The organism is Methanomethylovorans sp. PtaU1.Bin093 (assembly GCF_002067275.1).
Classification (GTDB): domain Archaea; phylum Halobacteriota; class Methanosarcinia; order Methanosarcinales; family Methanosarcinaceae; genus Methanomethylovorans.
This window is the reverse complement of the sequence record NZ_MVQX01000059.1, coordinates 1-57,671: the sequence shown is the minus strand read 5'-3', so window position 1 is coordinate 57,671 and position 57,671 is coordinate 1. Positions and strand designations below refer to the sequence as shown.

General features: G+C 43.7%; 50 protein-coding genes, 3 tRNA genes and 1 pseudogene (1 of these 54 running past the window's edge). 23 read left to right on the top strand and 31 right to left on the bottom strand.

Annotated features, from left to right (window positions below):
• Positions 1-557 carry the 3' portion of a flippase-like domain-containing protein gene (locus A4E24_RS07055; RefSeq protein WP_292352580.1) on the top strand. Its footprint begins 484 nt before the window's first position, so only the last 557 of its 1,041 coding nucleotides appear in the window; its start codon lies beyond the left edge, outside the window; the stop codon is at positions 555-557.
• Positions 558-566: 9 nt separating this feature from the next.
• On the opposite strand, the gene A4E24_RS07050 is transcribed toward A4E24_RS07055, so the two are convergent.
• Positions 567-2,246 carry a radical SAM protein gene (locus A4E24_RS07050; protein WP_292352579.1) on the bottom strand — a complete coding sequence of 560 codons (1,680 nt, stop codon included), beginning with the start codon at positions 2,244-2,246 and terminating at the stop codon, positions 567-569.
• A gap of 131 nt (positions 2,247-2,377) precedes the next feature.
• On the opposite strand from A4E24_RS07050, the gene ilvD reads away from it, so the two are divergent.
• The gene (gene ilvD, locus A4E24_RS07045) at positions 2,378-4,039 is read left to right on the top strand and encodes a dihydroxy-acid dehydratase (RefSeq protein WP_292352578.1); all 1,662 of its coding nucleotides are present in this window, start codon (positions 2,378-2,380) and stop codon (positions 4,037-4,039) included.
• A gap of 265 nt (positions 4,040-4,304) precedes the next feature.
• On the opposite strand, the gene A4E24_RS07040 is transcribed toward ilvD, so the two are convergent.
• From A4E24_RS07040 to mtxX, 3 genes are all read right to left on the bottom strand, one after another.
• Positions 4,305-5,672, bottom strand: a complete 1,368-nt coding sequence (locus tag A4E24_RS07040) for a CopG family ribbon-helix-helix protein (RefSeq protein WP_292352577.1) — start codon at positions 5,670-5,672, stop codon at positions 4,305-4,307.
• 154 nt (positions 5,673-5,826) lie between these two features.
• Entirely contained in the window at positions 5,827-6,591 is a 765-nt protein-coding gene (locus A4E24_RS07035; protein ID WP_292352576.1) for a thymidylate synthase, read from the bottom strand.
• Positions 6,592-6,595: 4 nt separating this feature from the next.
• A complete protein-coding gene (gene mtxX / locus A4E24_RS07030) occupies positions 6,596-7,441 on the bottom strand; it encodes a methanogenesis marker protein Mmp4/MtxX (RefSeq protein ID WP_292352575.1) in 846 nt (281 codons plus the stop codon).
• Between the two features lie 85 nt (positions 7,442-7,526).
• Between mtxX and A4E24_RS07025 the strand changes: the two genes are divergently transcribed.
• The 5 genes from A4E24_RS07025 (at position 7,527) to A4E24_RS07005 (ending at position 13,937) form a co-directional block, all read left to right on the top strand.
• On the top strand, positions 7,527-9,029 hold the full coding sequence (locus A4E24_RS07025) for a replication factor C large subunit (protein WP_292352574.1): 1,503 nt from the start codon (positions 7,527-7,529) through the stop codon (positions 9,027-9,029).
• Positions 9,030-9,506: 477 nt separating this feature from the next.
• Positions 9,507-9,740: an Lrp/AsnC ligand binding domain-containing protein gene (locus A4E24_RS07020; protein ID WP_292352573.1), complete on the top strand. Its 234-nt coding sequence runs from the start codon at positions 9,507-9,509 to the stop codon at positions 9,738-9,740.
• An 82-nt stretch (positions 9,741-9,822) separates the two neighbouring features.
• Positions 9,823-11,691 carry a DNA topoisomerase VI subunit B gene (locus A4E24_RS07015; RefSeq protein ID WP_292352572.1) on the top strand — a complete coding sequence of 623 codons (1,869 nt, stop codon included), beginning with the start codon at positions 9,823-9,825 and terminating at the stop codon, positions 11,689-11,691.
• Positions 11,692-12,801 carry a DNA topoisomerase IV subunit A gene (locus A4E24_RS07010; protein WP_292352571.1) on the top strand — a complete coding sequence of 370 codons (1,110 nt, stop codon included), beginning with the start codon at positions 11,692-11,694 and terminating at the stop codon, positions 12,799-12,801.
• Positions 12,802-12,836: 35 nt separating this feature from the next.
• On the top strand, positions 12,837-13,937 hold the full coding sequence (locus A4E24_RS07005) for a mechanosensitive ion channel family protein (protein ID WP_292352570.1): 1,101 nt from the start codon (positions 12,837-12,839) through the stop codon (positions 13,935-13,937).
• A gap of 22 nt (positions 13,938-13,959) precedes the next feature.
• Here A4E24_RS07005 and cutA read toward each other — a convergent pair whose 3' ends face one another.
• Both cutA and A4E24_RS06995 read right to left on the bottom strand, forming a co-directional pair.
• Positions 13,960-14,271, bottom strand: a complete 312-nt coding sequence (gene cutA / locus A4E24_RS07000) for a divalent-cation tolerance protein CutA (protein ID WP_292352569.1) — start codon at positions 14,269-14,271, stop codon at positions 13,960-13,962.
• 21 nt (positions 14,272-14,292) lie between these two features.
• Positions 14,293-14,889, bottom strand: a complete 597-nt coding sequence (locus A4E24_RS06995; protein WP_292352568.1) for a GTP-binding protein — start codon at positions 14,887-14,889, stop codon at positions 14,293-14,295.
• 129 nt (positions 14,890-15,018) lie between these two features.
• Between A4E24_RS06995 and A4E24_RS06990 the strand changes: the two genes are divergently transcribed.
• Positions 15,019-16,350 carry an MFS transporter gene (locus tag A4E24_RS06990; RefSeq protein ID WP_292352567.1) on the top strand — a complete coding sequence of 444 codons (1,332 nt, stop codon included), beginning with the start codon at positions 15,019-15,021 and terminating at the stop codon, positions 16,348-16,350.
• A gap of 46 nt (positions 16,351-16,396) precedes the next feature.
• Here A4E24_RS06990 and A4E24_RS06985 read toward each other — a convergent pair whose 3' ends face one another.
• Positions 16,397-17,023 (bottom strand): phosphoribosyltransferase, encoded by a 627-nt coding sequence (locus A4E24_RS06985; RefSeq protein ID WP_292352566.1) that lies wholly within the window; start codon positions 17,021-17,023, stop codon positions 16,397-16,399.
• 232 nt (positions 17,024-17,255) lie between these two features.
• Positions 17,256-17,753: a GNAT family N-acetyltransferase gene (locus A4E24_RS06980; RefSeq protein WP_292352565.1), complete on the bottom strand. Its 498-nt coding sequence runs from the start codon at positions 17,751-17,753 to the stop codon at positions 17,256-17,258.
• A 221-nt stretch (positions 17,754-17,974) separates the two neighbouring features.
• Here A4E24_RS06980 and A4E24_RS06975 point away from each other — a divergent pair, with 221 nt between their 5' ends.
• On the top strand, positions 17,975-19,285 hold the full coding sequence (locus A4E24_RS06975; RefSeq protein ID WP_292352564.1) for a hemolysin family protein: 1,311 nt from the start codon (positions 17,975-17,977) through the stop codon (positions 19,283-19,285).
• Between the two features lie 51 nt (positions 19,286-19,336).
• Here A4E24_RS06975 and A4E24_RS06970 read toward each other — a convergent pair whose 3' ends face one another.
• Complete coding sequence (locus tag A4E24_RS06970; RefSeq protein WP_292352563.1) at positions 19,337-19,894, bottom strand: MarR family winged helix-turn-helix transcriptional regulator; 558 nt, start codon at positions 19,892-19,894, stop codon at positions 19,337-19,339.
• 206 nt (positions 19,895-20,100) lie between these two features.
• On the opposite strand from A4E24_RS06970, the gene A4E24_RS06965 reads away from it, so the two are divergent.
• Positions 20,101-21,912 (top strand): KUP/HAK/KT family potassium transporter, encoded by a 1,812-nt coding sequence (locus A4E24_RS06965; RefSeq protein WP_292352562.1) that lies wholly within the window; start codon positions 20,101-20,103, stop codon positions 21,910-21,912.
• A gap of 27 nt (positions 21,913-21,939) precedes the next feature.
• Here the strand turns inward: A4E24_RS06965 and thrC are convergent, their stop codons facing one another.
• The gene (thrC, locus tag A4E24_RS06960) at positions 21,940-23,283 is read right to left on the bottom strand and encodes a threonine synthase (protein WP_292352561.1); all 1,344 of its coding nucleotides are present in this window, start codon (positions 23,281-23,283) and stop codon (positions 21,940-21,942) included.
• A 321-nt stretch (positions 23,284-23,604) separates the two neighbouring features.
• On the opposite strand from thrC, the gene A4E24_RS06955 reads away from it, so the two are divergent.
• The 4 genes and pseudogenes from A4E24_RS06955 to A4E24_RS06940 form a co-directional block, all read left to right on the top strand.
• Positions 23,605-26,835 carry a PGF-pre-PGF domain-containing protein gene (locus A4E24_RS06955; protein ID WP_292352560.1) on the top strand — a complete coding sequence of 1,077 codons (3,231 nt, stop codon included), beginning with the start codon at positions 23,605-23,607 and terminating at the stop codon, positions 26,833-26,835.
• A gap of 143 nt (positions 26,836-26,978) precedes the next feature.
• Positions 26,979-27,635: a LysE family transporter gene (locus A4E24_RS06950; RefSeq protein WP_292352559.1), complete on the top strand. Its 657-nt coding sequence runs from the start codon at positions 26,979-26,981 to the stop codon at positions 27,633-27,635.
• Positions 27,636-27,695: 60 nt separating this feature from the next.
• Positions 27,696-28,322, top strand: coding sequence for a DUF998 domain-containing protein (locus tag A4E24_RS06945; protein WP_292352558.1), 627 nt, complete (start codon positions 27,696-27,698; stop codon positions 28,320-28,322).
• Between the two features lie 95 nt (positions 28,323-28,417).
• A pseudogene (locus A4E24_RS06940) lies at positions 28,418-28,889 on the top strand (hypothetical protein); the annotation flags it as partial.
• Positions 28,890-28,970: 81 nt separating this feature from the next.
• Here the strand turns inward: A4E24_RS06940 and A4E24_RS06935 are convergent.
• The 3 genes from A4E24_RS06935 to A4E24_RS06925 all read right to left on the bottom strand — a co-directional run bounded on the left by A4E24_RS06935 (position 28,971) and on the right by A4E24_RS06925 (position 35,208).
• Entirely contained in the window at positions 28,971-29,705 is a 735-nt protein-coding gene (locus tag A4E24_RS06935; RefSeq protein ID WP_292352557.1) for an SIMPL domain-containing protein, read from the bottom strand.
• Positions 29,706-29,890: 185 nt separating this feature from the next.
• Entirely contained in the window at positions 29,891-33,493 is a 3,603-nt protein-coding gene (locus tag A4E24_RS06930) for a disaggregatase related repeat-containing protein (protein WP_292352556.1), read from the bottom strand.
• Positions 33,494-34,863: 1,370 nt separating this feature from the next.
• A complete protein-coding gene (locus tag A4E24_RS06925; protein WP_292352555.1) occupies positions 34,864-35,208 on the bottom strand; it encodes a HEAT repeat domain-containing protein in 345 nt (114 codons plus the stop codon).
• A gap of 136 nt (positions 35,209-35,344) precedes the next feature.
• Between A4E24_RS06925 and A4E24_RS06920 the strand changes: the two genes are divergently transcribed.
• Positions 35,345-35,686: a DUF3795 domain-containing protein gene (locus A4E24_RS06920; RefSeq protein ID WP_292352554.1), complete on the top strand. Its 342-nt coding sequence runs from the start codon at positions 35,345-35,347 to the stop codon at positions 35,684-35,686.
• A gap of 65 nt (positions 35,687-35,751) precedes the next feature.
• Here A4E24_RS06920 and A4E24_RS06915 read toward each other — a convergent pair whose 3' ends face one another.
• The gene (locus tag A4E24_RS06915) at positions 35,752-36,036 is read right to left on the bottom strand and encodes a ferritin (RefSeq protein WP_292352553.1); all 285 of its coding nucleotides are present in this window, start codon (positions 36,034-36,036) and stop codon (positions 35,752-35,754) included.
• 313 nt (positions 36,037-36,349) lie between these two features.
• Between A4E24_RS06915 and A4E24_RS06910 the strand changes: the two genes are divergently transcribed.
• Positions 36,350-37,135 carry a winged helix-turn-helix domain-containing protein gene (locus A4E24_RS06910; RefSeq protein WP_292352552.1) on the top strand — a complete coding sequence of 262 codons (786 nt, stop codon included), beginning with the start codon at positions 36,350-36,352 and terminating at the stop codon, positions 37,133-37,135.
• 156 nt (positions 37,136-37,291) lie between these two features.
• On the opposite strand, the gene A4E24_RS06905 is transcribed toward A4E24_RS06910, so the two are convergent.
• The 9 genes from A4E24_RS06905 to A4E24_RS06865 all read right to left on the bottom strand — a co-directional run bounded on the left by A4E24_RS06905 (position 37,292) and on the right by A4E24_RS06865 (position 44,757).
• Positions 37,292-37,376: transfer RNA gene (locus A4E24_RS06905), tRNA-Leu, on the bottom strand.
• Between the two features lie 80 nt (positions 37,377-37,456).
• Positions 37,457-38,818: an MATE family efflux transporter gene (locus tag A4E24_RS06900; protein ID WP_292352551.1), complete on the bottom strand. Its 1,362-nt coding sequence runs from the start codon at positions 38,816-38,818 to the stop codon at positions 37,457-37,459.
• Positions 38,819-38,915: 97 nt separating this feature from the next.
• Positions 38,916-40,274 (bottom strand): deoxyribodipyrimidine photo-lyase, encoded by a 1,359-nt coding sequence (locus tag A4E24_RS06895; protein WP_292352550.1) that lies wholly within the window; start codon positions 40,272-40,274, stop codon positions 38,916-38,918.
• A 1-nt stretch (position 40,275) separates the two neighbouring features.
• The gene (locus A4E24_RS06890) at positions 40,276-40,797 is read right to left on the bottom strand and encodes a heme-binding protein (protein ID WP_292352549.1); all 522 of its coding nucleotides are present in this window, start codon (positions 40,795-40,797) and stop codon (positions 40,276-40,278) included.
• Positions 40,798-40,908: 111 nt separating this feature from the next.
• Positions 40,909-40,980: transfer RNA gene (locus tag A4E24_RS06885), tRNA-Gly, on the bottom strand.
• A 154-nt stretch (positions 40,981-41,134) separates the two neighbouring features.
• Positions 41,135-43,114, bottom strand: coding sequence for an excinuclease ABC subunit UvrB (gene uvrB, locus A4E24_RS06880; protein ID WP_292352548.1), 1,980 nt, complete (start codon positions 43,112-43,114; stop codon positions 41,135-41,137).
• A gap of 189 nt (positions 43,115-43,303) precedes the next feature.
• Positions 43,304-43,624 (bottom strand): DUF131 domain-containing protein, encoded by a 321-nt coding sequence (locus A4E24_RS06875; protein WP_292352547.1) that lies wholly within the window; start codon positions 43,622-43,624, stop codon positions 43,304-43,306.
• Positions 43,624-43,869: a DUF131 domain-containing protein gene (locus A4E24_RS06870; RefSeq protein ID WP_292352546.1), complete on the bottom strand. Its 246-nt coding sequence runs from the start codon at positions 43,867-43,869 to the stop codon at positions 43,624-43,626. The genes A4E24_RS06875 and A4E24_RS06870 overlap by 1 nt, the downstream gene beginning before the upstream one ends.
• 21 nt (positions 43,870-43,890) lie before the next feature.
• Complete coding sequence (locus A4E24_RS06865; RefSeq protein ID WP_292352545.1) at positions 43,891-44,757, bottom strand: hypothetical protein; 867 nt, start codon at positions 44,755-44,757, stop codon at positions 43,891-43,893.
• Between the two features lie 494 nt (positions 44,758-45,251).
• Between A4E24_RS06865 and A4E24_RS06860 the strand changes: the two genes are divergently transcribed.
• From A4E24_RS06860 to A4E24_RS06850, 3 genes are all read left to right on the top strand, one after another.
• Positions 45,252-46,490 (top strand): proteasome-activating nucleotidase, encoded by a 1,239-nt coding sequence (locus A4E24_RS06860; RefSeq protein WP_292352544.1) that lies wholly within the window; start codon positions 45,252-45,254, stop codon positions 46,488-46,490.
• An 81-nt stretch (positions 46,491-46,571) separates the two neighbouring features.
• Positions 46,572-46,646 (top strand) — tRNA-Glu (locus tag A4E24_RS06855).
• 383 nt (positions 46,647-47,029) lie between these two features.
• The gene (locus tag A4E24_RS06850) at positions 47,030-49,156 is read left to right on the top strand and encodes an ATP-binding protein (protein ID WP_292352543.1); all 2,127 of its coding nucleotides are present in this window, start codon (positions 47,030-47,032) and stop codon (positions 49,154-49,156) included.
• A gap of 49 nt (positions 49,157-49,205) precedes the next feature.
• Here the strand turns inward: A4E24_RS06850 and A4E24_RS06845 are convergent, their stop codons facing one another.
• Positions 49,206-49,331 (bottom strand): hypothetical protein, encoded by a 126-nt coding sequence (locus tag A4E24_RS06845; protein WP_292352542.1) that lies wholly within the window; start codon positions 49,329-49,331, stop codon positions 49,206-49,208.
• Positions 49,332-49,792: 461 nt separating this feature from the next.
• Here A4E24_RS06845 and A4E24_RS06840 point away from each other — a divergent pair, with 461 nt between their 5' ends.
• Positions 49,793-50,335, top strand: a complete 543-nt coding sequence (locus A4E24_RS06840) for a peptide-methionine (S)-S-oxide reductase (protein ID WP_292352541.1) — start codon at positions 49,793-49,795, stop codon at positions 50,333-50,335.
• Here A4E24_RS06840 and A4E24_RS06835 read toward each other — a convergent pair.
• Positions 50,317-51,132, bottom strand: a complete 816-nt coding sequence (locus A4E24_RS06835) for an ABC transporter ATP-binding protein (protein ID WP_292352540.1) — start codon at positions 51,130-51,132, stop codon at positions 50,317-50,319. The genes A4E24_RS06840 and A4E24_RS06835 overlap by 19 nt on opposite strands.
• A gap of 233 nt (positions 51,133-51,365) precedes the next feature.
• Between A4E24_RS06835 and A4E24_RS06830 the strand changes: the two genes are divergently transcribed.
• Together A4E24_RS06830 and cbiQ are read left to right on the top strand one after the other, a co-directional pair.
• Positions 51,366-52,217, top strand: coding sequence for an energy-coupling factor ABC transporter ATP-binding protein (locus A4E24_RS06830; protein ID WP_292352539.1), 852 nt, complete (start codon positions 51,366-51,368; stop codon positions 52,215-52,217).
• A gap of 14 nt (positions 52,218-52,231) precedes the next feature.
• On the top strand, positions 52,232-53,041 hold the full coding sequence (gene cbiQ, locus A4E24_RS06825) for a cobalt ECF transporter T component CbiQ (RefSeq protein ID WP_292352538.1): 810 nt from the start codon (positions 52,232-52,234) through the stop codon (positions 53,039-53,041).
• A 176-nt stretch (positions 53,042-53,217) separates the two neighbouring features.
• Here cbiQ and A4E24_RS06820 read toward each other — a convergent pair whose 3' ends face one another.
• The 6 genes from A4E24_RS06820 to A4E24_RS06795 all read right to left on the bottom strand — a co-directional run bounded on the left by A4E24_RS06820 (position 53,218) and on the right by A4E24_RS06795 (position 57,249).
• Positions 53,218-53,418 carry a hypothetical protein gene (locus A4E24_RS06820; protein ID WP_292352537.1) on the bottom strand — a complete coding sequence of 67 codons (201 nt, stop codon included), beginning with the start codon at positions 53,416-53,418 and terminating at the stop codon, positions 53,218-53,220.
• A gap of 324 nt (positions 53,419-53,742) precedes the next feature.
• Entirely contained in the window at positions 53,743-54,060 is a 318-nt protein-coding gene (locus A4E24_RS06815; protein ID WP_292352536.1) for a PDGLE domain-containing protein, read from the bottom strand.
• The gene (gene cbiM, locus A4E24_RS06810) at positions 54,057-54,707 is read right to left on the bottom strand and encodes a cobalt transporter CbiM (RefSeq protein ID WP_292352535.1); all 651 of its coding nucleotides are present in this window, start codon (positions 54,705-54,707) and stop codon (positions 54,057-54,059) included. Before cbiM ends, A4E24_RS06815 begins: the two co-directional genes overlap by 4 nt.
• A gap of 359 nt (positions 54,708-55,066) precedes the next feature.
• The gene (locus A4E24_RS06805) at positions 55,067-55,579 is read right to left on the bottom strand and encodes a shikimate kinase (protein WP_292352534.1); all 513 of its coding nucleotides are present in this window, start codon (positions 55,577-55,579) and stop codon (positions 55,067-55,069) included.
• An 18-nt stretch (positions 55,580-55,597) separates the two neighbouring features.
• Entirely contained in the window at positions 55,598-56,959 is a 1,362-nt protein-coding gene (locus tag A4E24_RS06800; RefSeq protein WP_292352533.1) for a PFL family protein, read from the bottom strand.
• 11 nt (positions 56,960-56,970) lie between these two features.
• Positions 56,971-57,249 carry an ACT domain-containing protein gene (locus A4E24_RS06795; protein ID WP_292352532.1) on the bottom strand — a complete coding sequence of 93 codons (279 nt, stop codon included), beginning with the start codon at positions 57,247-57,249 and terminating at the stop codon, positions 56,971-56,973.
• 368 nt (positions 57,250-57,617) lie between these two features.
• Here A4E24_RS06795 and A4E24_RS10765 point away from each other — a divergent pair.
• A partial coding sequence (locus A4E24_RS10765) for a DUF5371 family protein (protein ID WP_367121163.1) occupies positions 57,618-57,671 on the top strand: 54 nt, incomplete at its 3' end.

Below are 57,671 nucleotides of genomic sequence, written 5' to 3'. Positions count from 1 at the left end.
AAATAGTTCTTTTATGCCTATTCTCAATATTGATCTATGGACTTTGGAAACCAAAAAAAACCCGTAAGGTCATGTATTTCCTTGTTCATCGTTTTAGCCGCTTATTTGGAAAAGGGACAGAAACCATGTTACCCTGTGTCCTGGAGCGTGTTGATACAGAACTGGAACACTTACACGACAGTGTTGCAATATTCATAAAAGATGGACGGAAAGGTCTGTTTTTAGGCATGGGATGTACCGTTATAGTGTGGGCTTTGGACTTTGCAGTACTCCCAGTACTCCTGGTTGGATTGAACCAGCAGTTTCAGCCCCTCGTAGCCTATGCTTCCCAGGTGATCCTGATGGTCATAATGGTAGTATCGATCACCCCGGGTGCAGGGGGAGTGGCTGAACTCGGCGCTTCGACACTTTTCTCTTTCTTTGTAGGCTCGTCGCTTATAGGAATTGTTGTTGTGGCATGGAGAGCGATAACATTCTACATGAACCTGGCAGTGGGCGGATTCGTGAGCCTGAAAATAATAAAAGATACTGATTATATCAAGCGCATGTTCAAATAGATCAGGAGCTTATATCTCAATATATCTCAGAATATCTGATTTAACACCTGTTTTATCCATGAGTTCCCGAGTGTTTTTATAAGGCCTTTCTATGAAGATATTTGCTGCCATTGCTTTGCCCATGCCAGGAACTCTTTGCAAGAGTTCCAGTTCTGCATTGTTTACATCAAGAGGGTATGGTATTGCGGTTACAGAACGGAAGCCGTGATCAATTACCGTTACGTCCGTATAATGCCCTGTTGCCCTTTTTGCCGGAATACCAATAAGTAAAGGATAGGAACCCATCTGACGTCCGAAAGTTGTATTTCCGTCGTTTACTTCAAGTAGTACATTTCGCAGGATCGTTCCTGCCGGCACCACTTTTCGTAACATGGGAAGATCGATGTCCTTTCTGACCTTCTCTTTATAACGCAGGAATTCTTTCTTATGCCTGGCAACTGCAGCATCATTTCCGAACATTGGAGTCCCCTCAAAAGCGATAACCTGCCTGATATTGATGCGACGAAGCAATAATTCAGAATCAAGCACCTTTTTAAGGAAATCATAATTGAGTCTGAAAGTTTCTTTTGTTTCTCCCATCAGCCCATGCACGAAATTGAGACCAGGAAGAAGTTCAGGCATTCCATTAGCTCCTCTTTTTGCTCCAATTTCGTTAATAAGCTCTATAGCACTTAGCATCTCATCTGGCATTACCTTGAGGCCATTTCTTCTGATCACTTCAGGATCAGCACTTTCCATACCCATAGCAGCCACATCTCCGGAAGTGTGGTATTTAACTATAGTAGTAAGTATCTCCTTACTTTCATCAGGAAAAGCAGCTATTGTTGCAGGATTGGCATTATCCATGTGCAATACCTGCAGGCCGGGAGCTGCAGCACGTATTCCCCTGTAAAGAGATCCAATTGCCATGGGATCAGGAACGGGTAAGTCACCTCCCCTGTCCTTTGCCTGATACGATAGCAGATCAGGCTGCCGCCCAATACGGAAATACCGTGCACCTTCTTCATAGAGAGCCTGGACTTCCGCGATCACATCGTCTACAGGCCTATGGTCTGGACTCCCATAGAAAGGTTCAGTACAGAAAGAACAATGTTTTCTGCGTCCGCATCCTCTGTAAGTTTCAAGCTCGCACATAACATTAGGAAAATCTGGATGTTGCCTGATTATGAAAGCCCCTTTTTTCGCCCATCTGCCGATCTCCTGCACGAACCTGAAACGCTCATTTACATTTACTGGGTCTTCTAACTTCGCATCCCTTAACAGATCATACACGAATGCTTCTACATCAGCTCCGCAACAATAGGCATTTTCCAGTCCTGATAAACTGGATGCCCTCTTGCCACCCTCTGAACTGAAACCTAATCTGATAGGGCCGCCCAGTACCACCTTACCTGTTGCAGTGCGGCTGAGGACATGCAATTCTTCTAAGCTGACAGGTGTGGAACGGAGGTACTTTCCCGGTACGGTCATTCCGGCAATGATCACAACAAGATCTGCTTCCCTGATGATCTTCTCATGGACCTTGGGGTTGAGCCTTATGCTGTCTATAGCAGAATAGAAAATGTCCTGCATATGAATACCCTGCTCCCGCATTGCCCCTGCAAGGTACCTGATATAAGGAGAAATATAAGGAGGAACACCAAAACAGGCTGGTTCGTCCACATAACCATCAATGATAAGCGCTTTCATTTTTCCTCGTCAGATGCTCAGCTGAAGCTCTGTGCCAACAGATGAACTACTATGCATAAACCTGGTTGCCTATTTATATATCTTGCACATAACCTTAATAGCTTTAGAATCCAAGACCATGAGGTTATCATATGAGAAGCGATAAGACCAAGAAAGGAATAGAGCGTGCACCCAACCGTTCCCTGCTCAGGGCAACAGGTCTGACAGATGCAGAAATGGAAAGACCCTTCATTGCTGTGGTCAACTCATGGACAGAACTGATACCGGGACACATTCACCTGGACAAGTTATCAGAAGCAGTGAAGGCTGGCATTCGTAGTGCAGGCGGCGTTCCTTTTGAATTTCACACCATAGGGATATGTGATGGGATCGCAATGGGCCATGAAGGAATGAAATATTCCCTTCCAAGCCGCGAAGCTATTGAAGATTCCATTGAACTCGTGCTCCAGGGGCACCAGCTGGACGCGATGGTCATGATAACAGCATGTGACAAGATCACACCCGGACACCTCATGGCTGCCGGCCGGCTGGATATACCTACCATTGTAGTGACGGGTGGTCCTATGATGCCAGGGTTCGTTGATGATGAATACAGAGACCTTATATCTGTCTTTGAGGGAGTTGGCGCATGCCGCTCTGAGAAGATGGCAGATGATAAGCTCCAGCAACTGGAAGAATGTGCCTGTTCAGGAGCCGGCTCATGTGCAGGCATGTATACCGCCAACACCATGGCATGTATGACCGAAGCCCTTGGGCTGAGCCTTCCAGGTTGCGCCACAGCACACGCAGTGGATGCAAAGAAGACACGTCTTGCCAAGACCTCAGGCGAGCGTATCGTTGCCATGGTAAAGGAAGGGCTCACCGCCCGAAAGATAGTCACCATGGAAGCCTTTGAGAACGCTATCATGGTGGATATGGCGATTGGTGGAAGTACGAACACCACACTGCACTTGCCTGCCATTGCTCATGCCTTCGGACTGCAGCTCACATTGGATACTTTTGATAAGCTTAGCCGCACCACCCCTCACATTACATCCCTGAAGCCCGGTGGGATCAACTATATGCTGGACTTTGACAGGGCAGGAGGGATACAGGCCATAATGCAGAAGCTTAGCACAAAACTGCACCTTGATCAGATGACAGTCACAGGGAAAACCGTTGGTGAGAACCTGGAAAGTTTTGTGGTCCTTAACCCCAGGATGAATGCACAGGTCATTAAGACACTTGACTCACCCTTCCACGAAGAGGGAGGGATCGCAGTACTCAAGGGAAGCCTTGCACCAGATGGCTCTGTGGTCAAACAGGCCGCAGTCAGCCCAAAGATGCTCAGGCACAGCGGCCCTGCAAAGGTCTTTGACAGTGAAGAGGCTGCCATGGAAGCCATCATGGCTGGAAAAATAAAATCCGGTGATGTTGTTGTTATCCGCTATGAGGGACCAAAAGGTGGGCCAGGAATGAGGGAAATGCTCTCCCCCACATCGGCGATCGCAGGAATGGGACTCATAGAATCAGTAGCTCTTGTTACTGATGGCAGGTTCTCTGGCGGCACCCGTGGCCCATGTATAGGCCATGTATCTCCGGAAGCCCAGGAAGGTGGCCCTATTGCCCTGGTAAAGGAGGGGGATATCATTGAGATCGATATCCAGGCGCGCAAACTGGATCTGAAAGTATCTGAGGAAGAGCTGGCAAAGAGAAAAGCACATTTCAAACCCCCGGAGAAGAAGATCACCGGCTATCTTGCAAGATACAGGAAATATGTCAGCTCTGCAAGCAAAGGTGCTATCTTCGAATGATGTGCAGAAACAACCTGCACACTTATATTTTTTCATACACTATCGATCAAAAAGATCTGTTCTGGACTTTTGGAGATAAATAATGGAAATGACAGGTATCTGCAACATATGCGGCATGGCCGGAAAAATGTACACTTGCCATTTTTGCGGACGGAATGTATGTTCCCGATGCTTTAATCATGAAAAAGTAGTATGTATCCAATGCGCTGGCTCAGGACGTTCTGGCGACCGTGCTTATGGAAATGGAAGCACATAACCGGATGCATCAAGGTCTCAGCAGATATTCTACCCCATCTTCCACTTCTACCTGTAAAGAACGATCTGATATCATGAGATTTATCTCGGCATCGATTTCTTCTGCACTGAACTTCTTGGACACAAGTCCTTTGATGATGGACCTTTTTATCCGTGCACCATGTGGCAGGTACATAAGGATGTTCCCTTGAAGCCGCTCATTCATGGGCATACTGCTTGAGCTCACTTTAAAGCTGTCATTTTTCTGGACAGGATTTTGGACGGCACCTGATCCAAAGGGAGGTATGGGCTGCATTTGTATCCCTGAGGCTGAAGGACCTGCTGCAGCAAATGGAGGCATTTGAACATCATTTCCTGAGGCATGTACAGGCATGGCAGGAGGCATCTCAAATGGAGATGCATTTGAATGCCCTGCACCATCTGAAAGTTCAGGCATCACAAACAGAGGAGAGGAAGGAAATGAAGGCCCAGAAGAAGCTACATTTGAAGGAACGGAAACAGGAGTAGCAATGTCTGAAAGTTCAGGCATCAAGAACGAAGGAGAGGAAGGAAATGAAGGCTCAGAGGAAGCTACATTTGAAGGACCGGAAACAGGAGTAGCAATGTCTGAAAGTTCAGGCATCAAGAACGAAGGAGAGGAAGGAAATGAAGGCTCAGAAGAAGCTACATTTGAAGGAACGGGAACAGGAGTAGCAATGTCTGAAAGATCAGGCATAATGAAGGACGGTGAAGATGGATCGTCTGCTTGAACCGAGAAAGATTCTTGGGGCTGATCACCCGTGCCAGGAGTTATTGTCATTGAATTCACAGGTGTTTCAGGTATAGGACAAACAGATTCTTTGTGTGCCCCCACATTCACAACACTACGGAATGGCATATTGTGCATTTCATCAGTATGAACGGGCAGAAGTTTATCACTATCCTGTGCACACAGGTTGACCTGAATATCCGGGATATTAGCGGGAACATAGTCCTGATCCTTATCTGGAACCCCATTAAGCCCGTTGGTCATTGAGTGACTACCCACAACAGTGGTTTGAACAATGGTTGTTCCACCCACATCTTCCGAGGAGGGCAGGGAAGGAATTTGATGACTGACAGCCTTATCCGACTCAAACTTGTCTTTTGTGAGGAAGGTGTTTGTCTTCACATCAGCAATTTGATCTTCAATTGATGCCAATCTGGAAGAGAGAGATCGTATCTCGTGATGCAGATCCTCTATGTCTCCTGCCAGGCCCTCATAAGTAGCATCTGAAGAATAAGTGATACCTTTGCGCAGTTCACCCTCAATAAGCTTCCTTATAAATAAGCTCTTGTTCTCCACCTGATCCAGTTTATCAAAAAGAGCATCGGACATGCTGATAGTTAATCTTTTCATCACACCGTCTCTAATATATTTTTAATAATATATATGTCTAGGTGCTAATACTAGATATATATTTTGGGTTTAAAAAGCGAAAGAGAAGGATCCAGAGATCCGAAACCATTGCCTGCAAGAATTGAAGCCGGAATTGAAAAGTACCCGGGACTTTTCACATCCTGGACTTACATTGCAGACAAACCCTGCCTTTCGTGGTGGATATGAAAGCATGTTTTGCGGCTATGTTACCACACCTGGGACAAAGCTCCGCTGTTTTGAATATCTTTTCCACGGCCTGCAGATCAGCCTCATAGATATGAGTATCCCAGCCAGTGGCCATCAATGACTCTATCCTGTAAGGCATATCATTTTCCCGAAACACTTTCTTGAAACCTTCCACAATAGCTGGCAGATTTGCAGGGAATCCACCGAAAGCATCCCATGAGCGATACAGGATATATAGCCTGACATCAGTTTCATTTAGCAGCTCCAGCTTGTAAGCGATCCAACAGGGCTGGTCCTCGAACTTGGGGATGTGAACTTCGTTCTCCCACAGCACACCAACATGTCTTCTGGAACCGACCCGAAGGTTCTTCACATTCTCTGAAAGAGTATCATAAGCTGTTTCACCATAACGGAAAAGCTGTTTTGCATAACAGTAATCGAACTTCCTGCGATCATCGTCCGGAAGTGATACATACCAATCAGCATATTCCTCGGTAAGCTCCTCCTTATATTTCTTAATGAGATTCTCCCCAAAGGGAACAAAGGAGTTCACTTGATCTGTATTAACATCATTAATGACAACAGTAGCATGCAGCCTGCGAGTCCCCGTACTGTAATCTGGTTTGTGATCCTCACCATTCTTGTATATCTCGTATATCAACCGTGACCATGCAGAAGAGATGGTATCGGCTTCTATTAGTACTGCTTTCATAATTTCACCCTTTGCTTTTGTTCATATTAGCAAGTGCACCCGCAACCATGATCGCTTTGGCGTAATGACCTCCAACCCTTGAAGTATCCACAAAAACATACTTGTCCATCAAGATCGGTGCTCCCATGCCATCGCCACATCCCAAAAAGACAAGTGTACGGAAGATCAGATTGCCAGAGATGCCATCCGGAGCAATGAGGAAATTGGCTTCTTTGATAGCATCTTCAATAAGAATAGTATAATGCTTTGCTTTGATCCCCATTTTGTTCAATTGATTGACCATGAACTCCCCATCTGCCAACGTACGGTCCACCCTGCTGTTGCGTCCCAGATCACCCATCCTGCCTCCGGAAAGTATTCCCAGCAGGGGCTCTATACCAAAACGGCGTATGTGTTCCGACCCAAGCCGTGCGAATTCCATTTTGTCGGCGAGGTCCTCACCTTCGTCTATACCTACCGGAGCAATAAAAAAAGGAGTACCATCAGCCGTTGTAAGCAAAGCCACACGATGGAGTTTGTCCATCCCGAGGGTCTTTTTAAGATAGGAGAGTGTTTCAGAAGCCCGGGCCGTACCCCTTACAGCAGCATCCACATGACCGGAGGCTAAAAGGTCCACCATCACTTTTTCTGGTTCATCGGTTCCCACTACCTCAAGAGAAGTACCTAAAGACCCTATCTCCCGCTGGTCACCTACCAATATAACTTCCGCGAACCCTTTATCATTTGCTTCCTCTGCACTTGAGATGATCTTTTTGGTGGGATCCCTGATGCCAATGGCTACTTTTGCCCGGTTCTGAATGGCTTTTTTCCGAATAATATCCACAAGGTCCGGCGTGGTCAGGAGCGACATGTCATGTACCTACAGTTATTAATATCAAGCAAAACCAACAAAGGGGTGAAAACATTAATAGTTTCCCTCTATTGGATATGATGCAATGACCACACCGAAAGAATGGGCTGAAAAATACAGGCCAAAAAGCCTTGCTGATGTCGTGGGAAATTCAGCTGCAACCGGACAACTGAGATCATGGGCTGAGAAGTGGCTGAACGGCATGCCCGAACAAAAGGCAGTGTTGCTCCACGGTCCGGCAGGTGTCGGAAAGACATCCACAGCCCATGCTCTTGCAATGGATATGGAATGGGAAGTTATCGAACTCAATGCCAGCGACCAGCGCACAGCCGATGTCATCGAAAGGGTCGCAGGTTCAGCTTCCAGAATGAGCACATTGGGGGGTATGGATTCCAAAAGGCTTATCGTGCTGGATGAAGCCGATAACATGCATGGGACAAGCGATCGTGGTGGTGCAAAGGCAATAGGGGATATAATCAGATCAACCGGTCAGCCTATTGTATTGATAGCTAACGATGCTTATGGAATTCCATCGTCTGTCAGATCGAATATCCTGGAGATCAAATTCAATGCACTTCAGGCACGTTCTATGATACCGGCCCTGAAGCAGGTAGCTCAGAAAGAGGGCCTTATGTGTGGTGTAGGCATTATAGAGAAGATCGCAGAGAATGCAGATGGTGATATGCGCAGTGCCATTAACGACCTGCAGGCAGTTGCCATGGGCAGAAATGAGATCAACATAGAAGACATTGCTACTGCGGAAAGAGATAACAAAGAATCCATATTCAAGGTAATGGAAAGGATATTTAAGGGAACTGATGCAAAAACAGCCCTTGAAACAACATACAACCTTGACGAAAGTCCTGAAGATCTCATCCACTGGATCGATGAGAATCTCCCGATACAATATGCTGGCAAGGATGAGGGAATGATCACAGACCCGATCCGAAGCGGATATGAGTATATATCCCGTGCAGACCTGTTTCTTGGAAGAGTACAAAAAAGACAGAACTACCTTATGTGGCGTTATGCAAGCGTGCTTATGACCTGTGGAACGGTCGTATCAAAGTCTCAGCCGAAACGTGGTTTTGTGAAGTTCAACCCACCTTCTTTGTGGCGTCGTATGGGACAGCTGAAAGCTAGAAGGAACATGCGCAATAACATTGCAGCAAAGATAGCTGATCACTGCCATGAATCAATGCGTTACGCAGGCACAGACATAGCATTCATGTATAGCATATTGCTTGAGGACCAGGAATATGCCCCTGCAGTGGTGGCTGAGCTGGGACTGGACCTTGATGAACTGGTCTTTTTGACAGGTGCGTCGAAAGTAACTAAAAAACTTCAGAAGATCTATGATGATGCACAGGAGCTAAGAAAAGAGAAGGGAGAAACAGAAGTTACTTTTTTCAAGGTGAAGGAAAAACAAACGAACAATGAAGATCAGAAGCAAACAAGACTTGCTGATATGATAAACAATAAAGAGAAGACTTTGGAAGAAAAGAACGGCAATAATGAACCTGCTAAGGAAAAAGAGAAAACGAACGGAATGATAAAAAAGCCGCAGAAGACATTATTTGATTTCTAATCACTGAATCATAAGATATTTGGATACTCTATAATGAGAAAAACATCTTTGGAAATAAAAAGTGGAGTATGAGCGGGGTGGGGAGTGGGGGTTATTGTAAGAAAGAGGAGAATCCCGCTCGATAAAAGGTAGGTATTAATGATATATATACTTTATTATTATGCTCATCATTATGATGTAAAATCAGGCAAAAATTGACCACAACAACAATGATACTAAGAGATGGTGGATACAGGCGCCTATAAAAATTAAGACATGGAGTGGAGAATGAGCGGGCTGGGGAGTGGGGGTTGTTATAAAAGAATCTGTACCCGCTCATCGTTATACAATGGGAGATAATTGTATATAAATTTTACTATATAATTTAACAGATTGCAGACAAAACTTTTTATATAGATATTAGAAAAACAGACGGAGATAAATGAGAAAAGCATAAAATAATAAATAGATTGCATCCGTCTAAAGTGTGGTGAAAGAATGGTGATCGGAGTCACAATGGTAAATGTGCTGCCTGGAAAAGAGAGGGCAGCTTATACAGAATTGCAAAATATTGAAGGTATCAAGGACATTTATCATGTTTTCGGAGAATACGACTTTGTCGTAATTGTGGATGTCGAAGACCTCAGCAGATTGAACAATATAGTCGATGACATCAGAGAGAACGAGTTTGTTACGGCTACACAGACCATAGTTGGTGCCGAGCTAAAATAATTAAGGCGCAGCATATTTATATAGCGTGCTTTTTATATAAGAAGCGGCTTTAGCTGACATGCTTAACTAAGGATGATAGTACATGGAAATCCCAATTGCAGAAGAACTTGCAAAAAATCAGAAATCAATAAGTGTAGCCGAATTCTTCGAGAAGAACAGGCAGATACTTGGATTTGACTCAGCTCCCCGTAGCCTTATCACCACTATAAAAGAAGCTGTGGATAACTCCCTGGACGCCTGTGAGGAGGCTGAGATCCTTCCAGACATCCTCGTACAAGTGGAAAGGTCGGACAAAGACAGCTTAGTGATCATTGTTGAGGACAACGGACCTGGAATAGTAAAGGAGCAAATACCTAAGGTTTTTGCAAAGCTGCTTTATGGATCGAGGTTCCATGCTCTGAAACAAAGCAGAGGACAGCAGGGTATAGGCATATCCGCATCTGTGCTCTACTCTCAATTGACCTCAGGGCACCCCACAAGAATCATCTCAAAGATCGGACAGGGAAAACCTGCGCACTACTATGAGCTAATGATCAACACAAGTACCAATGAACCGGAGATCCTGAAGGAAGAAGTACTTGACTGGGACCGGCATCATGGAACACGCATCGAGCTGGAGATGGAAGCCTCTTATGTTAAAGGGAGAAGACAGTCCGTGACCGAGTATCTGAGGTCAACGGCCATTGTAAATCCTCACGCACGTATAAAGCTAATAGAACCGGATAAAAATGAGATCCTGTTCGAAAGGGCAACAGACAAGATACCGGAAGCTGCAAAGGAAATCCTTCCTCACCCACATGGAATAGAACTGGGAACGCTCATGAAGATGCTCAGATATACTGAAAGACAAAAACTGACACCTTTCCTGCGATATTCCTTTTCAAAGATAGGCCACCTTACAGCAGAAGAGATCTGCAAGGCTTCTGGTCTTGACGGAGAAATGGACCCCCATGAGATCAACAGGAACCAGGCAAAGAAACTGCTTGAAGCCTTCGGCAAGGTGAAGATCATGGCCCCTCCCACCGACTGTCTTTCCCCTATAGGCGATAACCTGATCTACAAAGGCCTGGAAAAGGAGTTCAATGTGGACTTTATTGCAACTACCAGCCGGACACCATCGGTCTATTCCGGAAATCCTTTCCTTGTGGAAGTAGGAATGGCCTACGGAGGCGATCTGCAGAAAGAAGACCGTGTGGACATCCTGCGCTTTGCCAACAGGGTGCCCTTGTTATACCAGCAAGGCGGATGCGTCACCACGCATGCCATAGAATCCATTAAATGGAAACAGTACGGCCTTAATCAGCCAGGAGGAGGACTGCCCACCGGACCTGTCGCTATACTGGTCCATGTCGCATCAACAAATGTACCGTTCACCTCTGAGTCAAAGGATGCTATAGCCGATATTCCTGAAATAAAAGCTGAGATCGAGCTGGCGATAAAGGAAGTCGGCCGTAAGCTTAACATGTATATGAACCGGCAGGAAAATCTGAAAAAGCGCAGAGAGAAAGAGATAATAATTACCAAAGTGCTTCCCAAAATGGCAAAGAAGCTTGCGGAAACACTGGACAGAGATGTGCCGGACATAAATCCTGTTGTTGCGAGGATCATGGGTAACTTGCTTGTGAGCAGAAAGATAAGCCGCAACGCCGATGATAGCGCAAGGGTCTCCATAATGCTCAAGAATTTCTCAGGTAAGACCGTAGAGTGTACTGTCCACGAAATGGTTCCCTTCAAAATAAGAGAAACGACACCTGAACCCAAGGTAATATCCATGGGCAATGATTTTGATTACGTATGGAAGATATCAGTTTCCACTGGCTCCTCAAAGGCCATAAGCTATGTAGTGGATACACTATCCGATGTAGAAGCTATGAAGTTCCCTGAAGTGATCGTGGAAGGACTTGACGAAGAGCTCGTAACGGGTGCAAAAGCTATCAAGGGGCTGGTTTGAATGGCCAGGGAAATATCACAACAGAAAAAAGAACACGATGAACTTGCTAGCAGCCGCCTTTATGGACTGACAGATACAATTTATAAGCAGTTCCTGGATGGAGAAGTGCCGTCTGTGAGCCTGCCAACCAGGACCAAGAACAATATCGAGTACAATGATGACTCAGAGGTCTGGGTATATGGCGACCGGGAAAGCGAACGCAGTGCAAAGACCGTAAAGGGAGCTTTCCAGCTTCTCAAGGCAGTGCATACCGTAGATTTCCTGGTAAAGAACCACATTGCTCAGAACCGTGGTTCCACATTAAGAGAATTGTATTATATCTCCGAGAACTGGGATATCGCCAAGTTCCGGGAACAGCCCGAAAGTGACCGGCTCATAGAGGACCTGGAGATAATTACCGGATTGCAGAGGGAATATTTCCACATGCGGCCCGAAGAGGATGGGGCTACGATGTTCGGCCCTATAAGGATACGGGAAGAGACAAAGAGAGGAGACAGAACGATCCATTGCCAGGAAGACATCGGAGAAAGTGGTTATCAGATACCGTTCAATGTGGAGAACATAGAGTTCCTTGACCATGATGCTGATTTCATAATAGCCATCGAGACTGGTGGTATGTACGCCAGGCTTATTGAGAACGGGTTCGATGAAAAATACAACGCGATACTTGTGCATCTCAAAGGCCAGCCTGCAAGGTCCACCAGACGCATCATAAAACGTATGAACGAAGAATTGTCCCTGCCTGTAGTGGTGTTCACTGATGGTGATCCCTGGTCATACCGCATTTTCGCGTCCGTGGCATATGGGGCCATTAAAAGTGCGCATCTTTCAGAACACATGGCAACACCAGGAGCAATGTTCGTAGGAGTTCAGCCCTCAGACATTGTGGAATATGAACTATCCACCGATAAACTGACAGAAAAAGACGTAAGTGCCCTTAGAAGTGAACTAAGCGACCCGCGTTTTGCTACAGACTACTGGAGAGAGCAGATCAACCTGCAGCTTGAGATCAACAAAAAGGCCGAACAGCAGGCATTTGCCGGCAAGGGCCTGGATTTCGTGACCGACAGATATCTGCCTGAGAGACTAACGGATCTTAAAGTCATTTAAATAGAATATAGAACCAAGTATAGGAACATGCTATAATGAACGATACGGCCTCTCTTTATCTGAACGATTTACTGGGAACCCCGGCAGGATCGTTTGAGTCGCGTCTTGCGATCTCCCTATTGATACTATTCTTATCGATTGTAATTGCTACAATAGTTGATTTCCTCTTTAAGAGAGTGTTCCTATTTTACGCATCCAGAACAAAATTGGAATTTGATGATCTCATTGTAGGCGTATTAAGGAAACCACTGTATTTGACCGTTATTATCATTGGCATGTTCTTATCTTTGCATTATACTGACCTTACAACTACCTACATTGTAATACTTGATGACATAGGCCTTACCTTATTGTGTGTGATCTGGGTAATCACTTTAATTAAGATAAATAAGATCCTGTTTGAGAAGGTATTTCCACACCTGACACATAAAACAGAAACTCAGATAGATGATGAGTTGCTTCCCCTTTTAAAAGGGATTGCAAATATCGCGCTTATATTCATCGGGGCCTTAGCAGTACTTAATTTGATCTGGAACATCAATGTTACTCCTCTGTTCGCATCAGCTGGAATAGCAGGCATTGCTGTGGCGTTTGCAGCACAGGATTCCATTGCACAGCTTTTTGGTGGTATCTCCATATACTTTGATCAGCCTTTCAAAAGAGGAGACAGGATCGAACTGGATAGTGGAGAGGTAGGTATTGTACATGAAGTTGGGATAAGGAGTACAAGGATAATGAACCTGTACAATAACATGATAATCATACCCAACAAAATAATAGCCAATAGCAAGATCATCAACTACACTTCACCGCAATCGAACATGTTGGTGAAGATGACCATGGGCGTTGCATATGGTTCTGATGTGGAGAAGGTAAGAAGTGTTTTTTACGATATAATAAAGAGTAACGACCTCGTACTCAAATATCCGGAGCCTTCAGTTAGGTTTAACGAGTATGGGGATTCGAGCCTCGATTTTGGACTGTACATGTGGATCAAAAGCCCTTCTGACAGGATAAGACTAATAGATATGATCAACAGCCGGATAGCAGAAGAGTTCGAGAAGGAGGGTATCGAAATACCTTTCCCGACACGCACCCTTTACATAAAGAACCAGGAAGAAAGTATTCCAAAATAAACATGGAAATATTTTCTCCTTTTCATTTTTTTCTCACACACTCGATGATCCACTGGGCATACTTATCTTCTCCATCCACAGGCCACCATATGAGGGCAGGAAGTTCATAACTGTGCATAGAGTTGACAGTATTTTTTACTTTTTCCAGCATTTCAGAAGTTGTCTTGATGGAGAGCTCTACCTCTCCTTCTTCTTCAACATTCCCTTTCCATTTATAGACAGAAGTTATAGGATGCATGTTGACACATGCAGCAAACCCTTTTTTAACGAGGACATTAGCGATACTTTTAGCTTCATCCATGTTCGCTGTAGTAGTATGTACGATAATTATCATGTTAGATCACATCTTCAGGTATTAGTTTGATCCAAGAGAATCGATCAATTCAGAGATCCCTGTGCCTTCCTTTGCATTCATTTCAAGTATAGTAGCCTTTGAATTCAGATACTTGAACATGGTCTTTAGTCGCGAAGTACGCTCGTTATCTGCCATATCCGCTTTGTTCAGACAGATGATATCGGTCTCTTCGACCTGTATCCTTGCATATCTTAACAACAATGGGATCTCCAAGGGGAACTCTTTAGCATCGACCATAGTGATCATAGGAGCTATTTGCAAGTTTTCCAGTGGCATTCGCTGCAGATCGGCCTTTATCCTGACAGGAAGCACGGTTTCCTCTGCCTCGATGAACACCAGGTCCGGCCTGAACTCTTCTTGCAAAGCCTGTATGTTGTTGATGATGTCCGCATCAAGGGAACATGGAATACACACACTTTCGATGTCTTTCTTTTTAATTCCCATTTCATGCAGGGTACCTTCATCATAATCCACATCGCCTGTTTCCTGTACAATGACACCGATCCTTTGTCCGGCGTCGCTGAATCTCTTTGACAGCTTCAGGATAGTTGTTGTCTTGCCGCTGCCAGCAGGTCCTCCAACAATTATCACGTTCACAATTCAACCCCCTATATAGAAGATACGTTTCCTATCTGTTCCCTGGTTATTAATTTCTTGCTGTGGACTTGATGTCGGTTTGCCCTTGGGGATCATTTTTAAAACTATGATGGACATATTGTTCTATGGATGACACTAGCTTCTGAAAATCCCCGGAAAGATGGGAAGGAGCTTTTTCCGTTGTATACTGTTACATTCATCGGGACCTTGGGGTTCGGGATCATCCTAACTTTTCTTGTATTCCTGGTTACAGATTACGGGGGAAATGCACTGATCTATGGCCTGCTAGGCTCCACCTACCCCGCATTTCAACTGATAGGAGCTCCCATCCTGGGAAGATGGTCTGATCTTTACGGGAGAAGGAAGATACTGCTTTTAAGCCAGATCGGCACCCTCATTGCGTGGATCATTTTCCTAATTGCCCTATTCCTTCCAGTGATCACTTTTAAAAAAGTGGAATCTGATATTCTCGGAGCCTTCACCATCACACTTCCTTTACTGGCACTTTTCTTTGCCAGGGCACTTGATGGTATTACAGGAGGAAACGTATCAGTTGCGAACGCATATCTTGCAGACCTGACTAGCGAAGAGGAGAGAAACAAGAACTATGGCAGGATGTCGGTGGCCTCTAACCTTGGATACGTTTGCGGCCCTGCTCTTGCAGGGGTTCTGGGAGCAACTATCTACGGAGAACTTATCCCGGTTTCTGCAGCTCTGTTGATATCAGTTGCTGGCACATTAATAATCATCTTGTTCCTTCCTGAATCACATAACTGCGCCATTGAAGAGTATCCGAAGACTAAAAGCATCAGCAAGCTACTAGGACAGGAGCACAAGGAATGTTATCAGGCAGAAGGAGGGAAAAAAATAACATTCAGTGAAGTTTTCAAGCTCGAATATATCCCGTTTATGATGGTCCTTTATTTCCTCATCTTTCTGGGTTTCAACATATATTATACAGCCTTTCCCGTCTTTGCTGCCACTGCTCTGGAATGGAGCCCTGCTGAGTTAGGCATTTATTTTTCTGTGCTCAGTGCTATGATGGCATTCGTTCAGGGACCAGTTCTTGGGAAACTCACCACCCACTATGCCGAATCAGTGCTGATAGTAGCCGGAGGGTTCGTCCTTGGACTACAGTTCATCCTGATAGTTCCCGGAAATATATTCCTTTTATATCTGGCGGCTGTCTTTTTCGCACTCGGTAACGGGATAATGTGGCCCTGTGTCCTGTCCATGCTCTCCAAGTTGGCAGGAAAGACCTACCAAGGCTCTGTGCAGGGATTTGCTATGAGCGCCAGTAGTTTGGCAAGCATAATCGGACTTCTTGCAGGAGGAGTGCTGTACACCCAACTCAAAGCAATGTCATTTCTGGTTGCAGCTGCTATCATCTACATCGTTGTTCTCCTTTCCCTCAGGCTCATGAAAATTGAAAAAAGCAGACAGGAACAAGAGTTCAGCTGAAGGGCCGCTCTGTGCAGCATTGGAACTGTAGCATTGTAGCATACAGTTACTTTTTACTCCTTTGCATAATATCCAGTACTTCAACATCAGAAACATCATACCAGTGTTCATAGACCTGTGCAACAGCCATGAAATTCCGAGGCGTTTCCAGGACTACGAGCTCATCTGCCATCCGTACCATCTCGTCAGCAACCCTCCTTCCGGCAACCGGGACTGCAACAACTATCTTTCCTGCATTCCTATTTCTGCAAAGCATTATTGCAGCCCTCATGGTAGAACCCATTGCAAGGCCATCGTCGACCAGTATGACAGTCCTTCCGGCCATTTGAGGTAAGTCTTCCCCTTTTCTTAACACAGCGATCCTTCTCTTTATTTCATTGATCTGTTCCTGCTTTATATGATCGATCTGTTCCCCGGAAAGCCACAAAGCTGCATCATTGAAAATGAAAGTGCTTCCATCCTCTGCTATGGCGCCAAAACCTGCTTCAGGATCGTCAGGAAAAGGCAGTTTTCTTGAGATCAATATTGAAAAATCTGCATTCAAATACTCAGCTACCTGGTACCCTACCTCTACTCCACCCCTTGGAATGGCCAGAACCAGAACATTATTGTCCTTGTATTTCTTTATTGCCACTGCAAGCTTTTTCCCGGCATCTTTTCTGTTTTTGAACATAGCTTTCCCCTAAAATATTTTTAAAAATGGGCAGCTGTGCAAATATGAAGATGCAACCCATTAAAGTACCTGTGCCAAATAAAAATGCCTAAAAGCAAAGAACAGTACTCTTTCCTCCCCTTTTGAAATTTCCAAATGGTATTTCGTAAAATAAGCATAAATAGATTTGTAGTAACTGAATGTATCGATCACTTCAATTGATCCGCATGAAAAGGAAGATCAGAAGAGCATTTTATCCAATGTCCTTCTGCATCCAGACAATATCGAAGAATATACCTTTCTTCCTGGCGACTTCCCTGAATCTGCCGCATTCGATGAAACCATGCTTTTGATGGAAACGGATACTACCTTCGTTAAGTGAGGAAATGCTTGCCAGAACATTGGAAATTCCACGCTTTTTCCCTTCTGTCACAAGATATTCCAGCATCTGTGAACCAAGACCCTTACCTGTCAGCTCTGGCCTTATGAAATATGTGACCTCCGCAGTATGAGAAAATGCCGGCATGGGATTATGAGGACGAAGCATTCCAAAACCCGCACATACGCCTTCATTATCCCTGACCATGACCGATGGATGATCTTTACACATATCCAGGAACATGCCAAAGAACTCATATGGTACTTTGTGCTCCGGATACGCTGCAAAGCTATGCTCTATGTAGTAATTGAAAAGATCTATTACGTCTTTCTGGTCGGATGGACCTATTGGCTCAAGCAAGTATTCTGACATTTGTCCTCCTTTAGTTCTAATAGTACTAAGTAGGAAGTTCCTAAAATAGTATAGATACTAAACTATTTAAGTTTAGCTGATATACTAACTTTAATAAAGATCACGACCACCTGGAATCAAGGAATTGCCCTTGCCTTATGATCGGGCATAGAAATAAGAAATACCTTTACCAGGGAATAATGAATTAACTTTAAATTATAACCCTGTTATATACCTGTAAAATGGCTTATACATTTGAGATTGTCATCATCATTGTTTTGATCGTACTCAATGGTATCTTTTCTATGTCTGAATTTGCTCTTGTTTCATCCAAAAGGACACGCCTTAAACAACTGGCAGAAGAAGGAGATACCGGAGCAGTAGCTGCACTTGAGCTAGCTAGCAAATTAACTCCATTCCTCTCGACCATTCAGATAGGGATCACTCTTGTGGGTATCCTTGCCGGTGCTTTCGGTGGAGCCACTGTAGCAAAAGGTCTTGAAGTCTACCTAGGGGATTTTCCAGCTCTTGCACCATACAGCAATGCAGTGAGTATCACTTTTGTGGTACTGGTAATAACCTACCTCACCTTGATCTTTGGAGAGCTGGTCCCAAAACAGATCGCACTCAACAAAGCAGAAGTTATTGCCTCTAAAGTTGCAAGGACCATGCTTTTCCTTTCAACCGTCGCAAAGCCGCTGGTCATTATTCTTAGCATGTCCACCGAAGCCGTGCTTCGGATACTGAGGATCCAGAAGATCAATGGACCACCTGTAACAGAGGAAGAGATCAAGATCATGCTTGAAGAGGGCACTGAAGCCGGAGTATTTGAGGAAGCAGAGTTGAGCATGATAGAAGGAGTGCTTGAGATAGGTGATCTCAGAGTTGAATCACTGATGACACATCGTACTGATATTATAGCTCTCGACCTGAACGACACGGTCAATGAGAACCTGCAGAAGATGATCCTGAGCGGCCGATCCTATTTTCCTGCTTACGAAAGGGACCTGGATAATATTGTAGGCATGGTATCCGTAAAGGATATCCTGGCCAAAATAGTGGAATCCGGTGAAGTTGATATAAGAACTAATGTAACTAACCCTCTCTTTGTACCCGAGGCCATCTCTGTTCTGAAACTCCTTGAATTGTTCAAGGAGCTTGGAGTGCATATTGCTCTGATCACCGATGAGTACGGAAGTATCCAGGGGATCATTACTCTGCATGATATCCTCGAAGCGATTGTGGGAGATGTCCGAACTATTGGAGAACCATTGGAAACACCTGTTGTGGTAAGAGAAGATGGCTCGTGGCTAATAGATGGAGATACATCCATTGAAAAACTAAAGGATATTCTATCCGTAGATACTTTTCCGGAGGAAGAAGAAGGATATTACAGGACCATTGCCGGATTCATCATGTATGTCTTACAGAGAATACCAATTACAGGAGAACACATAGAATTCAAAGGGCTGCGCTATGAAGTGGTGGATATGGATGGCAATAGGATAGATAAAGTGCTGGTAGAAAAGGTACCAAAACCAGAGGTGTCATGAGTCAAAGACCCAACCCTTTTCCTGTTTAGGATAGCTATATTTATCGGCCTTTCAGATAATACTTTGAGAACGGTCCTCATCTGGATGCTCCGGAGTTCTCCAGCACGAACTGCCGGCTAATTTTTTTCTTACTGCGGGGCAATTGTCAAGCATACGTTCCATTTGCATAAGAATTGAAAAAACATTTTCAATATCTCTGTGGGATAGTTTTGATACTTGCCCGACCATATCCTGATTGACCATTTCGTGATAAGCTGAATGCCAGTAAAAAACGTCCTTCCCGCGTTCTGTCAGCCTGATGACTACAGATTTCTTATCCCCTTCCCGGTTAGCACGCTCAATATAACCTTTCTCTTCGAGTTTCTTTGCTGTCTGGGAAACAGCGCCTTTAGTGATACCAAGTCTGGCTGCTATTTGGGAAATACCTGCTTCCGGATAACGCCCTGCCATATCTATCAGATGCACTTCAGATGCGTATAGAAGGACACCATGACCAATATCAACTGGTTCTTTTTCAATGGCAGCTGCTTTATTAAGGATCCTTGAAACTGTGTCCAGGATATCAGAAGCGATCCCTGAAGAATTGTCTTTAGCAGAATTGTTTATCATGTATACAATATAGCAATTGTATGCTATCTAAATATTATCACTGAAAAATAATGTTGTCATTACTGTTGATCAAACCGACATTGGCATAAGTATTAATAGCATCGCATATGTAGTAAGATTCCGTTCTAATATGATATACCTACCTATAGATCTCATAATAAGAGGCCACAAGATTGCACATCTGGCTTTATTTAGGAGATGCATTTGTGTTGAACAAAAATGAAACCAGAGGAATACTTAATTCCATGGGACTTGTTTTTGGGGATATCGGAACTAGCCCCATATACACGCTTGCGGTCATATTCCTCATCACATCTGTCACATATGCTCACGTGATAGGGGTCCTTTCCCTGATCATCTGGACACTGATAATACTTGTCACTATTGAATATTCCTGGCTTGCAATGAGCCTTGGAAAAAAAGGAGAAGGAGGAACCATAGTATTAAAAGAAATACTTGTTCCTCTGTTGAGATCCGGAAGAAAAGTAACTGTAATAACGATATTATCCTATGTTGGCATTTCTTTCCTGCTGGGAGATGGCGTGATCACACCTGCCATAAGCATATTAAGTGCTGTGGAAGGGCTGAAAATAATACCTGGATTGGAAAAAATAGGTCAGGGAACACTTGTTACAATTGCAGGCGTGATTGCAATATGCCTTTTTTCCATACAGAAAAAGGGTACTGAGAAAATTGCCTGGATGTTTGGACCTTTGATGGTCATATGGTTCTTATCACTTGTTCTATCAGGTATTGCCTCAATAATCTACACTCCATCCGTACTCAAGGCTATAAATCCATATTATGCCATTGATTTTCTGTTGCATAACGGGTTATCAGGTTTCTTTGTATTATCAGAAGTGATTTTGTGTGCCACTGGTGGCGAAGCATTATATGCTGATATGGGTCATCTGGGAAGAGAACCGATCATAAAGGCCTGGAGATTTGTATTCATTGCACTGGTGCTGAGCTATCTGGGACAGGGAGCATTCCTCATAAGGAACCCGGATTCCAAGAACGTGCTCTTTGAGATGATATTCCAACAGGCACATATCATTTACATGCCATTCCTTATCCTTAGTATCATTGCTACGGTCATTGCTTCACAAGCAATGATAAGCGGCATGTTCTCAATAGTATATCAGGGCATCACTACCAGAATAGCTCCGATGTTAAAGATCGATTACACATCAGACGAGTTGAAATCACAGATATACATAAGCGCCGTTAATTGGCTGCTTTTAATTTCCGTGCTGTTTGTTATGTATGAGTTCAAAGAATCCAGCAAACTTGCTGCAGCTTATGGGCTAACAGTCACCGGAAGCATGGCGATCACAGGTATTATGATGACTATGATATTTAGTCTGAGAAAAGACTGGACAAAAGCAACTGTTTCGTTCTTTGTGACAGTTGTTGACCTGTTATTCCTTATATCCAACATGTATAAGATCCCTCATGGGGGTATCTGGTCCATTACCATAGCATCTCTTATATTCAGTATGATAATGATCTATACATCAGGCCAAAAGAGGCTGTATCAGTCTCTAAGACCTATGAGACTGGATGATTTCCTGCAAATCTATAAACAAAGGTATCAAAATGCAAATAGAATAAAAGGTACAGCTCTTTTCTTTGCACGGAATGTCAATGTGATCCCACAATACATCCCACATACGATGTTCGGGAATGATATAGTCTATGAAGATAACATTATAATTTCTATTACCTCACTTGAAGAACCCTTCGGCGTTAAAAGCTCTTTCAGAGAAGAACTGGCACCGGGATTAAGGACATTCGATATCGAGATGGGTTATATGGAAGTTGTGGATGTTGCAAAAATTCTGGAAAATGCAGGAATTAGAGAGAAAACTATATTCTATGGAGTAGAAGACATTATTACCAATAACCCTGTATGGAAGGTATTCTCCATGATCAAGAAACTTACACCTTCATTTGTTCAATACTACAAGCTTCCTCCGGAAAAACTTCACGGAGTTATAACAAGATTTGAGATGTAAAGGGGATCAGAAGCCTCAAAATGAGGCTTAAGAAAGTTTTGATAACAGGTACCCTTTGAACTTTTCGTAATCCGCACCCAGGAAATCCATGTGCTCTTTCTTTGCTTCTATTTCTTTAAGGCTGCTGGGCAACTCAGGGTCAATACCTGTCACTGATCTCACTTCTGCTGGGAATTTTGCAGGATGCGCAGTTTCCAGTGCCACTGCAATTGTTTTATCCCCGGTCTTTTTCCTGTAATCAGATAGGCCTTTTATTCCCACGGCCCCGTGGGGCTCAATAAGAATACTATAACTGTCCAGAATATCTCTCATCGTGGTCTTTGTTTCTTCATCGGTAACAGAACTGGAATAAATATCATTTCTTAGCTTTTCCATATCCGGCATCTTATTGACATTGCCCTGCTCATCCATCTGACCACCATAAACTGCAATAAGCCTCGCCAGGTTGCTCGGATGACCTACGTTCATGGCATTTGAAAGGCAATTAAGGGATGGAACTATCTTATGATATTCACCACTGATGAGGAAGGATGGGACTTCATCGTTCTCGTTCACAGAGGCGATGATCTTCTTTACAGGAAGACCCATTGTCTTTGCCAGCACACAGCCCATCATATTCCCAAAATTGCCTGAAGGTATTGAGAAGACGAGCTCTTCTGGATAGTTACAAAGGTTAGCATATGCGTAAATATAGTACAGGGACTGGGGAATAAGTCGGCCAATGTTAATAGAGTTCGCAGAGGACAGATTAAGATGCCTGAGCTGCTGGTCTGAAAATGCCTGCTTTACCATAGCCTGACAATCATCGAACTTACCATCTATGGCTATTGCAGTTATGTTCTTCTGGAGGGTGGTCATTTGCTTCCGCTGACGATCGGAAACCTCATTACGTGGGAAAAGCACGACGACCCTGACATTATCAAGCCCATAGAAAGCATGAGCAACTGCGCTTCCCGTATCCCCGGAAGTAGCAGTAAGAATGGTTATTTCCCTGTTCTCTCTTTTGAGATAGTATTGCATCAATCTTGCCATCAGACGTGCTGCGAAATCCTTGAAGGAAGCAGTGGGCCCGCGGTCCAGACGCATGATATAGGTGTTTTCGTTCACCTTTTCCAGAGGTACATCATAGTTATAAGCATCGTAAGTTATCCCTTTTAGGGAAGCCTCATCGACCTCCCCTTCCAGAACCTTGCGCAATACACGGAAAGCGACCTCTGGATATGGTTTGTCTTTCATGGACACAAGATCGTCCCCTGACAAAAGGGGAAGAGATCTTGGCAAGTATAGACCTTTGTCAGGAGCCTGGCCTTCAATGAGAGCAGCTTCAAAGGAGACTTCTGCTGCCTGGAGATTAGTGCTGTAGAGTTTCATACTGATCAGTGATTAGTTGATATTGGTAGTATAGGCTGTCTAATGATTAGTACTTATGATTTACTTTTGGGTTAAGAATGTTGCTATAATAATATTGTGCTAAGTGTTCATAGGAACTTAACCTTGTAAGCCCACCTTTCGTGATGCTCCGTCCCTACAAGCCAATGATCCAAAAATACTTTAATATGAAAAAGTAAATATATTTTTTAATAGATATGGTTTACTTATTCTATCCGACAAAGGAAGGGATGTGAGGCAATTCAAAAAAAGATCCTTTTTATTTTATTTCTGAACATAGTTTTGTTCTTAGCAGCTGCGGGAATGGTCACATACACAGACGATACTGAAAAAACAACATCATGCACTTCGAACACAACAGAATCGAATGAACAGGCTGTTATATCGAATTTTGTCCATGTTCAGTATGATATAGCTGAGAAAGATCTGAAAAGATGTTCTACAGAAGGATCGAACCTGATGCTCAGAACAGGGACAATTCAAACAACAGCTAGTCCCAAACTACTTTTAAATTCCATGAATCTTGATGGTCACTCCTTCATAGAAACGTCAGTTAAATCCTCTGAAGAATACGAATATTATTTGGTCCAGTTCAATGATACTGTACAAGAAACCTGGAAACAGGATATATCCGAGATAGGAGGACAGCTATTAGATTACGTTCCTAACAATGCATTTGTGGTGAGGATGAATGATTCTACCGTCGCCATAATTTCAAACCTCGGGCATGTAAGATGGATAGGCCATTATTTGCCGGAATATAAAATTGATCCATCTCTTCAAACAAAAATGCAAGAGAACTTTTCTGTAGAACTCATGATCTCCTTATTTGAACCTACAGACAAAGGCAATGTTAAAGAAAAAGTAACAGAGGAAATGATCTCCCAGGGAGGAAAGATCCTGGAGGATTCCAATAATGACCGGATGCATATCGAGATCTCAAGCTCAAAAGTATCTTCCCTTGCAAATATCAAAGACGTCAAATGGATAGAGGAATACGAAAAACCTGTAATGTTCAATGATGTTGCAAGAGGGATAATCAATGCCACTTATGTTAATGAAAACTGCAACCTGACCGGAGATGGACAGATAATAGCAATTGCTGATACCGGTCTTGACACGGGTGTCAATAATATATCAATGAATCCTGATTTTTATGGACGCATATTAGCAATTCAGGATATAGCAGGCGATGGTGCAGAAGATCTGCAGGGACATGGCACCCATGTAACTGGTTCTGCACTTGGTGATGGATCATGGTCCAATGGACAATACAAAGGTGTTGCACCAGAGGCACAATTAGTGTTCCAGGCTATCGCCAATGCTGATGGGAACCTGATAGTTCCTGGAAACAATGTGAGCTCACTGTTCAAACCTGCCTATGAACTGGGAGCACGCATCCATTCCAATAGCTGGGGTGGGACTGGTGATGGGAAATACAACATGTATTCTAAAGACGTGGATAAATTCATGTGGACACATCCTGATATGCTAATACTGTTTGCTGCAGGCAATAGCGGAGTAGATAATAATGCCGACGGTGTGATAGATCCTGATTCTATTGCATGGCCCAGCACTGCAAAGAATTGCCTGTCTGTTGGTGCTTCGGAAAATAATAGGGCCCATACCTTTGGAATGACATGGGGATCTATAAAAGACGCATTCAATGTACCTATCTATCCGGTTGCACCAATTAATAATGACTACGTTGCTGACAACCCAAAAGGGATCGCAGCATTCAGCAGCAGGGGACCGACAGATGACGGAAGGATCAAGCCGGACGTTGTTGCACCTGGAACCTACGTAATATCCGCCAGGTCCAGTGTATCAGATAATGAAGATGTATGGGGTTTTGTAGATGAACATTACGTCTACATGGGTGGCACCAGTATGGCCACACCCATTGTCGCAGGCAGCGTGGCACTGATAAGACAAAACTATGTGGAGAAACTGAACATCACTCCCTCTGCAGCCTTGTTAAAAGCTACTGTCATAAATGGTGCCAGCGATCTGCAACCAGGACAATATGGGAACGATGTTACAGGGCAACCCGATCATAATCAGGGATGGGGATTGGTTAACCTGAAAAAGTCATTATATCCGGACGGTGGGAGCATATATTTTGCAGATAACATTGAACTGCAAACAGGCGATGTAGTTGAAAAAAACTACTATGTCAACAGTAGTACCAGCCCTTTCAAAACCACACTTGTATGGACTGATTATTATGGCACTGTGTTCGCAAAAAAGGAGCTTGTGAATGATCTTGAGCTTAGTGTGGTAAAGCCTGATGGAACTGAGAATGTTGTGAATGATACGATCAATAACGTGGAACAAATATTGTTCCAAGAACCCGAAGTGGGTTGGTATACTGTGAAAGTGAAAGGCAGATCGATACCTATGGGACCACAGCCATGCGCTTTAATGGTCAGTGGTGCATCTGCTGCAATACGTTCTCTTGATTTCAGACCCCTGCGCACAACTTACTATACCGGTAACATCACAACGTTCGAGGCTGAAGCAAGAGACGAAAACAATAATCAACTGCAAGCTGTTCTCACATGGGAAAGCAGTGATCCTGAAGTTGCCAGAATCAATAGCTCTACCGGATATTTCATTGCTGTCGCGGAAGGAGGAACCAACATAACCGTCAATGCAGGAACCATGTCTTCCACTGTTTCGATAAATGTGCTCAATTCCGTGAATTCAACGAGAACCAATGAATCTTCTGAAGAGTTTAATAATAAAGAAGAAAGGGAACAAGAAACTACACTACCTTCATCCTCAAGGAGTGGTGGGGGTGGCGGCGGAGGGGGAGGAGGTACCAGTGGTGAAAAGCTTGCAAATGTGCTGTTAAAGGAATCGGAAACATTGGTCATTATCAAGGATACTAATATTCTATATGAGTTCACTGAAGAAAAGAACAGTATAGGATATGTGGAGTTCACAGCTTTGAAGAACTCCGGAAAAATAACAGCTGTTGTAGAGGCATTGAATGGCAGATCATCCTTTGCCAGAAGTGAAGCACCTGGCAAGGTTTACCAGAATGTGAACATCTGGGTGGGAAAAACTGGTTTTGCCACCGAGAGTAATATCGCGGATCCTGTGATCGGATTTAAAGTATTAAGATCATGGATGGCTAATAATGACGTTGATAAAACATCCATCAGACTTTACAGGTACAGTTCTGAGGAATGGAATGAACTGCCTACAAGGATCATGAATGAAGATGACCGATATGTGTACTACGAATCGGAAACACCCGGTTTTTCACCTTTTGCCATCAGTACGGAAGAGAAAAGAACTGAATTTCTGACACAGGCATCAGGCACAGAAAATGATACATCAGATAATGGAACAAAGCTTCTGGGTCAGATAATTAGATCAAATAACAATGATAGTGAAAGAGATCCACTTGAAGATCTTGACAAATCTTCTGGAGATAAAATTGGATATCTTGTAAAATTTACAATAGCTTCCATAATATTAGTCGTATGTGGGATGGTTTATCGATACTACAAAAAGAGAAAGTGAATAGACACAACACACGATAGAAGATGTGTATAGGGCATCTGATCACTGGATTTCATAGTGGTGATCCGTGTTCTTTTTCACGAAATGGTTCAATTACTTTATATATCACACAAGGTATATTCACTACATCTGATCTTGTTCTGGTGATATTCATAATCGAACTTATCAAGGCACTTCTCCTGGGATTTACAGTCGGTATATCTGCTGCATTGATACCTGGACCCATGATGTTCGCAACCATTGGAATATCCCTGAAAAAGGGCTGGAAAACAGGCCTATATGTATTCAGTGGTCATGCTCTTGCAGAACTTGGCATATTCCTGCTTATCCTGTTAGGAGCAGTATCCATCATCGGTAAGAGCATGATGTCATACATAGCCATAATGGGCGGGATGGTGATGCTTCTTTTCGGAGTGGTGCTGATGAAAAGCGCGAAAGGAGCAGGTACAACAGACTTTGCTGCTTCGGCCTCTAAACTGAACCTGACATCAGGTCCTGTATCTGCAGGGATACTTACTTCTGTATTGAACCCTACTTTCGTTGTTTGGTGGTTAACAGCCGGTAGTGCCATTATCCTGCAGGAACATATGGCAGGAATGCTTGCTGTCATTGCTTTTATCGCAGGCCACTGGATAGCAGACCTTGGGTTCCTTGTAGCTGTATCCTCTTCCTTCTCCAGAGGCAAGGAACTTATTTCTTCACGCACCCATAAAAGAGTGCTCTATATCTGCGGAGGGTTCATGGCAATTTTCGGTTTCTGGTTCCTGGTGAACTATAATGGTTTTTCTGCGATGACATGACCTAGCTGTAACACAGCATAAACCTTAATTCATCCATCACCTTATTTTTACAGGATGCCTATGATAGATAAACAAAAGCCCCCTGAGCACTACCAGAATATTGCAGGAGCACTGCTGTTCATTGCTGGTGTTGTGATATTCCTCGGTATCATCACTGCTGAGACACTGTACCCCGGCTATAACACTGCACAGAACATGATCAGTGACCTGGGTGCTACTGAACCACCTAACAGCATTATAATCCAGCCTTCTGCGACAATATTCAATGTCAGTATGATGGTTTGCGGTCTTTGTATTATACTTTCTGCCCTTTATGTCCACCGTGCTCTGTACAGAAGTACAGTTACCTTACCCATTGTCTTGTTCGGGATCGGTGCATTGGGAGTGGGCATCTTCCCTGGCAACTATGGCGCAGTACATGGCATATCTGCGCTTGCCACATTCATCTTCGGAGGCCTTGCAGCCATAGTGAGCTACAAGGTAACAACATCACCTTTCAGATACTTCTCTGTGATACTGGGGTCCATAGCATTGCTGGACCTGCTGTTGTATTATATCCTGGGACAGGCAAGTCCGTTTGCGATCTTTGGGATAGGTGGACTTGAAAGATGGATCGCATACCCTATAGCACTCTGGGTAACAGGCTTTGGTGGTTATCTCATGGGAAGTACAAAGAAAGATAATTGAATTTGGGCTTTGTAGAAAAGCCGGTCTTGATTTTATTTTGACCTAATAATTTAAAAAGGATAAAAACCCTGAGTATTCTCTGCTACCAAAAACACATAGAGGATGATTGTGTTTTGTCAAATAAGTACTTAAAGTTTGTTGATACAGCTCTAGCTGTATCAGGAAAATCACACCTGCCGATCTACATTTGCAAACATTCCAGAAGAACATATACGCAACACCAGCTATGACTCTGATCTTTCTGAAAGGATATCTCAATAAGGACTACAGGAGTATTGTTGAACTTGTAGAATTAATGGACAGAATGAAGTTGAAAATTTGACGAAAACAAGTTCCACATTTTACTATACCATTAAATCATAGATTTAATGGGAGTTCCAGATTTTAATCTGGAACACTCTTCATAAATTCACTGCAAGAATGAACTCAGTTGTCTTCAGATCATTGTCACAACAAACACTAAAACTATTCTACTCATATAGTGAAAAAATAGATGTCACTGCTATTGATCCAAATGGCTTTACAAGTGCTCATTGTAGTTACTATTATTCATTTAGGACAGGAAAGTAATCAAAGGAGAACAACAGATATATAGCTGCATGGACACACTGGAGCCGCCATGCAGCTATACAGTAAATTTCCGAAAGATCACTTGACTATGTATGTCACCTGGACAGATAATGAAACTGTCGTTTCTCCGGGTTGGATCGGAGTAGATCCCGCTGCTTCAGCAACCGGTGCCTCCCTATATATCGGTTGCACACTTGCCACATCGCTTACAGAAGCGGTCTGTACTCCCACTATTTCGAGACCCAGACCTGAAGCAAGTTCATCAGCCTTAGACTTGGCATCAGCTACTGCTGCCTGGAACAATTCACTACGAAGTGTTGCCTGCTGTTCGTCGGATACTGAAAAAGTTACACCTCCTATCTGATTAGCGCCTGCTGCTGTTGACCTGTCAATCATGGCGCTCACATTTTCCAACATCTTTGTAGTGACCTGCACAGTGTTGGAAGCAGAATAAGCCACTATGGTCGGTGTACTTGTATAATCATATACTGGATCGATCGAAACATAGGATGTTCGTATTTCTTTATCCTCCAATCCCATTTTTTTGAGTTCGCTGATAACAGCATTCATCAAAGCCGCATTCTGTACAGATGCTTCGTTCGCAGTAGGCGATCGCACAACAACACCTATGCTTAATGAAGCTGTATCCGGGGTCATCTTTTTTTCTGCAGAACCGGAGATGGAAATAGTATGCTCTCCATTCTTATCTGAAGAAGACACTGAACCTGCATAGATCACAGCTGCCATCAATGCCACAGCTATTGCAAGCACAACCAGCACAACATATATTTTACCGTTAGTCTCGTTTGCCATTTCTCCCTCCTTAATATCAAAAGAGTATAGAGGGATATCTAGTAGTTTCGTTTTTAAAACTTACTGCAAATAATAGATATAAGAAGAATATCTGAAAAAACATAAAAAAACTTTGCTTTTATAAATATAAGCTAAAAAATAAACATGGAGCGAATTTATTTTCGCTCCTGAACCTGTTTTTTAACTTACTTAGTTATGGTTAGCGTGGGCCTCCTGGCAGCAGTTGACGAGTCAGAGCTGTAGAACGAAATGTAATCACCACTCTCTGTCTTTGCCTTAAGGAAGAAACCAGTGTTCTTACTCTTCCCGCTTATGTATTCCTGAACGAGTTCAGTAACATCCAATTCATAGTATTTGTTATCAGCCAGCTTGCTGGCAGGGAATGTAAGAGATGCGTACGGGGTACTGCCCTGAGCAACACCGTTCTTATCATACCAGTTACCTCCTGCTGTGCCCCAGGAAGTACCAGAGGCACGGTTGTTCCAGCTGACGTACTTAGGGTCCCACTCAACCGGCCTGTATACCTCCACAACAGTATCAGAAGCTCTCGTCCTGTCCGATGGATAATACCAATAGAGGGACAGAGTTGCCTTAGATATTGTGTCCTTTGTGCTGTAGCCACTCAGATCGAATATCATGAGATCCCTGCAGCGAGTTGAGCTTTTACCAATGTCAAGATAAGCTAAACTTGAATAGACTGTACTTGGGTATGACTCGATCAATCTGTTGTCATAACTAACAGAATGGGAGACCGAGCTGGAAGTAGTGGGATTTGTGGGCGTTGTTGTGCCACTGACGACCACGGTCACCGTGTCCGTGGCTGTCTGTCCGGCCGTATCTGTAACAGTAAGGGTCACAGTGTACGTCCCTGCAGTTGTATATGTTTTAGTTGTTGTCTTACCTGTAGCCTCAGATGTTATGCCGTTCGATGCATCGAAGTCCCAGGAGTAAGAAGCTACACCTTTGTCATCGGAGGAAGCACCTCCGTTGAAGCTAACAGCAGAACCTGCAGCTGCGGTCTGGTCATCGCCTGCGTTGGCAATCGGGGCAGCATCAGCAGAAACTGCTGCAGTTACAACCACGTTCATTGTGTCGGTTGAGGTCTGACCATTTGTATCAGTGACTGTCAGGGTGACAACGTAATTCCCGGCTGTTCCGTATGTGTACGTAGCAGTAACCCCGCTAGCTTCAGAGGTGATGCCATTTGAAGCATCAAAGTCCCAGGAATAGGAGGCTATGCCTTTGTCATCGGAGGAAGCGCCTCCGTTGAAACTAACAGCAGAACCTGCAGCTGCGGTCTGGTCATCGCCTGCGTTGCCAACTGGCGCATTATCTTGCACATTATCTGCCGGCTGGCTTGAACCTGCTGTTGAGGACACAGTTAATTTGGGCCTCTGGGCAGAGTTAGACCAATCGGAACTGTAGAAAGCAATGTAGTTACCATTTTCTGTCTTCGCCTTGATGAAGAAACCGGTATTCTTGCTCTTCCCGCTTATGTATTCCTGCACAAGCTGAGTGACATCGAACTCATAGTACTTGTTACCAGGAGCAGTGCCAGCAGGGAATGTCAGAGATGCGTAAGGAGTACTGCCCTGGGCAACGCCGTTCTTATCATACCAGTTTCCGCCTGCTGTGCTCCAGACAGTACCAGAGGCACGGTTGTTCCAGCTGACGTACTTAGGGTCCCACTCAGCTGGCCTGTAGATCTCAACCACAGTGTCAGAAGTACGTGTATCGCTTTCATAATACCAGTAAAGAGACAGAGTCGCCTTAGATATTGTATCGGTTGTGCTGTAGCCACTTAGATCGAACATCATCACATCTCTGTAACTACTTGTTCCAAGTCTTCCTATGTCGATAAAATTGGAACTTGGAAGTACCGTTGTTGGCAAAGATTCGCGCAATCTGTTGTCATAGGCAGCAGAATATGAAACCGAACCTGGCGTGGAAGTAGCTGGGTCTGTAGGTGTAGTTGGGTTTGTGGGTGTAGTTGGACCTGTGGGCGTTGTTGTGCCACTGACAACTACATTCACCGTGTCCGTGGCTGTCTGTCCAGCCGTATCTGTAACAGTAAGGGTCACAGTGTACGTCCCAGCATTTGTATATGTTTTAGTTGTTGTCTTACCTGTAGCCTCAGATGTTATGCCGTTCGATGCATCGAAGTCCCAGGAGTAAGAAGCTACACCTTTGTCATCGGTAGAAGCACTTCCATCGAAATTAACAGAAGAACCTGCGGTCGCTGTCTTATCTGCACCAGCATTAGCAACCGGAGCAGCATCGATCTGATTAGGAACTGTTGAACCACTCCTGGATGCCTGGCCAGTGTTACCATAACGTCCAATATTGATCCTCCCGCCATTGGGTGAAGGTTCACTGCTATAAGCTGATCCTGAATATCCTGCATCTATCAGTGGACTGGAAACTGCATCAGTTACCCACTTGCCATTTGAATAACGACCTGCTTTGCTCTTTAGATGGTAATCACGGGATCGAATGTTAGAGTTGGTTGGATCAGCGCACTGTGGATCACCATTGAGATTATTGCTCATTGTTATACTTCCACCATACGTGTCCCCATTCTTATTATTGTAAAAATTATTATTCTGTACAACAAATTTGGAGTATGTCGGATTGGTATTCCATATCCCCACACCAGAGCCAGTGACAGATGAAACGCCATCTGAGTTCATGATGATATTATTTCTTACATAGGTTGTAAACTGGGTCTGTTGCTGGCGTCTGTCGGGACGGAGATAATATTTGATAGCAGCATGACCACCATCATCGAAAACATTGTTCTCGATAATTGTATTATCAAAATCACCAAGGGTAATGCCAGCATTGCTGTATCCGGTGTTGGTATTATATTGTCCAACTTTTGTAAAGATATTGTGGTGAATGTATACATCGCGGGCATGGACCACATTGTCCTGATAGTTCGCAGTTATCCAGATCCCTGAACCCTTCAAGGAATACAGGTGGTTATTATATACCTCGATATCGTCGAACACGTGACTGGTAGTAGCAGATGTGCCGATCTGAATTCCAGGTCCTGTCGACTCACCAGTTATAAAATTGTCATGGATAATAGAATTCGTATTACCATCTGCCAACCTGCATGCGCTGTTTGTTCGCGTGTAAACGGTGTTGTAAGCAAATTCTACATTACGGCATCCAAGAGCGTATAGAACATCATGACCTAGCTTGTATACATCATTGTTAGTGAATTTAATGTTACTGGCCTTTCTTACCTGTAACCCGTCACCACATCCCCATTCAAGACGCATGTGGGAAACCTCTATGTTATTGCCACCTTCAAAGCGCATCATATTGTAATATCCGGCTCCAAGAGAAACACCCTGATTTTCGCTGTTCCCATCAATAATGAAACCTGTGACCGTAATGTCACCATCGGTTCCCATGTTTGCCATCATAGGTACTTCACTGGACCAGCCAGCATTTGCAACCAGTTTTATTTCAGCGGTCGAGTCTCCTGTAAGGATCGTATTTGCACCGATTTTGAGAGTGCTGTCTATCCAGTATGTATTTGGGCCTCTGAGATATACAGTACCGCCACCAATACTGTCAATATACGCAAGTGCTTTATTAAGTTCAACGTGATCATTTGTTCCGTCACAGTTGTAGTCGCCACTTCCGTCCGTATCAACATATACGGTCGCACCTGAGGACAAACCTGATCCAACTATGGAAAAACACAGGAAACAAAACGACAGGCCAAGGAAGAACACGGATATTTTTTTAAATGTGGTGTTGTCTCTATTTTTCATTCTTAATGTATTATCTTTTTCAGAGAAAGCAGTCTTTGGAGCAAATAAGCAACTACTTACCCATAATGCAATTAACAATACATGACGGGATTTAGCCCACCTATGGGCACTAAATCTTTCGAAGATGTTAAAACATATACTTTCAACCATATTTTGTACACCTCTCTTTTCATTTGTTTGAATTCAATCCGATATTTTTGTTCAAATGCGAAATTCCTGTGCAGGAGAGCATATCCATGACCAGGATAACATACAGTTATTAAACCTGTATCTCATCCAATATCCTCATGTCCCGGAGCCTGCAACCTTTGGGTGAATGATCACCTTGCATTTTGGTTCTCATTTCTGTCAAACTGTGATCTGAAGATCAAAATGGATACTTCAGTTACTCTTTCGAATACACCGGTTTTGTGTTGATACTATGGTGGTACAGATACCAAAAAATGACCATAGAGATCGAACATTTCTTGTGTTGATATTGCTGTATTCAATTGTCAACAACCCCGTTTTTCGCATAGGTTCGCATTTATGTTTGAGATATATAAACATACTTACCAGCTAAAAGGCCTTTAAATCCTTATATTAGGAAATAGAAGCAAAAATAGAGATTTTTAATTATTTTAGTTCTTTATTTGGAGATAATATAATATATAGGCCTATTAACATCTTTTTTTTTGATTCAAATTTAGTATAGATTTTATTTAAAATGGATAATAATAAAATAAAAAGAAAAATGCAACATATTGAAGTCTCCTCAGCGGTCCAAGATGAGTGTGAATGAATATATAGCTGCATAGATCATCTTAAATCATATTTAAGGAAACTTTATGGACCTCACTTTAAAATTATCGTATTATAAAGCTTCATTAACCATGATAAAGTATTATATACTCCTGTTGCCTTCAAATTGAAAAAGAAATGCAGCAGCTCGACGTAAATTTTATTGCGAGAAGTCAAATAAATAAGAGAGAATATATAGATTTTGAACTAGCTGTGTCGTCGTGAGATCAAAGGCATTTTTCAGTTTTAGATTTTAAGTTGCCTCAAACAATAACAGAAACCCTAAATAAAGTAAACATAACAGATTATAGATATGTTGGGAAAGGCATTAGATTTGGAAAAGAGAAGAAAAGTAAGAGGCACATATTCTATTTAGATAATGCATCTGAAGATGGCATTTAATAACAGATTATTTCTTATTTTTTTGATTATTATTATTATCATTATTGTTATTGTTATTAGTATGATTATTAGTATTATTAACTAATATGCATTACATAGATCAAAAATATGATAAAACAAAAAGCAAAAATTATTGCATAAGCATACTTCCAAATCAGAAGCAGCTATCTGCAAAGCAGATGAAATATTCAGTGCATAGCGTTCTTTTCCTCTATCTTGCTCAATGCATCTGCAGCTCCCTGACAGACATATTTATTGGGATCATGCAAGGCTTTATTAAGGGATGCAACTGCCCCTGCATCTCCGATATTTCCCAAAGAGTCCGCAGCCTGACGGCGGACATAGCTATCAGGATCTTCCAACGCTTTTATAAGATGAACAACGGCGCTGGCATTGCCGATCTTTCCCAAGATGTATGCAGCTTCTCTGCGCACCTGCACGTCTTTTTCATACTCCAGTGCTTTAATGAGTCCATCAACATCTTTTTTCTTTTCCATATCTTTAACATCTGGCTTACCAAATCCAAATAGCATGTGAAATAACCCCATATAATTTTACTATAGATGCATCTTGTAAGTAGTTAAGTTTTAGGAGAAAGATGTTTAAAACATACTCTCGCCTAAAAGTAAGTGGTTAAATGTAAGTGGCTGAATGTAAGTGGTTGAACACATGTCTATAATGGAAATAGGCTGCTGTGGCGCATATTGCGGAACATGCAAGGTATTAAAAGAGCAAATGTGCAATGGATGTAAGCTCGGATACGATAATAAAGAGCGTGATCTCAGCAAGGCTAAATGCAGGATCAAGGTCTGCTGCATCAGCAGGAACTATAATTCCTGTGCTGATTGCCCGGAAATTGAGAAATGCCAGACCATCAATGAGTTCTATGGCAAAAAAGGATACAAATATACCAAATACAGGCAGGCGACAGAATTCATCAGACAGAACGGTTATGAGGAATTCATCAAAATAGCAGATGCATGGAAAAATGCATACGGGAAGTATAAATGATGCCTTAGGTATCGTTTGGGATCGAAACCGGGCGATCAACGCCCACACGCAATGGAAAAACGATTTTATTCTTCAAGGCTTGCTATGTCTGCCTCTTCGCTGAAAAGATACTCTTTCAGCTCCTTGGCAAAGTTCTCATCATGCTGCCTTATCCATTCCATGAGCATAGCTGCATGCTCTTTCTCTTCGTTGGCATTGTGTATCAGTATCTTCTTCAGGTTCTCGTCAGTGCAGGCATCTGCTCTCTGATTGTACCAGTCGACTGCTTCCAGCTCTTCCCTTAGTGAATCGATCGCTCTCGTCATATCCTGGGTCTTTGCTGATAACTTATTCCTGTCTTCGTGTATCATACTATCACCGATTTGAATATGAGTTTTCATAACATATACCTTTTGGGAGAAAGCTGGAATCTCTGAAGATACATTATATGAAACATAATGCTAAGAAAGATTGGCATTCTAATTTAAATGATCATATAAAGGAGAGGTTTGGGGTGTGGGAAGAAATTTAAACCTGTACGTTCAGTAATAGAAATTTAATTTATACGCAAAGATATTAAGTAGATTCATTTCATTTAGGTTAAATATTTTTGTTTACATCCACTATACTAAATATAAAGTGTTGCTCAATGAACAGTATTTTGCTTGTTAGGAGATGCTGCAAATGAAAAAAACGTTGCTTGACGTGATATTTGCTTCAGAGAAGAGAAAGGTTGTTCTCCTCTTGTTGAGGGATGGGGCAAAGGAAACGGAATACCTTCTCAAATGCTTGGATACTACTAGACAAGCACTACTTCCTCAGATGAAGGTACTTGAAAACCACTCTCTTATTTCCCACTATGCTGATACTTATGAGTTGACAACTATTGGAAAACTCATTGTTGAGGATATGAGTCCTTTACTATATAAAACTGAAGTTTTCGACAGTGACATTGATTACTGGGGAAGTCGTAATCTTGATTTCATCCCATCCTATCTCTTAAAAAAAATAGATCAGCTTAAGAACTGCGAAATAATAAATCCTTCTCTTACAGAATTATTTAATGTACACAAATCTCTTAACCCAAATTATGAAGTATCCCCTACTGTATATACAGTTACTACTATGCTCTACCCTAATTTTGATCCGATAGTCACAGAAATGCTTGAGAATAATGTTGATTTCCACTATATCGTTTCTCAAGAACTACTTAAACTGATAAGAACAGAATATCAAGAAGAGTTTTCAAAATTTATTAAGTACAAATCCTTCAACATGTATGTTTACAACAAAGAGATGAATTTTTTATACTTTACATTTGATAGTGTTCATTCTCTAATATGTGCGCTAAAAAATAATGGAGAGTTTGATAATAAGTTTATGTTATGTAGAGGTCAGAGTGTTGTCAACTGGGTAAAAGAGCTTTTTGATTACTACCTGAAAGATTCTACACCAATAACTGAAATTTAACTTCAGATCAAAAACCCATTTTTTCATAATAATTTAAGATATTGTAACCATAAGCGTTCAAAAATCGGAAGTAACTGTTTTTGCAATAGAACGGTGTTGCTTAATCCGGATTCTGGCGTGCAAAAAATTTGAAATGACCTTACAGAAAATTTCGCATGCGGGGGGTGGGATTCGAACCCACGAATTCCTACGAAACAGGGTCCTAAGCCCTGCGCCTTTGACCTGGCTGGGCAACCCCCGCACAAAAGGAATATGTTGTAAATAAGTACTTAACATATTAATATTGCGGAATCGGGCAAATATCAAGTCGTTTTCTGCAGGTTACTTGTAACTACACGACTTATTCTCCCCCTGTAGCTCCTTCAGTTCTTCGGCGAGCATGACCATCACTATGAAGAACATCAGGTAATCGGCTGCGGGGGTTGCGAGCCACACTCCTTTGAGCCCGAATACCATGGGCAATGTGAACAGAAGGGGTAGCAGGAAGATGAATATCTTGCCCAGGTGGATGAACAGGGCAGATCTTACCCGGTTTATGGACTGGAAGTAGGTGGCGTTCACAACCACCACACCCTGTACGATCAATGAAAGCACGAATATCCTCATGCCTCCCACAGTGACCTCAAGAAGAAGAGGATCACCCGGAGTGAAGAACTGCACCACTTTTTCAGGGAACAGGAAGAATACCAGAAATCCCAAAGCACCCACTGCTACACATGCAACCATTGCAAGTTTCAGGGTCCTGCACACTCTGTCATACAGACCAGCACCGTAATTGAACCCTATGATCGGCTGCACCCCCACTGCAATACCTTCGAACAGCATGTAGAATATGGAGAACGAATAACCCATTATCCCATAGGCTGATACGTCGGCATCAGAACCATATTGTAATAAAACGAAATTATGCGCAAAGAACAGTATGGACACCGACAGCTGCATGGCAAAGGAAGGCAGCCCTGCCTCCATTATTCTGTGCACGGTCTGTGGCTCGAACCTCAAATTCCTGAAACTGACCCGCAGACCTGCCTTGCTGCTAAAGAAATGCAGCATCAGACGAACCGCACTTACCGCGAAAGCTATTACCGTTGCAATAGCGGCCCCCGTGACGCCCATATCCATCCTCATGACAAATATATAGTCAAGCACCAGATTGGTCAATACGGAGACCACCATGATGTTCATGGCTATCATCGGATAGCCATCGTTCCTGACAAGAGGGTCAAGAGTGATGGTAAGCAGGAAGAACACAGAGCCAATGAGTACCACACGCAGATAATCGCCTGCCATGTCCTGTACAACTGCAGGCGCATCGAACAAACTTAAAAGCGGGTCGCCAAATGCAAGACCCGCTATTGTGATGACAGCAGCCACAACGAACACAAGAGGGAAAATATTGGCTACTATCTTCCCTGCCTTATACCTGTTGGACCTGCCAAGCTCAAGGGCCACCAGGCTGGAAGAGCCCATGCCCATCATCACAGCTACAGCAACAATGCACATCACCGCCGGAAAAGCCAGAGTGACGCCTGCAAGCCCCTGACTTCCCACACCATTGCCTATGAAATATCCATCGATTATGGTCTGCACACCAGCTACTATAATACCCATAATGGCCGGAAAAACAAATCTCTGGAAGAGCTTCCAGATGCTTTTCGAACGCAGTTCTTCTTCACTTACCATGTTTATCCTTTGAACAATTAACAGGCTATCTAACCAAACATCCAACTATTTAAAAGGTTGCACCAGGACATGACAGAGAAATGGTCTAAAAACCTTATCATACAGATCTGAACATTATAAGCGTTTTATCTTTCTCCGCCTTATGGTCTATCATTGCAGGAGGGTATCCAATATCCTTTGCTGGAATATGTTCCTCCAGAGCATGGATCTTCTCAGGACCCATGCCCCTTAGTTCAGGCACCCATTTTTTAATGTACTCACACTCAGGATCGAACTTCTGCTGCTGCAGCCAGGGATTGAATATCCTGAAATAAGGTGTAGCATCGGCACCTGTAGACGCTGCCCACTGCCAATTGCCATTGTTCACACATGGATCATAGTCCACAAGCTTTCGGGCAAAATATCGCTCGCCGCAGCGCCAGTCAATGTGCAGGTCCTTTACAAGGAAAGAAGCCACGATCATCCTTACCCTGTTGTGCATATAACCCGTGACATTAAGCTGCCTCATTCCAGCATCCACTATGGGAAAACCCGTTCTGCCTTCGCACCATGCCTTAAATCTTGCATGATCATTATCCCAAGGAAGCCCATCGAACTTTTCCCTGAAGGCTTGCCCGAATACCCGGGGATGCTCAGCAGCTAGCTGAATGAAGAAATCCCTCCAGTAAAGCTCGCTGATCAGAGTGTGGTCAGGTCCGAGCTGGTCCCTGAAAGAATGGTACACTTCCCGGATGGATACGGTCCCGAACCTGTTATGAGCCGACAGACCAGTAGTACCCATCCTGGAAGGAATGTTACGCATCCTGTCGTAGTCCATAAATCTGCTCAGATCGGACAGCACTTCCAGTGCATTGCTGCGCCCGCCGTGTACGAACAACTCAGGATTGTTGTGGTCGAATTCTGGAATGACATCAAGGGCATCCGGGACGTTTGAATTATAGAATTTGCCCTTTTCAACTGGCACTGGCACTTCCACCGGAAGCTTGCTGGCTGCCCTGAAGAACTGTGTGAACACCTGGTACACCTTCCCCTGCTGAGTCCTTACAGAACCTGGCACCTGCAGCGTTGCATCATGGAACTGATGGAACGTGGATCCATGCTCTGCGCACACCGTAGATATCGACCCATCTCTCCGAACACTGAACGGAGTATAGTCATGGTTCACAAAAACAGCATCTACCTTCTCTTCACCGATCAGCTTGACAATGATCTCATGCGGTAAGCCTGAAAACATATACAGCCTGCCGCCCAGTGCATTAAGTTGAGCTTCCAGGTCCTTGATAGACCCCAGCATGAATCGCAGGGCATTCTTACTGTATCTACCCTCCTGCAGCAATCTGGGATCAAAGATAAAACAAGGCAATACTGTGTGTGAAGAGTGAAGGGCCTGTATCAGTCCGGTATTATCATCAACACGCAGATCCCGCCTGAATATGAAAAGTGCTTTTTGATACATATCAATCTACCTCTATGGCTACCTCATTGTGACGCAGCATGGGAAGCACCCATGGCGGATCGTACTGCATCAAGAAGGCATTACCCTTCACAACAATACTTTCACGTTCTAAGATCTCAACAAGTTCATGCTTCTTCTGCATATACTTTCCTCTGTTGAGATGACCGGAAAAACGTATAGTTGCGATCTTACGAGGCTCTAACTCCCGGATAGTGATACGTTCATCCCTGGGATTCGGGACATTGTCCGCATAATAACCACTAGGAAGCACGAAAGACATCTGAAGTCCATTATCATTCAACACCGTTGTCACAGGTGTGGTCATACTTATCCTAATGCCTTCAGCGTTGCCCCCGAAAATGTAATTTGCAAGTATTGAGAAAGCAGTATTCTGATCCTTTGCATCAGTTGAAATAAGCGTTTGTTTTGGATATTGCCGTATTTCAACACCTTCTCCCAGAACCCTCAATACCGTATATTCGGCTGTCTCTGCGGATATGATATTTCCCCCTTTAATGTGCACAACTACAGGTATTCACTCCATCACAACAATACTATAGATATATCGGTGTTTGTACTTAAAGGACTGGAAAAAACAAAAAGGACATTTGCTTCGAAATAACAAAAAAAGTGATGCGCCAACCGGGATTCGAACCCGGGTTTAGGGCTTGGAAGGCCCCAGTCATAGCCGCTAGACCATCGGCGCTTAAGCAGCCTATACACGTCTTTTTATAATATAACATTTTCGCATCACCATTAAGGTTCGATACGAGCATAACATCAAGATCAAAGGCAAAAAACAAGTGCTTCTTCACTGTTAATGGACAGATCACAACTAAAAACTGAAAAACACTGTATATTCACAGTGAATAGCTTGTGCGCAGTTCTTTTATCATGTCGCGAAGTTCTGCAGCCCTCTCAAATTCCAGGTTCTTTGCAGCAAGATGCATCTCTGCTTCAAGATCAATGATCATACCGGCAACTTCTTTCTCCGACCTGTCCTCTGCCAGCACAAGAGCCTCCGGAACCACTGTATCGTCCACCTCTACAAGTTCACGCTGCAAGGCTTTCCTGATGGTTTGAGGGATGATCCCATGCTGTTCGTTGAATTCCATCTGCAGCTTGCGACGCCTGTTCGTTTCGTTCACAGCGCGCTCTATAGAGCCTGTGATATTGTCAGCGTACAATATGACCCGGCCTTCAGCGTTCCTCGATGCCCTGCCGATGGTCTGGATAAGAGACCTTTCAGATCGCAGGAACCCTTCTTTATCTGCATCCAAGATGGCAACCAGCGCAACCTCAGGGATGTCCAGCCCTTCACGGAGGAGGTTTATGCCCACAAGCACATCGAAATCACCCTTGCGAAGGCTGCGAATGATCTCAGTTCGTTGAATGGTATCGATATCCGAATGCATATAGCGCACCCTGACACCCAGCTCATGCAGGTAGTCAGTGAGTTCCTCAGCCATTCGTTTGGTAAGAGTGGTAACAAGTGTCCTGTAACCCTTTGCAGTCACCCTGGACACCTCCCCGATAAGGTCATCCACCTGATTCTCCACGGGGCGAATAGTTATCTGCGGATCCACAAGCCCGGTGGGACGAATGATCTGCTCCACCACGGACTTGCTCATCTCCACCTCGTATTCAGCGGGAGTGGCAGAAACGTAAATGACAGTATTGATATGCTTTGCAAATTCATCGTATTTGAGAGGCCTGTTGTCCAGAGCCGAAGGCAGCCTGAAACCGTATGTTACAAGTGATTCTTTTCTGGCCCTGTCTCCGTTGTACATACCTCTGATCTGAGGAATGGTAACATGGGACTCATCGATCACCATCAGATAGTCCTCAGGGAAGAAATCCAGGAGTGAAGAGGGTGGTTCTCCGGGTTTTCTGCCATCAAAATGCCGCGAATAGTTCTCTATACCGCTGCAATAGCCTAATTCTTTTATCATTTCCATATCGAACTTCGTTCTCTGCTCCAGACGCTGTGCTTCAAGCAGCTTGTTCTCAGCCCGCAGTCTGGCAAGCTGTTCCTGGAGTTCCTCCTCAATTTCTACAAGCGCCCTGTCTATGTATTCCTGAGGCATCACGAAATGCTTTGCAGGATATATTGCCAGGGTCTCCCCCTTGCCCAGCTCTTCCTGGACCTTGCCTGTGAGAGGCTCGAAATACGCTATTCTGTCGATCTCGTCTCCGAAAAGTTCTATCCTTATACCCCGCTTCTCCTGAGCCGGGAATATTTCTATAGTATCGCCCTTTGAGCGAAAGGTGCCCTGTGAAGGTTCTATATCATTGCGCTCATACTGGATATTGATAAGGTCCGCAAACAAAGCAGAACGATCTATTTCCTCCCCCACAGTGAGCATCACGGTCATAGCACGCCATTCCTGTGGCGAGCCCAGGCTGTATATACAGGAAACGCTTGAGACCACGATCACATCTCTGCGCTCCAGCAGGGACCTGGTGGCAGACAGGCGCAACCTTTCGATCTCGTCATTGATGGAAGCATCTTTTTCAATATATGTATCCGTAGTGGGAAGATAAGCTTCAGGCTGGTAATAGTCGTAGTAACTGACGAAGTATTCAACAGCATTGTTCGGAAAGAACTCTCTGAACTCAGAGAACAATTGTGCTGCAAGGGTCTTGTTATGCGCTATCACAAGAGTTGGCCTCTGCACGTTCTGGATCACGTTAGCTATTGTGAACGTCTTACCCGAACCTGTAACACCCAACAAGGTCTGGTGTTTCACTCCTTTGTCAATACCTTCAGTGAGCCTGGATATGGCCTCCGGCTGATCACCTTTCGGGGAATATTCAGACACTAATGTGAAAGGACGCATATTTTCGCTGTATCTTAGTACAGGAGTATAAAAGTATGCATGCTTAAAGTGTGATAAGGTTTTCACACTGGAACAGAACAGACAAAAGTGTCCACTAAAAAAACATGATCACATATTTTCAGTAAATATGTGGAAGCTTGTGAACAGATAAGATCGTATGACTCCGTCGATCCAATACATATAGAAGATTCACCTGAAAAGGAAAAAAGCCATGAGCATCAGAACTATGGCAAGCAGTATGAGGGTCTGCGCACTTTTACTGTCCGTACCAAGGATGATAGGTAGCGGGCCTAACATAATTATACCGGCGCCTCGCACCTCTGGCCTTGCGGATACACCTTCAGGACCCTTATGGACATGTTCACTGTCATCACTTGTCTGATACCGTGCAGTGGTATATCCTTGTTCACTACTGCCTTCAACTGAAGACATTGAAGTACCGATCAGGACCAGAATAGAACCGATGAACACAGACAATATCCCCATGGAGATCAGAACTTGCGCTATCATCACATTTTCCTCCGGATGAAAATGTATATGAGGAACATAAAGAACCCTATATGAAGCATAGAAGTGGTGATCTGGGGAGAAGAACCAAAAGCTATTGGGATCGGACCGATCAGTATAAGCCCACCCAAGCCTCCGGTGTCGCTGTCACTATGCATGGTGGAAAAGAAAAAACCTGCAAACAGCAGCATGACCCCTATGGATATCAGATAGTATCCGACCCTGATAATGTTTCTGGAGGATGCCATAAGAAATAGTAGAGTCTATAGTTAGATCATATTCTGGTGAGGAATGCCCTGATACGCCTGAAGGTCTGCAGGTTCATCAGAAATATACATGTATTCCCGCTGTGTTCTGTTACCTCTGCGCTCAAGAAGCCCCTTGCCGAACATGCGGGAAAGGTACGTAGACACAGTGCTGAGCTTTATAGGACCGTATATTTTCTCGTAGTGTTTCTGTACGTCCTGTGATGAGAACCAGATGCGCGGATATTCATATTTCAGGAACAGTTCCAGTCTTTCGTTGATAGTGAGCTTAGTATCTCCGACCCGTTCCTGGAAAGAAGGTGTTTTGCGTGCCGGAGGTGCCTGTTGTTCTTGCCTGCTGCCCAGTGGCTCGTGTGATGACTGTTGTGGCGTGTTATTCACTGGTATATACTGGTTCACAGGTGATGTATTAGGAGATTGGGATGGAGCCCCGTATTGAACCAGTGGAGGCTGGAAGTAGTTTAGATGAGCTGGAGGTACCATTTGCTGGTACTGCGGATACAGCGTATATGGATATGCCAAAGGTTGCTGTGGTGAGAAAAACTGCGGTGATACAGGTTGTATAACAGTTTGTGGTGCCATAAGAGGCATCTGGAATACCTGTGGAGATTGTTGATAAGGCTGTGAAACTGCCTGTGGTGAAGATTGTGAAGTAGTTTGTTGACAAGAAGAAGTGTCATAACTAGCTACAGAAGCAGAAGAAGGTCCTGACGCCTGGACTTTCTTCCCTGTGAACGACTCTATGAATGAGACCAGGCATTTTTGCCATTCATCCCCTGTAAATTCAACATTTACATGCGTCCCGTCTTCATCTGTTATTTCGAGCCGGACCTTCATTATTCTGCCTCTGTGCCTTGTGCATCCATTCATCCCCTCAGATCGATGGATCCACGAACCATATATCCCCTCAGACAATGGTTTTTAGCTTGATCGTTTGTACCCACAGAACACCAGATTGGTTTTCAGTGCTTACAATGATATACATATTACTAATAATATATAAATATTGTGCTATTGTGGGTGTGTTCAATTGTCTGCAACACAATTAAAGCATGAATAAAGCTTTATTTAGCTAAATAAGCTATAATTCATCCAATTAATTGTACCACATAAATAGATAATGTGAACTTGATAGATAAAGGTTTCTTTCCATTTTCCAGTGGAAACAAAGGGGTTGTCTTTTTACGTCTGAAAACTGTATTTATGCCCTGAAATTAACTTAATACATCACATTACAGATCATATTTACTATTTGCCCTTCACAATAGAACACGTCTGTGAAAGCAAAATGAAAAGGTTTGAAACACAATATCGAATTGTACTTCGGTCGGATTTATATCAAATGATGACCATAGGGGCGTCTTATGACGAACACGAGCGCAGATACTCCCGTTGACACCGGCTCATCCAGAAGCAAAGGCCGGACAGAATTTGAGAACCTTAATAAAGAAGATGTAAGGTCACTGCTCAACGAGATAGAACTGCTGAAAGTCAACAACGAGAACATGCGGGCAAAGCTGCTTGAAGCCAGCATGATGAACAACTCCTACATAGAAGAGATCAGCAAGCTCAAGAAACAGGTCGAGCACCTTACAACACCTCCTTTATTCATTGCCAGTGTCATGGAGATCGAAGACAATATGGTCCTGATAAGGCAGCATGGCAACAATCAGGAAGTAATGACAAAGATTCCTCCTGCCCTTTATGGAAAACTCGAACCCGGAATGAGAGTTAGCGTAAACGGAGCCTTTTCTATTATATCTATCATACGCAAAGGCACTGATATCAGAGCGCAGGTAATGGAACTTATCAATTCCCCGGGAATAGACTATGATATGATAGGAGGGCTGGATGAAGTCATCAAAGAAGTTATCGAGTCGGTCGAGCTTCCGCTGACAGAGCCTGAACTGTTCTCCAAAATCGGCATAGAGCCACCAAATGGTGTTCTACTGTATGGCGCACCGGGTACCGGGAAGACCTTGATAGCAAAAGCTGTCGCTTCCAGTGCCAAGGCGACGTTCATCCGCATGTCAGGTTCTGATCTCGTACAGAAGTTCATCGGCGAAGGGGCCAGGCTTGTCAAAGACGTATTCCAGCTTGCCCGCGACAAATCTCCTTCAATCCTTTTCATAGACGAGATCGATGCTGTGGGAGGTATGCGCACCCATGACGGAACGACCGGCTCAGCCGAAGTTAACCGCACTATGCTGCAACTGCTTGCGGAAATGGATGGGTTCGATGCTACAAAGAACGTGAAGGTTATCGCCGCAACGAACAGGATAGATCTTTTAGACCCGGCGCTCTTACGTCCCGGCAGATTTGATAGGGTAATAGAGATACCTCTGCCTGACATGGAGGCACGTGTGGAGATATTGAATATCCACACCCGCAAGATGAAACTTGCAAATGATATCGATTTTGACAAGCTTGCCAAAATTACTGCCGGGCTGAGCGGTGCTGACCTTCAGGTAATTACCAAGGAAGCAGGTATGTTCGTCCTGAGGCGCCGTGGAGAACAGGTCACCATGAAGGATATGATGGATGCCTACGAGAAAGTGGTCTCCGAAGAAGAAACAGCCACTCCGCAAGGTATGTTCGCATAAGACATACCTCATTTATCCAGAACGAAAAGTTAATATCCGTTAAGTGTATTGTGGATATGCTGTCAAAGCAAATACCGCAATGCTCCGATAGTGTAGCACGGCCAATCATGCAGGACTCTCACTCCTGCGACTGGGGTTCGAATCCCCATCGGAGCACTATTAATTTTTAAGAGGCTGTGGAAAGCAAATGAATCTGTTTTTGAATTAAAGTGTTGAAGTTAGAACTTTGGATCAGATCTTGTTGTGACCTATCCGCCGTAGTAACTTATTACAAAGCAAGAACCATTTTCCGCAAATATATGAAATAACGTGACAGTTAACATATATGCAATAGAGAAGCTGCATCTTTGAACAAACCTTAAGAAAGGTTCTTGCTACCGGGCAATTGAAGATCCATCTTTTCCAATAAAATATCAGTGACGGAGGAATTAGCCAGTAGCAAACTTTAAATACACATAGAAAATATATAATACTACTTCAATAAAAGGCACCGATGACAGATCCGGACTAAATGATCGAAAGAGTTTAAAAGAGGCTTCATGAACATTGGAAATAAGACGCTGGCAATCATCGGGATAACATCGATCCTTCTATTCCTTTTTATCAGCCTTATTGTTACCCAGATAGTGCAGAATAGTTTCAACCAGATAGAAGAAGATGAAGCAACCAAAAGCCTGGAAAGGGCAAAAAAGATACTTTTTTTAGAGGTCGCTAGGCTGGATATGCTTGCAAGCGACTGGGGCGAATGGGATAGTACATACTATTTTGTCAAAGGAAAATATCCTGATTATCCTGAAGTGAATCTTGGTACAGGATCACTTGAAAATCTCCATACAAATATGATGCTGTTCTTCAATTCATCAAATCAGCTACTTTATGGTGAGGCGGTTGACTTAGATACGGGCGGATCTGCAGAAGTATCTGCAGATCTGGTGGAGTATATTGCTTTACAGAATGAAGTCTTATCCTACTCCGTACCTGATGAAAGGGTATCAGGGATCATAAATTCTCCTGAAGGCCTCTTATTGGTCAGCTTTCAGCCAATTAAAAAAAATGACTATGATGGAACTATTGCTGGAACATTGGTCCTTGTGCGGTTTTTGAACCCCGCATTAATTGAAAAATTTGAAGATACTATAGACTTATCGATTGAAATGATTCCTTTCGATAAAGCAAGCACTTCAAATGCAAGCTATATTTCGACAAATAAACTGAGCAATGATTATTTGATCGCATCCGTTCTGTTGGACGATGTTTACGGAGAACCGGTCCTCTCATTAGATGTTGAAATACCAAGAGATGTTCATGATCTCGGCACTAGCACTGCCAAATATCTGTACTTTATCATACTCCTTATTGCATTGACCTATAGTATAGTGCTGGTCATAGCCATCGATAGATCAGTAATATCGCGTCTATCCAAACTGGATAACAGCATTAATGCCATTGCAGTTACCGGGAACAATTCATCTCGCATAAAGATAGATGGTAACGATGAGATCACCAATCTTGGTAATAATATAAATGAAATGTTGAGATCCCTCGAAAATAAAGAGAATCTATTTGAAGCAACCATCGAGTCAAATGGTGATGGGATCATTGTAGTTGATAACGACAAAAAAGTCATTGTCATGAATTCAAAATTTGCCGACATGCTCGACCTGCCACCGGATATGAGAACTGGTAAGGACTTATATACAATATTAGATCACACCCTCTCCAGAACAAACAATGCAGATGAACTGAACCTGAAAGTAAGATCCATATTAAATACCTCTGATTCCAACAGAGACATTTTGCATTTCAAAAACACATACTATTATGAATGGTATTCAAGCCCGTTCATCAAAAATGGAATAATCAATGGAAGGGTTTTTTGTTTACATGATATAACTGAGATGAAAGAAATAGAAGGATCACTGCGTGAGGCAAATGTTGTCGCTGAAACCTCTAATCGGACAAAGAGCGAGTTCCTTGCCAATATGAGCCATGAACTCAGAACACCGCTTAATTCAGTTATAGGCTTCTCAGAGGTTCTACTAGAAGGGAACAGTGGTTCTCTTAACGAGAAGCAGACACGATATCTGAAGAATATTTCGAAGAGCGGGAAGCATCTGTTAACTATAATCAATGATATCCTGGACATATCTAAAATTGAATCTGGAAATATGCACATACACAAGGAAAACATTTCTGTTAAAAATCTCCTTGAGGACATGTTTTCCAGCATGCAACCTCTGGCAGCTGAAAAAGAAATAGTGATGAAAGTTTCTTTTGGTCCTGACCTCGACTATATACAGGCGGATAAAGGAAAGATCAAACAAGTATTGTACAATCTTATCGGCAATGCGCTTAAGTTCACAGAACATGGTGGTTCTGTGACCATCAGTGCAAAAGTGAATGGAGACATGGCATACATATCTGTGGAAGACACTGGTATTGGGATCTCCAGAAAGGACCAGGAAAAACTATTCAAACCTTTCACTCAGATAGACTCATCCATATCCAGAAAATACGAGGGTACAGGTCTTGGACTTGCGCTTTCTAAGGAACTTGTTGCCCTCCATGGAGGTAAGATATGGGTTGAAAGTGAACCGGGCAAAGGCAGTACATTTACCTTCACGATCCCCATAAATGGATCTCAGCCAAGTGGCAACCTTGTTTAGAAAATAAGAGGAGTTACATCAATTTTTTTGCTATGTTCCGGCTTTAAGCCTATTCACCCCCTATGGAACTGCTGAAGAACCCGAGCAGTTCACTGTTAAGTGAAGTTCCATATATCTTGAACTTCCGGGATAATAACCTTAGACCAACTGGCTCTATGGTGAACCATTCGCTCATTGAAAAATCAGTATTGAATCGGTTATTGCTTTAGGGAAGTGAGGAGGTATGGAGTATACCTCCCCTATGGATTTAAACCCCAGTCCTGACAAAGATCTGGGATGAGGTATGAAAGCACATTCACATATATAAATAAACTCTTCAATAATTCCAAGAAAGCTTGTGTTATTCCATAAACAATTAAGATAATCGTTGGTTTGTTGCAATGGAGTGATGATCAAAAAACAAAGAAACTTGTGCTTAATTGGCTGGCCCTGTCTCATTATCAGGGATACCTATAAAAACCATTTGAGATCACAGCTCATTCTGGATGTATCTTCTGCTGGCAGTACGTTTTAATTTAACTGAGGAAAAAGATTATTATATTTAGTTATTTATAACTATTTATGAGTTCAATAATTCAGACCCCTCAGAGAAGGTTCACGAGATCTGAACATCAGTGATAGAACAGGAGCAGAAAAATGAATAAGCTTGAAAATGCCCCCATGAATGAATACGAGATCGCAACCTTTGCTCTTGGAGCATCCTGGAAAGTAGAGGCAGTATTTCGCAACAAGGCCAGAGGAATAATTGCTACTGCCACAGGGTATACGGGCGATGAAGTACAGTACCCCCGACTTGAAAGAGGAACAGAGAACAGAAAAGAGCTTGTAGAGGCTGTGCAGATAGTATTTGACCCAAAAATAGTTCCCTATGAAAAGTTACTGGAACTGTTCTGGGAATTACATGACCCGACATACGCATTGAGATCTGATGAAAATAGTGGTCATTCTGCATCCATCATATATTGTCATTCAGAAAAACAGAAAGAAAAGGCAATTATTTCCAGAAGGAGATTTGAAAGGTCTGAGAAATCCAAAGATCGAATTGACGTACATATCCTGCCGGCCACACATTTTTTCAAGCAAGAGAAGGAAACACCCAAAGCTAACCACAATAATGGAAAGGTAACGAACATTAACAAAAACTTTCCCAAAAAAAGCCTTCAACACCATGCACGGTAATACCCGTCTGCGCTCTGCACCTCTACCGGCAATCCGAACAACATTGATAGATTGGAAGAGGTCAGAATTTGCTCTTTTGGTCCGTCCATGAAGATCCTGCCATCTTTGAACAGGATCACCCTTTCTATTTCCGGAATTATGTCCTGAAGATTGTGTGTCACAAGGATCATGCTTTTTCCAGCACCGGCAATTCTGCGTATCAGTTCCCTGAACTTGTGAAGACTGTGCAGATCAAGACTATTGGCAGGTTCGTCCAGCACCAGTGCCAGAGGATCATGCACCAGCGCTCTTGCGATGAGGACCCTCCTTGCCTCGCCTGTGGACATATGAGAGATGGTTTGGTCTCGAAGATGGGATATCTCCAGCAGGTCCATTACTGCCTGAACTATGCACTTCATCTCATAGGTGACATGATGGTTAGCGTAAATACCAATACTGCTAAAGAAACCCGATAACACTGCCTCATAACCGCAAATATCCCGGGTATACTCCTGCTGCAGGTCGCCTGAGACTATGCCCAGCAAGCTTTGAAGGTCGGACACATCCCACCTTTCTTCCCCCATGATGCGGCATACAAGACCAGAAGAACTGGCCAGTGGCCTGTATTCTCGGGTAATGGTCTTGATGAGAGAGGATTTTCCAGAGCCATTGGGACCAATAATAGCAACGTTCTCACCTACATCTATCTGGAGGGAAAGAGAATCAAGGATCCTTCGCCCATCACGGGCAACGGTGACATTCCTGAAATCGATCAAAGGCTGCTGGCGGTTTCCTGAACGAATGGATGTATCCTGCATGATATAGCATATCTAAGGGAACCCTTGTATAAAAACAATATCCGTTCATGGATTTTCATATAGGGCCTGGTTCTTTTCACTTACCACCATATATAAATATGTAGCATATTATTGCATATCGATCACGCTTAAAGTAATAAGATAGCATATATTCCTCATACTATAGCGATCATTTCTGAAATGGAGCAATAGAACAAAACGAGTCACATGCAAGAAACATTAACAAAGACAACATGAGATCCACTACACCTATCATAGAGCTCAGGGGTCTGTCCTATTCCTACGGAAACAGCAAGGTAGAGGCACTTAAGGATATAAACCTGAAAATATACGCCGGAGAAAAAGTGGCCTTCCTGGGAGCCAACGGTGCTGGAAAGTCCACATTGTTCAAACACCTGAACGGTATCCTCAAACCAAACTTAGGAGAGGTGCTTGTCCATGAAGAGCCCATATCGAAAAAGAACATATCGAAGGTGCGCCAGACAGTAGGGATCGTCTTCCAGAATCCTGATGATCAGATCCTCGCGCCCACAGTGGAGCAGGACGTAGCATTTGGTCCTGTGAACATGGGCCTGTCCGAAAAAGAGGTTGATTCGAGGGTAAGGGAAGCCTTGGAACTTGTGAATATGGCGGGACTTGAGGACAGGTCCCCGCACCATCTTAGCGGCGGTCAGAAAAAACGTGTTGCTATCGCCGGTATCCTGGCTATGCGGCCAGAGGTCATAGTGCTGGACGAACCTACGGCAGGACTTGATCCCAGGGGAGCTGAAAACATAATGGCTGTCATTGAGAAGATGAACCGTGACCTGGGAATAACGATAATACTGTCAACTCACGATGTTGACATGGTACCGCTTTTTGCTGACAGGGTCTTTCTGATGCACCACGGCAGGATAGAAGCGCAGGGTACTACAAAAGAAATATTCAAACAACCGGGACTGCTGGAACATGTGCATCTGCGAATGCCCAGGATAGCAGGAGTGTTCGAACTGCTCAGGGCTGAAGGTCTTGATGTGGAAACAAAGGTCACAGCTGCGGATGCCAGGGATGAGATATTGAGGCTGTTGAACGCACCCAGGGAATGAGAGAAGGCAATTAAATGGAGATAACGCTTACAGATATTGAAAAAGAAGCGTATAAGGATAGTCCGGTGCATCGCCTTGACGGTCGTGTAAAACTCCTTGCAGTGATCATAATAATACTATTCACTGTAAGCCTGCCCCGGGTACACGACGAGAACCTGACACGCCTGGCCTTTGTGGAATTGTACCTCATTGTTCTAATGGCCCTGGCAAAACTGAATCCTGTGTATGTGATCGTCCGTTTCCTTGCAGTGCTGCCCTTCGGGCTGGGCATTATCGTGATCCAGCCTTTTGTGAGACAGCCTTTCTTTGATTCTTTTACGGAATATCCCCTTGATCTGCCACTGGGGCTTACAGTGACCTACGAAGGTCTGGACTTTGGCATAACACTGCTGGCAAAGTTCATTGTATGTGTAAGTGCCATAATACTGCTTTCTTCAACCACGAAGATGCACGATATCGTGGGAGCCGCAAGACAGCTGGGCATTCCAAAGGAAATAGCATTGCTGCTTACCATGATGGTCAGGTATCTGTTCCTGTTCTGGAGCGTGCTCAAACGTATCCGCACCGCTCAGAAGTGCCGTTTGTTCAACGTCTGGAATAAAAAGGTCCGCCGTATGTGGATACTGGAACAGATAGGATATACCATAAGTTCTATTTTTATAATGGCCTATGAACAGGGAGAAAGAACATACATAAGTATGCTGTGCCGGGGATATGGACAGAACGGTAATGTTCAAATACGCAAAAAAGACCTGAAGATGTCGGATATGCTGTTTTCAATTACCACGCTCTCAACACTTGTTGCATCCTATTTTGTCGGATAGGGAGAAATATAGTATAAAAAAGAAAGATTCTTTAGGATACCTATCAAAATCAGTATTTATGGGTTAGAACTGGAAATATATACTAACATCATGCAACACGATCTGTAATATTTTCTAAATTTTAAGCATTTTTCATCGTTGATGAGAAATACAAATAATCCTTTTGAGAAACTGTGTTAATTGTTCAGATCAGACTGTTTCAGAGATATGTATGCTATGTATACACTTGTGATCACTGCAATGACAATTAAAGCGATCAAGTAACGAATGAAAAAATCGTTCCAGTAAGCACCAATAGCAACGCCGATGGAGAGAAGTGCAAGTTTGAATATCCCTATTTGCCACCAGGTGAATGTATACGATTGGAATAGCTGCATGTATATTTCTTGTATACCATTGTTATATAAAATATTTGTCTCTATGGCTCTATAGAAAAACTGTACCTTAACTGAACCAAAAGAGCTCACAGAGAACACAGATAATAAGAACTGATACAAAGTAGCTTTTCTACAAATAAAAAAAGGAGAAAAATGGGTTCTGTAGAAATCTTCACGCTACAATCCCAACTATGGGCAGATGCAACCACAGAGTACACAGAGTTCACGGAGATGAATAAATATTGCCATCCTCTGTGTTCTCTGTGAACTCAGTGGTTAAAACATAATATGTATGTTTTCTACAAAGCCGAAAAATGAGAAACTTCACTTCTTGATGATCTTGCCCAGGCCATAACTTATACCCAGCACAAGCAGAGTGCCAGCAACAATAGCAGCTACCTCACCGGATTTGCCCATTCCCTCTATACCATAGTCAGGCATCGGGGAGGAGAACACTGATCCTGCTTCTTCCATCTCTGCAAGTTTTTCCTCGCTTACAACTCCTCCTGCAGCACTTTCCAGACCATCGGGGTCAGGAGATGCAAGGAAGGGAGCGAGTACAGCGAGTATAAGAGCTATAACTATGCCTGCATAAAGGAACTTCATGTTGGACCTGCCGCTGGCGGCTACATTGCTGCTCATGCTTTTACACCTCTTGCAAGTGACTTGTTCTCCAGGAGGTCAGGCCTTGAGCTTGCAATCGCGGTGATCGCAACAGCGGTGATGAGACCTTCGCCTATGAGCCCTATGATGAAATGATAGGTACCCATGGCAACCAGCCCTGGCACCAGGGGGAAAGTGCCTGCAAGGTACATCTGTACCGCACATGCAAGAGCCGACACCAGCAGACCAAGCCATGCGCCTACGAAAGCTGATATCTGAAGGCTGAGCCTGGACTTCATGAGGGCAGAGAACGTATAATAGCCTACGAACCCTGAGATGACACCCATATTGAGAATGTTAGCGCCCATGGTAGTAATGCCACCGTCAGCAAACACGAAACCCTGCACCAGCAGTACAAGGGTCAGCACAAGTACGCCAGCCCAGGGACTTGCGAATATGATCGCAACTAATGTGGCTCCCACCATATGGCCACTGGTACCCATACCTATAGGGATGTTCAGTGCCTGAATGGCAAATATGCCTGCGGCAAGGGCGGCAAGTATGGGAACTTTCGTGTCGTCCATTTCTTTTCCTGCCCACCTGATGGACATAAAGATAAAAGGCAGCGCTATTATCCAGTAGATGATAGCCTGAGAGAGAGGTATGAATGAATCAGGTATATGCATATTATTCCTCCAATAATATTAAAGTATGAATATTGATAATTTTCGTAACACTTTTGATTCATTATTTTGCTATATATAACTGATGGTAACAACTATACAAAAAATAATAGCAACAAAAATACACTATTAAAAAGAACAATAGAGAATCCCTATAAACCTCTTTTTTGATCTATCTACACAATTTTTTATCAACGCAAAGGCGGTAAGAAGCTAAGGCTCAAAGAAGAGAATAACAAGCTTTGCGTCTTTGAGTTAAAAATGATCCGTAATGACAAATGCCTGTGGATACAGATGATATGTATCCCTTTAGCAGGCAAGCATCCGTAGATCCCGGATATTGAAAGAAAAAAGAACATATGTCACTTTTCAGGTGCATAACGGATGGCTTCCACTATTTTAGCGGCTACCGAACTGACAGTATCCCTGTCGCCTATATCAATGCTCATATCAGCATATTTCTGATAGAGAGGGAACCTTTCGGCAAAAAGTTTCTCAAAGCTTCGGCCTTTTAGACCTACGATACCCCGCGAGTCCTGATTATTGATCTGCTGTTTGACCCTTGAGAGAGGAGTGTGCAGAAATATGATGATCGTCCGTTCTTTCAGGCGATCCATTGCCTTGTCGGAATATACTATGCTGCCCCCGGGAGATATGACAATCCCATCACCGATGCTAAGGCCAAGAACAACTTTCTCTTCCAGTTGTACCAGAGCTTCATCCCCTTTGGTATCTATAATATCCTGAAGAGGAAGCCCCGCCTTTTTCCTGACCAACTGATCGATGTCCACAAAGTCATATCCGAGTATCCGGGCAACTTCCCTGCCTATGGAAGTTTTTCCTGAACCTGGCATCCCGATCAATGTGATGTTCATGGTATCATACCTGCCAGATCAGTTGTTAAGGGCCTGTATGGGAGCAGGTATCTTTCCACCCCTTGAGATGAATTTTTCCGAACTGAAACGGTTAACTGGCATTACAGGCGCCCTTCCCAGAAGACCGCCGAACTCCACCTCATCACCTACTTTTTTACCGGGCACGGGTATAAGACGCACCGCTGTGGTCTTACAGTTGATCATGCCTATTGCCATTTCATCTGCTATGATGGCAGATATCGTAGAGACGGGAGTATCTCCCGGCACGGCTATCATGTCGAGACCTACGGAGCACACACTGGTCATGGCCTCAAGCTTCTCCAGGCTCAGGGAACCGTCCTGCACAGCCCGGATCATGCCAGCATCCTCGCTGACGGGAATGAAGGCACCGCTTAAGCCGCCTACAGAGGAGGAGGCCATAGAACCGCCTTTCTTAACCGCATCGTTCAGCATGGCAAGGGCTGCAGTGGTCCCGTGGGTACCGCATCTCTCAAGACCCATGGCCTCGAGTATCGCAGCCACACTGTCACCGACTGCAGGGGTGGGTGCCAAGGAAAGGTCCAGTACGCCGAACTGTGCATTGAGGCGGGACGATACTTCGCGCCCCACCTTTTCGCCCATGCGTGTGATCTTGAAAGCTGTTTTCTTGATGGTCTCCGAGATCTCGTTCAGCGTGGGGTCCTTGAGAGCCCGGACCGCGGCATTAACGACCCCAGGACCGCTGACACCTACATTGATCGCACAGTCGGCTTCGCCCACACCGTGGAACGCCCCCGCCATGAAGGGGTTGTCCTCGGGGGCGTTGGCAAATACAACGAGCTTGGCGCATCCTATACCACCCCGGTCTGCCGTAAGGGTGGCGGTCTGCTTGATCACATTGCCCATAAGGGCCACAGCATCCATGTTTATTCCGGCATTGGTGGTTGCTACGTTGACAGAAGAACAGACCTTCTCTGTGGTGGCGAGGGCCTGAGGGATGGAGCTGATGAGCCGCATATCACCTGGAGTGATGCCTTTGTGCACAAGGGCGCTGAAACCGCCGATGAAGTTCACACCGACCTTGGAGGCTGCTTTGTCCAGGGTCTCTGCGATGGACACATAATTATCGCATTTGCATGCCTCTGCCACGATAGCAATGGGGGTCACTGATATCCTTTTATTGACAATGGGCACACCGTAGAGGCGCGAGATTTCATCTGTGACCGGTACAAGGTCCTTTGCATAGGTGGTGATCTTTTCATAGATATTCGAGTTGAACTCATCTATGTCCGGATGACTGCAGTCCCGCAGGTTTATACCCATGGTGACCGTGCGGATATCGAGGCTTTCGGTGGTGACCATCTGGATGGTCTCAAGTATCTCTTCGGGATGGATGAGCATGCTTTCACCCTTCAGATCCTGTGCATGCAGGTGAAGGCATCTTCGTGCTGTACTTTGACCTCCACACCCAGCCGCCGGCCTTCTTCGGTCATGCTGTTCTGGAATGCGGACAGGTCGAAGGTCGCATCCTTTACCTCTGCCAGCATGATCATTGTGAAGAGGTCCTGCATGATGGTCTGACTGATGTCCACTATGTTCACGTTATGTTTGGCCATTACTGCAGTAATGCCGGCCACTATGCCTACTCGATCGATACCTATAACGGTAATAACAAAACGGCTTGAGCTCATGGTAATGCACCTGCACGACACAGGAAAATCAATGGATGTTCAACTACTGATTGGATTAAGTAGTTTGCGCAGATGTGCACATAAATGAGAGGTGGTAAAAGGTGATATTTTCACCTAACAAAATGCATTTATGGCATAAAATTCCATAATGATTGGTTTTAGAGTGGAATTCTGTTCCGTATGAAAACATTTTATTCGCATTATTGAAATTATATACAAATAAAATTATATTTACTTTATTCTTTATATACACGGTATCTTAGGCCCCGGATCATAACACAAAGTTTTTATATTGCAGAATTTATGATTATAATGATGATGAAAACATGCAATCGCATGTATAACTAAAACTCTATCAGGAAGATATAATGGTGAAAATCGTACACGCTCAGACCGTGCTGACAGAAGAAGAACTTGAAGCT

Coding starts and splice junctions, on each gene's coding strand:
- A4E24_RS06990 (WP_292352567.1), top strand. CDS start 15,019: ATGACACTAGCTTCTGAAAATCCCCGGAAAGATGGGAAGGAGCTTTTT.
- A4E24_RS07025 (WP_292352574.1), top strand. CDS start 7,527: ATGACCACACCGAAAGAATGGGCTGAAAAATACAGGCCAAAAAGCCTT.
- A4E24_RS06985 (WP_292352566.1), bottom strand. CDS start 17,023: ATGTTCAAAAACAGAAAAGATGCCGGGAAAAAGCTTGCAGTGGCAATA.
- A4E24_RS06795 (WP_292352532.1), bottom strand. CDS start 57,249: ATGAGCTCAAGCCGTTTTGTTATTACCGTTATAGGTATCGATCGAGTA.
- A4E24_RS06815 (WP_292352536.1), bottom strand. CDS start 54,060: ATGAGCAGCAATGTAGCCGCCAGCGGCAGGTCCAACATGAAGTTCCTT.
- A4E24_RS06980 (WP_292352565.1), bottom strand. CDS start 17,753: ATGTCAGAATACTTGCTTGAGCCAATAGGTCCATCCGACCAGAAAGAC.
- A4E24_RS06925 (WP_292352555.1), bottom strand. CDS start 35,208: ATGCTATTTGGATTTGGTAAGCCAGATGTTAAAGATATGGAAAAGAAA.
- A4E24_RS07040 (WP_292352577.1), bottom strand. CDS start 5,672: ATGAAAAGATTAACTATCAGCATGTCCGATGCTCTTTTTGATAAACTG.
- A4E24_RS07015 (WP_292352572.1), top strand. CDS start 9,823: ATGGAAATCCCAATTGCAGAAGAACTTGCAAAAAATCAGAAATCAATA.
- A4E24_RS06975 (WP_292352564.1), top strand. CDS start 17,975: ATGGCTTATACATTTGAGATTGTCATCATCATTGTTTTGATCGTACTC.
- A4E24_RS06915 (WP_292352553.1), bottom strand. CDS start 36,036: ATGATACACGAAGACAGGAATAAGTTATCAGCAAAGACCCAGGATATG.
- A4E24_RS06875 (WP_292352547.1), bottom strand. CDS start 43,624: ATGATAGCGCAAGTTCTGATCTCCATGGGGATATTGTCTGTGTTCATC.
- A4E24_RS06930 (WP_292352556.1), bottom strand. CDS start 33,493: ATGAAAAATAGAGACAACACCACATTTAAAAAAATATCCGTGTTCTTC.
- A4E24_RS06800 (WP_292352533.1), bottom strand. CDS start 56,959: ATGCTCATCCATCCCGAAGAGATACTTGAGACCATCCAGATGGTCACC.
- A4E24_RS06895 (WP_292352550.1), bottom strand. CDS start 40,274: ATGTATCAAAAAGCACTTTTCATATTCAGGCGGGATCTGCGTGTTGAT.
- cutA (WP_292352569.1), bottom strand. CDS start 14,271: ATGATAATTATCGTACATACTACTACAGCGAACATGGATGAAGCTAAA.
- A4E24_RS07050 (WP_292352579.1), bottom strand. CDS start 2,246: ATGAAAGCGCTTATCATTGATGGTTATGTGGACGAACCAGCCTGTTTT.
- A4E24_RS06830 (WP_292352539.1), top strand. CDS start 51,366: ATGAGATCCACTACACCTATCATAGAGCTCAGGGGTCTGTCCTATTCC.
- A4E24_RS07010 (WP_292352571.1), top strand. CDS start 11,692: ATGGCCAGGGAAATATCACAACAGAAAAAAGAACACGATGAACTTGCT.
- A4E24_RS06840 (WP_292352541.1), top strand. CDS start 49,793: ATGAATAAGCTTGAAAATGCCCCCATGAATGAATACGAGATCGCAACC.
- mtxX (WP_292352575.1), bottom strand. CDS start 7,441: ATGTCGCTCCTGACCACGCCGGACCTTGTGGATATTATTCGGAAAAAA.
- A4E24_RS06910 (WP_292352552.1), top strand. CDS start 36,350: ATGAAAAAAACGTTGCTTGACGTGATATTTGCTTCAGAGAAGAGAAAG.
- cbiQ (WP_292352538.1), top strand. CDS start 52,232: ATGGAGATAACGCTTACAGATATTGAAAAAGAAGCGTATAAGGATAGT.
- A4E24_RS06900 (WP_292352551.1), bottom strand. CDS start 38,818: ATGGTAAGTGAAGAAGAACTGCGTTCGAAAAGCATCTGGAAGCTCTTC.
- A4E24_RS06835 (WP_292352540.1), bottom strand. CDS start 51,132: ATGCAGGATACATCCATTCGTTCAGGAAACCGCCAGCAGCCTTTGATC.
- A4E24_RS06845 (WP_292352542.1), bottom strand. CDS start 49,331: ATGAGCGAATGGTTCACCATAGAGCCAGTTGGTCTAAGGTTATTATCC.
- A4E24_RS06945 (WP_292352558.1), top strand. CDS start 27,696: ATGATAGATAAACAAAAGCCCCCTGAGCACTACCAGAATATTGCAGGA.
- A4E24_RS06850 (WP_292352543.1), top strand. CDS start 47,030: ATGAACATTGGAAATAAGACGCTGGCAATCATCGGGATAACATCGATC.
- A4E24_RS06955 (WP_292352560.1), top strand. CDS start 23,605: ATGGTCACATACACAGACGATACTGAAAAAACAACATCATGCACTTCG.
- ilvD (WP_292352578.1), top strand. CDS start 2,378: ATGAGAAGCGATAAGACCAAGAAAGGAATAGAGCGTGCACCCAACCGT.
- A4E24_RS07035 (WP_292352576.1), bottom strand. CDS start 6,591: ATGAAAGCAGTACTAATAGAAGCCGATACCATCTCTTCTGCATGGTCA.
- A4E24_RS06820 (WP_292352537.1), bottom strand. CDS start 53,418: ATGCAGCTATTCCAATCGTATACATTCACCTGGTGGCAAATAGGGATA.
- uvrB (WP_292352548.1), bottom strand. CDS start 43,114: ATGCGTCCTTTCACATTAGTGTCTGAATATTCCCCGAAAGGTGATCAG.
- A4E24_RS07005 (WP_292352570.1), top strand. CDS start 12,837: ATGAACGATACGGCCTCTCTTTATCTGAACGATTTACTGGGAACCCCG.
- A4E24_RS06920 (WP_292352554.1), top strand. CDS start 35,345: ATGTCTATAATGGAAATAGGCTGCTGTGGCGCATATTGCGGAACATGC.
- A4E24_RS06970 (WP_292352563.1), bottom strand. CDS start 19,894: ATGATAAACAATTCTGCTAAAGACAATTCTTCAGGGATCGCTTCTGAT.
- A4E24_RS06865 (WP_292352545.1), bottom strand. CDS start 44,757: ATGAATGGATGCACAAGGCACAGAGGCAGAATAATGAAGGTCCGGCTC.
- thrC (WP_292352561.1), bottom strand. CDS start 23,283: ATGAAACTCTACAGCACTAATCTCCAGGCAGCAGAAGTCTCCTTTGAA.
- A4E24_RS06805 (WP_292352534.1), bottom strand. CDS start 55,579: ATGAACATCACATTGATCGGGATGCCAGGTTCAGGAAAAACTTCCATA.
- A4E24_RS06860 (WP_292352544.1), top strand. CDS start 45,252: ATGACGAACACGAGCGCAGATACTCCCGTTGACACCGGCTCATCCAGA.
- A4E24_RS06935 (WP_292352557.1), bottom strand. CDS start 29,705: ATGGCAAACGAGACTAACGGTAAAATATATGTTGTGCTGGTTGTGCTT.
- A4E24_RS07020 (WP_292352573.1), top strand. CDS start 9,507: ATGGTGATCGGAGTCACAATGGTAAATGTGCTGCCTGGAAAAGAGAGG.
- cbiM (WP_292352535.1), bottom strand. CDS start 54,707: ATGCATATACCTGATTCATTCATACCTCTCTCTCAGGCTATCATCTAC.
- A4E24_RS06870 (WP_292352546.1), bottom strand. CDS start 43,869: ATGGCATCCTCCAGAAACATTATCAGGGTCGGATACTATCTGATATCC.